Source organism: Saccharothrix carnea, assembly GCF_003014735.1.
Classification (GTDB): Bacteria; Actinomycetota; Actinomycetes; order Mycobacteriales; family Pseudonocardiaceae; genus Actinosynnema; species Actinosynnema carneum.
Genome location: NZ_PYAX01000002.1, coordinates 1 through 57,671, shown reverse-complemented (window position 1 = coordinate 57,671; position 57,671 = coordinate 1). Strand labels below are relative to the sequence as shown.

Annotated in this window: 42 protein-coding genes (1 of these 42 running past the window's edge); 21 read left to right on the top strand and 21 right to left on the bottom strand. The window is 73.0% G+C overall.

Going from position 1 to position 57,671, the window contains the following annotated elements:
- Both B0I31_RS04595 and B0I31_RS04590 read left to right on the top strand, forming a co-directional pair.
- On the top strand, positions 1–1,568 hold the 3' end of the coding sequence (locus B0I31_RS04595) for a condensation domain-containing protein (protein ID WP_245949686.1). 3,790 nt of this gene lie to the left of the window's left edge; 1,568 of the gene's 5,358 nt are visible here — the last part of the coding sequence; the start codon falls outside the window, past its left edge; the stop codon is at positions 1,566–1,568.
- On the top strand, positions 1,565–2,545 hold the full coding sequence (locus B0I31_RS04590) for a 3-oxoacyl-ACP synthase (RefSeq protein WP_106614080.1): 981 nt from the start codon (positions 1,565–1,567) through the stop codon (positions 2,543–2,545). The genes B0I31_RS04595 and B0I31_RS04590 overlap by 4 nt, the downstream gene beginning before the upstream one ends.
- A 63-nt stretch (positions 2,546–2,608) precedes the next feature.
- On the opposite strand, the gene B0I31_RS04585 is transcribed toward B0I31_RS04590, so the two are convergent.
- The gene (locus tag B0I31_RS04585) at positions 2,609–2,737 is read right to left on the bottom strand and encodes a DUF4253 domain-containing protein (protein WP_106614079.1); all 129 of its coding nucleotides are present in this window, start codon (positions 2,735–2,737) and stop codon (positions 2,609–2,611) included.
- A gap of 177 nt (positions 2,738–2,914) precedes the next feature.
- On the opposite strand from B0I31_RS04585, the gene B0I31_RS04580 reads away from it, so the two are divergent.
- Together B0I31_RS04580 and B0I31_RS04575 are read left to right on the top strand one after the other, a co-directional pair.
- Complete coding sequence (locus B0I31_RS04580) at positions 2,915–3,844, top strand: AAA family ATPase (protein WP_106614078.1); 930 nt, start codon at positions 2,915–2,917, stop codon at positions 3,842–3,844.
- A gap of 92 nt (positions 3,845–3,936) precedes the next feature.
- A complete protein-coding gene (locus B0I31_RS04575; RefSeq protein ID WP_106614077.1) occupies positions 3,937–4,326 on the top strand; it encodes an FAD-dependent oxidoreductase in 390 nt (129 codons plus the stop codon).
- Positions 4,327–4,590: 264 nt separating this feature from the next.
- Here B0I31_RS04575 and B0I31_RS04570 read toward each other — a convergent pair whose 3' ends face one another.
- The 3 genes from B0I31_RS04570 to B0I31_RS04560 form a co-directional block, all read right to left on the bottom strand.
- On the bottom strand, positions 4,591–5,256 hold the full coding sequence (locus B0I31_RS04570) for a GAP family protein (RefSeq protein ID WP_106614076.1): 666 nt from the start codon (positions 5,254–5,256) through the stop codon (positions 4,591–4,593).
- Positions 5,253–5,768 carry a TetR/AcrR family transcriptional regulator gene (locus tag B0I31_RS04565; protein WP_106614075.1) on the bottom strand — a complete coding sequence of 172 codons (516 nt, stop codon included), beginning with the start codon at positions 5,766–5,768 and terminating at the stop codon, positions 5,253–5,255. The genes B0I31_RS04570 and B0I31_RS04565 overlap by 4 nt, the downstream gene beginning before the upstream one ends.
- A gap of 224 nt (positions 5,769–5,992) precedes the next feature.
- Positions 5,993–6,379 (bottom strand): nuclear transport factor 2 family protein, encoded by a 387-nt coding sequence (locus tag B0I31_RS04560; RefSeq protein WP_106614074.1) that lies wholly within the window; start codon positions 6,377–6,379, stop codon positions 5,993–5,995.
- A gap of 246 nt (positions 6,380–6,625) precedes the next feature.
- Here B0I31_RS04560 and B0I31_RS04555 point away from each other — a divergent pair, with 246 nt between their 5' ends.
- Positions 6,626–9,505: an AfsR/SARP family transcriptional regulator gene (locus tag B0I31_RS04555; RefSeq protein WP_245949685.1), complete on the top strand. Its 2,880-nt coding sequence runs from the start codon at positions 6,626–6,628 to the stop codon at positions 9,503–9,505.
- A gap of 102 nt (positions 9,506–9,607) precedes the next feature.
- Here B0I31_RS04555 and B0I31_RS04550 read toward each other — a convergent pair whose 3' ends face one another.
- The 7 genes from B0I31_RS04550 to B0I31_RS04520 all read right to left on the bottom strand — a co-directional run bounded on the left by B0I31_RS04550 (position 9,608) and on the right by B0I31_RS04520 (position 27,351).
- Positions 9,608–9,913, bottom strand: coding sequence for a hypothetical protein (locus B0I31_RS04550; protein WP_106614073.1), 306 nt, complete (start codon positions 9,911–9,913; stop codon positions 9,608–9,610).
- 143 nt (positions 9,914–10,056) lie between these two features.
- Positions 10,057–10,635 (bottom strand): helix-turn-helix transcriptional regulator, encoded by a 579-nt coding sequence (locus B0I31_RS04545; RefSeq protein WP_245949683.1) that lies wholly within the window; start codon positions 10,633–10,635, stop codon positions 10,057–10,059.
- A 5-nt stretch (positions 10,636–10,640) separates the two neighbouring features.
- Positions 10,641–11,261: a helix-turn-helix transcriptional regulator gene (locus B0I31_RS04540; protein WP_106614072.1), complete on the bottom strand. Its 621-nt coding sequence runs from the start codon at positions 11,259–11,261 to the stop codon at positions 10,641–10,643.
- A gap of 160 nt (positions 11,262–11,421) precedes the next feature.
- Positions 11,422–12,672, bottom strand: a complete 1,251-nt coding sequence (locus B0I31_RS04535) for an MFS transporter (protein ID WP_106614071.1) — start codon at positions 12,670–12,672, stop codon at positions 11,422–11,424.
- 30 nt (positions 12,673–12,702) lie between these two features.
- Positions 12,703–13,947 carry a cytochrome P450 gene (locus B0I31_RS04530; protein ID WP_106614070.1) on the bottom strand — a complete coding sequence of 415 codons (1,245 nt, stop codon included), beginning with the start codon at positions 13,945–13,947 and terminating at the stop codon, positions 12,703–12,705.
- Complete coding sequence (locus tag B0I31_RS04525; RefSeq protein ID WP_106614069.1) at positions 13,944–21,089, bottom strand: non-ribosomal peptide synthetase; 7,146 nt, start codon at positions 21,087–21,089, stop codon at positions 13,944–13,946. Before B0I31_RS04525 ends, B0I31_RS04530 begins: the two co-directional genes overlap by 4 nt.
- 22 nt (positions 21,090–21,111) lie before the next feature.
- On the bottom strand, positions 21,112–27,351 hold the full coding sequence (locus B0I31_RS04520; protein ID WP_106614068.1) for a non-ribosomal peptide synthetase: 6,240 nt from the start codon (positions 27,349–27,351) through the stop codon (positions 21,112–21,114).
- 182 nt (positions 27,352–27,533) lie between these two features.
- Between B0I31_RS04520 and B0I31_RS04515 the strand changes: the two genes are divergently transcribed.
- From B0I31_RS04515 to B0I31_RS04480, 8 genes are all read left to right on the top strand, one after another.
- Positions 27,534–27,737 (top strand): MbtH family protein, encoded by a 204-nt coding sequence (locus B0I31_RS04515; RefSeq protein WP_073896715.1) that lies wholly within the window; start codon positions 27,534–27,536, stop codon positions 27,735–27,737.
- A gap of 27 nt (positions 27,738–27,764) precedes the next feature.
- Positions 27,765–30,101 carry a lantibiotic dehydratase gene (locus B0I31_RS04510; protein WP_219910595.1) on the top strand — a complete coding sequence of 779 codons (2,337 nt, stop codon included), beginning with the start codon at positions 27,765–27,767 and terminating at the stop codon, positions 30,099–30,101.
- A complete protein-coding gene (locus tag B0I31_RS04505; RefSeq protein WP_106614067.1) occupies positions 30,088–31,575 on the top strand; it encodes an amino acid adenylation domain-containing protein in 1,488 nt (495 codons plus the stop codon). The genes B0I31_RS04510 and B0I31_RS04505 overlap by 14 nt, the downstream gene beginning before the upstream one ends.
- Complete coding sequence (locus B0I31_RS04500; RefSeq protein WP_106614066.1) at positions 31,572–32,498, top strand: threonine ammonia-lyase; 927 nt, start codon at positions 31,572–31,574, stop codon at positions 32,496–32,498. Before B0I31_RS04505 ends, B0I31_RS04500 begins: the two co-directional genes overlap by 4 nt.
- Before the next feature lie 29 nt (positions 32,499–32,527).
- Positions 32,528–32,782 carry an acyl carrier protein gene (locus tag B0I31_RS04495; RefSeq protein ID WP_106614065.1) on the top strand — a complete coding sequence of 85 codons (255 nt, stop codon included), beginning with the start codon at positions 32,528–32,530 and terminating at the stop codon, positions 32,780–32,782.
- A 1-nt stretch (position 32,783) separates the two neighbouring features.
- Positions 32,784–35,057: a lantibiotic dehydratase gene (locus tag B0I31_RS04490; RefSeq protein WP_106614064.1), complete on the top strand. Its 2,274-nt coding sequence runs from the start codon at positions 32,784–32,786 to the stop codon at positions 35,055–35,057.
- A gap of 438 nt (positions 35,058–35,495) precedes the next feature.
- On the top strand, positions 35,496–36,602 hold the full coding sequence (locus B0I31_RS04485; RefSeq protein ID WP_219910594.1) for a DUF3103 family protein: 1,107 nt from the start codon (positions 35,496–35,498) through the stop codon (positions 36,600–36,602).
- A 206-nt stretch (positions 36,603–36,808) separates the two neighbouring features.
- Positions 36,809–37,666 (top strand): alpha/beta fold hydrolase, encoded by an 858-nt coding sequence (locus B0I31_RS04480; protein WP_106614062.1) that lies wholly within the window; start codon positions 36,809–36,811, stop codon positions 37,664–37,666.
- Positions 37,667–37,838: 172 nt separating this feature from the next.
- Here the strand turns inward: B0I31_RS04480 and B0I31_RS04475 are convergent, their stop codons facing one another.
- The 6 genes from B0I31_RS04475 to B0I31_RS39880 form a co-directional block, all read right to left on the bottom strand.
- Complete coding sequence (locus tag B0I31_RS04475) at positions 37,839–38,318, bottom strand: DUF11 domain-containing protein (protein ID WP_106614061.1); 480 nt, start codon at positions 38,316–38,318, stop codon at positions 37,839–37,841.
- Positions 38,319–38,509: 191 nt separating this feature from the next.
- Positions 38,510–39,823 carry a tetratricopeptide repeat protein gene (locus B0I31_RS04470; protein ID WP_245949682.1) on the bottom strand — a complete coding sequence of 438 codons (1,314 nt, stop codon included), beginning with the start codon at positions 39,821–39,823 and terminating at the stop codon, positions 38,510–38,512.
- Positions 39,820–41,061 (bottom strand): ATP-binding protein, encoded by a 1,242-nt coding sequence (locus B0I31_RS04465; protein WP_106614060.1) that lies wholly within the window; start codon positions 41,059–41,061, stop codon positions 39,820–39,822. The genes B0I31_RS04470 and B0I31_RS04465 overlap by 4 nt, the downstream gene beginning before the upstream one ends.
- Positions 41,058–41,501, bottom strand: a complete 444-nt coding sequence (locus tag B0I31_RS04460) for a hypothetical protein (RefSeq protein ID WP_106614059.1) — start codon at positions 41,499–41,501, stop codon at positions 41,058–41,060. Before B0I31_RS04460 ends, B0I31_RS04465 begins: the two co-directional genes overlap by 4 nt.
- Positions 41,502–41,814: 313 nt before the next feature.
- Positions 41,815–42,705: a hypothetical protein gene (locus B0I31_RS04455; protein ID WP_106614058.1), complete on the bottom strand. Its 891-nt coding sequence runs from the start codon at positions 42,703–42,705 to the stop codon at positions 41,815–41,817.
- Positions 42,677–43,294 carry an IPT/TIG domain-containing protein gene (locus B0I31_RS39880; RefSeq protein ID WP_146173724.1) on the bottom strand — a complete coding sequence of 206 codons (618 nt, stop codon included), beginning with the start codon at positions 43,292–43,294 and terminating at the stop codon, positions 42,677–42,679. Before B0I31_RS39880 ends, B0I31_RS04455 begins: the two co-directional genes overlap by 29 nt.
- 34 nt (positions 43,295–43,328) lie before the next feature.
- Between B0I31_RS39880 and B0I31_RS39875 the strand changes: the two genes are divergently transcribed.
- The 5 genes from B0I31_RS39875 to B0I31_RS04425 all read left to right on the top strand — a co-directional run bounded on the left by B0I31_RS39875 (position 43,329) and on the right by B0I31_RS04425 (position 49,020).
- Entirely contained in the window at positions 43,329–43,529 is a 201-nt protein-coding gene (locus B0I31_RS39875) for a hypothetical protein (RefSeq protein WP_146173723.1), read from the top strand.
- A gap of 798 nt (positions 43,530–44,327) precedes the next feature.
- The gene (locus B0I31_RS04440) at positions 44,328–45,164 is read left to right on the top strand and encodes an arylamine N-acetyltransferase family protein (protein WP_106614056.1); all 837 of its coding nucleotides are present in this window, start codon (positions 44,328–44,330) and stop codon (positions 45,162–45,164) included.
- A 708-nt stretch (positions 45,165–45,872) separates the two neighbouring features.
- Complete coding sequence (locus B0I31_RS04435; protein WP_106614055.1) at positions 45,873–46,970, top strand: DUF3533 domain-containing protein; 1,098 nt, start codon at positions 45,873–45,875, stop codon at positions 46,968–46,970.
- A 490-nt stretch (positions 46,971–47,460) separates the two neighbouring features.
- Positions 47,461–47,880, top strand: coding sequence for a calcium-binding protein (locus tag B0I31_RS04430; RefSeq protein WP_106614658.1), 420 nt, complete (start codon positions 47,461–47,463; stop codon positions 47,878–47,880).
- Positions 47,881–48,255: 375 nt separating this feature from the next.
- Complete coding sequence (locus tag B0I31_RS04425) at positions 48,256–49,020, top strand: AfsR/SARP family transcriptional regulator (protein WP_106614054.1); 765 nt, start codon at positions 48,256–48,258, stop codon at positions 49,018–49,020.
- A gap of 17 nt (positions 49,021–49,037) precedes the next feature.
- Here the strand turns inward: B0I31_RS04425 and B0I31_RS04420 are convergent, their stop codons facing one another.
- Together B0I31_RS04420 and B0I31_RS04415 are read right to left on the bottom strand one after the other, a co-directional pair.
- Positions 49,038–49,784, bottom strand: a complete 747-nt coding sequence (locus tag B0I31_RS04420) for a GAF and ANTAR domain-containing protein (RefSeq protein ID WP_106614053.1) — start codon at positions 49,782–49,784, stop codon at positions 49,038–49,040.
- Between the two features lie 51 nt (positions 49,785–49,835).
- On the bottom strand, positions 49,836–50,561 hold the full coding sequence (locus tag B0I31_RS04415; protein ID WP_106614052.1) for a GAF and ANTAR domain-containing protein: 726 nt from the start codon (positions 50,559–50,561) through the stop codon (positions 49,836–49,838).
- Between the two features lie 1,052 nt (positions 50,562–51,613).
- Between B0I31_RS04415 and B0I31_RS04410 the strand changes: the two genes are divergently transcribed.
- Entirely contained in the window at positions 51,614–52,342 is a 729-nt protein-coding gene (locus B0I31_RS04410; RefSeq protein WP_181319988.1) for a calcium-binding protein, read from the top strand.
- Positions 52,343–52,500: 158 nt separating this feature from the next.
- Here the strand turns inward: B0I31_RS04410 and B0I31_RS04405 are convergent, their stop codons facing one another.
- Positions 52,501–53,373, bottom strand: a complete 873-nt coding sequence (locus B0I31_RS04405; RefSeq protein WP_181320050.1) for an acyl-CoA desaturase — start codon at positions 53,371–53,373, stop codon at positions 52,501–52,503.
- Positions 53,374–53,765: 392 nt separating this feature from the next.
- Positions 53,766–54,902, bottom strand: coding sequence for a N(5)-(carboxyethyl)ornithine synthase (locus B0I31_RS04400; protein ID WP_106614050.1), 1,137 nt, complete (start codon positions 54,900–54,902; stop codon positions 53,766–53,768).
- A 724-nt stretch (positions 54,903–55,626) separates the two neighbouring features.
- Between B0I31_RS04400 and B0I31_RS04395 the strand changes: the two genes are divergently transcribed.
- Together B0I31_RS04395 and B0I31_RS04390 are read left to right on the top strand one after the other, a co-directional pair.
- Complete coding sequence (locus B0I31_RS04395) at positions 55,627–56,076, top strand: STAS domain-containing protein (RefSeq protein WP_106614049.1); 450 nt, start codon at positions 55,627–55,629, stop codon at positions 56,074–56,076.
- 169 nt (positions 56,077–56,245) lie between these two features.
- The gene (locus tag B0I31_RS04390; RefSeq protein ID WP_146173722.1) at positions 56,246–57,271 is read left to right on the top strand and encodes a tetratricopeptide repeat protein; all 1,026 of its coding nucleotides are present in this window, start codon (positions 56,246–56,248) and stop codon (positions 57,269–57,271) included.
- Positions 57,272–57,671: the final 400 nt, after the last annotated feature.

Sequence of the window (57,671 nt, the reverse complement as noted above, 5' to 3'; positions counted from 1 at the left end):
CGGAGGTACCCGTGACGAGCACTGCTCCGACCAAGGCCGTGGAGGTGCTGGGCGCCATCTGCGCCGACCTGCTCGGCGTGGACACCGTGTCGGCGGAAGACAACTTCTTCGCCCTGGGCGGTGACTCCGTCCTCGGCGTGCGGGTGGCGGCACGGGCGGCCAAGGCCGGCGTGCACATCACGCCGCAGCAGTTGTTGCAGCACCAGACCTTGGGCGGCTTGGCGGCGGCGGCCGTGGTCGACGGCGCTCCCGCCGCGGCACCCGCCGTCGTCGCCCACCGAGCCGACACCCCGGTGATCGCGCCCGAAGCCGAGCCCGTGGACGAGCGGCCGATCCCGCTGACGCCGATCATGCGCAGCTTCCTGGAGCACCTGCCCGAACGGCGCGGTGACCTGGTCGAGGTGCACGCGCTGGAACTGACGTCCCCCGACATCACCGCCGACCACGTCCGCACCGCCCTGCGACACCTCGTCGCGCGGCACGAACCGCTGCGCTACCGCTTCCGGCGCAACGCCGTCGGCACGCGGGTGGAGTGCCGGCCGGACGCGGAGGTGCCGTTCGACGTCGTGTTCCTCCCACCGGGCGACGAGCGCGAGGTGGTGGAGGCCGACTGCCGGGCGTTGAAGGACGACCTCGACCTGGACCGCGGACCGGTCGCCCGCGCCCGCTACTACGAGCGCGGCCACCGGCGCGGCGGGCTGCTGGTGCTCCTGGTGCACCACTTCGTATTCGACAACATGTCCACCGTCGTGCTGATGGACGACCTCGACGCGCTGCTCGCCGACGTGGCGGCGGGCCGTGCCGCGACGCCCCGCCCGGCGGCGGCCGGGTGGCGGGAGTGGGCGTGGCGGCTGCACGACATGGCGTCCTCCGACGAGGTCGCGGGTGAGGTGGGGTACTGGACCGCGGTCCTGCGCGAGGGCGCGTCGTTCGGCACCCTGACCGGACCGGGCGGGACCGGCCTGGTGCACCGCTCGCTGCCGGCGGTGTCGACCCCGGACGCCTCGGGGCGGGAGGTCGCGTTGTGCGCGGTCGCCACCGGCCTGGCCCGCTGGCGCGGTGAGGAGGGTGCTTACCTGATGCTGGAAGGCGAGGCGACGCCCAACGTCTACCGGCACGCCGGGCGGGGACCGTCGATCGGGTGGTTCACCAGCCTGCACCCCGTGGCACTGCCCGTGACCGCAGGCGCGCAGGACACGTTGGCCACGGCGGTCGACCGCGCCCGGTCCGTGCCGAACGACGGCGTGGGCTACGGCGTGCTGCGGCACCTGTCGCCCCACGGGCCGGAGGTCGGTCGGCTGCGCGCCCTGCCCGAGCCGCGGGTACTGCTGGTGCACGTGCCGGGGGACCTGGCGGCCTTCGACTCGGGCATCGGCCTGCTGCGGACGCGGTGGGACCTGTCGGTGAACCTCAAACGGGGCATGACCTCGTGGTTCCCGTTGATCATCGCGGTGTCGGAGCGCGACGGCGAGCAGCGCCTGGAGGTCAACAGCCTGGTCGACTTCGGACAGTCCGAAGTGGAGGCACTGGCCGAAGCGATCACCTCCGCCTACGGCGAGCTGGCGTGATCGCGCTCGCGGGCTCGGGCTGGTGCCTGGGCGACCCCGTGCCGATCGGGGAGTTGCCCGAGTGGGCGGACCTGGCCGACGCCGAACGGGCGGTGTGGCCGGCGCTGGGCATCGGGAGCGTCGCGGTGGCCGAGTCGGCCGGTGCCACCGACCTGGCCGTCGTGGCCGCCCGACGCGCGTTGGCGTCGGCGTCGGTCTCCGAGGCCGAGGTCGACGTGGTGATCACCGTGGAGGCACGCGCGCCCGAAACGCTGATCAGCTCCGACGCCACCCGACTGCAGGCCGCCCTCGGCGCGCGCCGGGCGATGGCGTTCTCCGTCGGCGGGCTCGGCTGCACGTCGCTCACCCCGGCCCTGCTCACCGCCGCGGGTCTGCTGCGCGACCCCGACGTGCGGACCGTGCTCGTGGCGCACGGCAGCAAACCCGCCACCTCGCGCCGCTACCGCCACCCCGTGACGATCAACGGCGACAGCGGCGGGGCGCTGGTGCTGACCAGGTCCGGCGACACCCGCATCCGCGACGTGCTGTTGGAGACCAACGGCGACTACGCCGACCTCTTCCGCGTGCCGTACCGCGACCGCCCGTTCCGCGAGTGGCGGGAGGAGTGCGCCGACCCGGCCACCTACTCGTTCCGCCTCGCGGTGGAGACCCGCAACCGCCTGCGCGACCTCACCGCCCGCATCCTGGACCGCAACGCCCTGAGCCCCGCCGACGTGACGTGCTACGTGGCGCAGAACCTGTCCGCGCCCTCGCACCGCAACTACGTCGACATCCTCGGCCACCCGCTGGCACCGTCGTGCGGCGACAACCTCGCCCGCTATGGCCACCTGGGGCCGAACGACACGTTCCACAACCTGCACACCGCCGACGTGCCGCCCGGCAGCCGGGTGGTGCTGCTGGACACCAGCCCGACGGCGGCGTGGAGTGCGGTCCTGGTGGAGGTCGGCGGCACGGACACCGGCACTCACCTGTTGTGACGACCGGTGATCGTGTCGGTCAGCGGCCGGCCTCCACGGTAAGCGGGTGCGAACCACGGGACGTCAGTCCCACCAGAGCGTCCACGAGTGGTCGTTCACGAGGCGGTCGGCGTAGGCGGCCAGAGTGGCGGGCGCTTCTGCCTGCCGGATGTTGTCCGGGCAGAACGGGAAGTGCTCGCCGGCGACGACCATGGCGTCCTCCCCGATCCTGGTGATGACCGTGCGTGCCGACGTTCACCCGACGCCTCGGACCGGCACCACCTGCCCAGGTGATGCGGTGCCGGCCGGCTGGCCGAATCCCTGTCGTGGGACGACTCTGCGTTCACCGGATGCCGGTGGTGGTGTCCCAAGACACCTGAAGGGGACAGCATGCGCCGAGCGGAGATCGTTGCGACGTCGGTGAGGCCCGAGCGGCCGTGGTGGTCGCGACTCGCGGTCGTGGTGTTGGTGGCGGTGTCGTGGGTCGTCGCGCCGGTCCCCGCGGCGGCCGGTGGGCCCGGCACGCTGGAGCCGTTGACCGACGAGCAGTGGGCCGCGCACGTCCGGGAGGTCGAGGACAAGGTCGCCGAGGCGCTCGCGCAGGGCCGGGCCACCTCGGTCACGCACACCGTGAACGGCGACGGCGTCCACTGGCTGCCCGAACGCGCGGCGAAGCAGCGCCGGATCGCCGCGGAGCTGTACGCGCGGGGCTCGTGGGTTCCCGACGAGGGCGAGGCGCTGTTCACCGGCGGTCTGCCGGGTGCGGGCAAGACGACGGCGCTGAACCAGAATCCCGAGGTGGACCCGTCCCGGTACCTGGTGCTCAACGCCGACGACGCCAAGGAGAAGCTGTGCGAGCACGGCCTGGTCCCGCAGGTCGACGGGATCGCGCCGCTGGAGGGCTCGGAACTGGTCCAGGAGGAGGCCTCGGTGATCGCCGGCCTGGTCGCCGGGATGGCCGCCCGCAGCCGCAAGAACGTCATCTGGGACACCACCATGAGCACCCACGGTTCGGTGGACCGGCGGCTGGACCGGTTGCGCGACGAGGGTTACGACCGGTTCACCGCGCTGTTCCTCGACGTGCCGATCGACGTCAGCCTCCGACGCACCGACCAGCGCCACCGCGAGGGCTACGAGAAGTACCGCAACGGCGACCGGTGCGAAGGCCGCCACGTCATGGCCTCCTACATCGAGGGTTCCGCGGACCCGGACCACACCAGCGTCAACCGCCGCGTCTTCGAGGACCGCAAAACCCGCTTCGACCGCTGGTACCTCTACGACGCCACCACCATCCCCGCCACCCTCGTCGACCAAGGCTGACACCAAACCCGCGCGTCGTTCCGGGCCACCACGAACCCGGACCGCGACCCCTCCCCTGGGCCGGCTCCGGTGTCCGGGCCAGCGCCCTCGCCATGCACGAACCGACCGCCAAGACCGTGGTCCTGGAGTCACCGGTGATGGTGGCCCCGTTGCGGGTCGGCCATGCTGTGAGGACCGACAGCGAGGACCTCGAACGTGAGAAGGATGCCGGAAGCCGCAGCGCCGACCGTCACGAGCGGCGGGTGAGCGGCGTGGTCGACGCCGTGGTGGCCGGGGCGTGTCCGGCGGGCTCCGCGGCCGCGCTCGCGCTCGTCCGCGCGGGCTACGACGTGGTGCTGGCCGAAGCGGGCCGGTTCGACCGGCCGCGACCGGGCGAGACCTTGTCACCGCCCTCGGTCCGGCTGCTGGAACGATTGGGCCTCCCGGTGGGGGGCGTGCCGAGCTGGGGTGCCGAATCGGCCTGGGGTGCGGGGAGTCGGTGACGGCGCTGACCTCGTCCTGGTGATCCGCCAGCGGCGAACCGGAACCGGTGCGTCAGCGCGCCGGCGGTCCTCGGTCGGACGAGACAGCGGTCCGCCAAGAGGTCCGGGCAGCTCGGTACCGGGTTGTCCGGACCTGCTTGGCGGATTGCGGGTCGGGTTCAGCGGCCATGGGGGGTCGCGGTGGGATGGCCACGGCCGTTTGGCGATGCCGTCGTGCTCGTGGTGGGCGGGTTCGGCCGAGGTCGCGCTGACGATCAGGGCCGGTCACCAGAGGAACACAAGCACCACCAGGCAGAACACGAGACCGAGCCACAGCGAGGCCAGGAGGGGGTTGGCCGGCAGGTCCTTCTCCGCGCCCAGCCTGCTGTAGACGCCGTCGAGGCGGCGGCGCACCCTGTCCCCCGCTGCCGCTCCGGCCGTGATCAGCACCAGACACGGCAGGCAGTAGACCAGTGCGTAGCCCGAGAGCACGAGCAACGCCTGCCCCACGGCGATGTCGGCCGTGACCAGCCGCTCGACGGCGATGAAGTAGGGGAAGGCGTTGGGCAGGTCCGCACCGGTCACCACCACTCCCAGCGGCGCCGCGGTCCACGGTGAGATCCACCGCGGCAAGGTGATGGCGGGGCGGGTGCGAGGGCGCAAGCGACGCAAGCCCGCCACCATGAGCGTGCAGGCGCCGAGCAGCAGCGCCCCGCGCCGCAGCCACGTCATCGCGTCGGTGACCGCGTCCGCCGCGTACCCCGCACCCAGGAATAGCGCGACCCCCAGGACGAACACCGCGGTGAACGCTCCCACCGCGAACAGGGCCGCGGCCGTCAGGGGTCTGCGCAGCGGTGAGAGCAGCAACAGCGCCACGCCGGCGATGGTCGCCGGGTTGAGCGCGTCCAGCAGGGCCAAGCCGGCGATGCCGGCGAGCAGGGCGGTGCTCATCGAGCCGCGGGCAGGCCGAGGTGGCGCACGAGCTCATCGACCTCGCCGGTCGTCGGCGCCTGTCCGGTGAGCGCGGCGAAGAAGAGGCCGTCGCCGATCAGTCGGACCACCCGGGCCCGTGCGGGGTCTCCCAGCTCCGCCTCCAGCATGGCGTCCCAGCGCACCTCGGCTTCGCGGACCTCGGCGGGCAGGTCGAGGACCCCGCCCGAGGTGACCCGCAGCATGGACAGCATCGCCTGGAACAGCCGCCGCTCAGGTTCGTCGGGCGCGGACATCCGGAGCCAGGTCGAGGCCATCACGCCTGCCTCCGCGGCGGCACGGAGCCGGGTGTCGGCCATCCGCACCGCCCGCTGCACGAGCCCGTGCAAGAGCGTTCGGGTGGTGAAGTGGTAGAGGACCCCGCCCTTGCTCACCCCGGCCTCGTCCGCCACGGCCTGCAGCGGTGGCGGTATCCGACCCGCGATCACCAACCGCTCGGCCGCGTCGAGGATCTGATCGCGCGCATCAGCCATAGCCTTACTGTACCGTCCGGACGGTACAGTAGAAAGCGAGGGTGCGCCCGCCTACTGCGGCGACACGGGCAGCTCCGGGGCGAGCCGGGTGACCGAGCGCGCACGGTGTCACACCCATCCGGTTTGCCTGTTCTTGCGACACGGGTCGACGGGAAACCGAAGGATCGCCCGTCGAAGTCGCTCCGAACGTGGTGCCAACGCGTCCGAACGCGTTCCGCGAACCGTCACCCGGTGGTTACGGAATAGAAACGCCTGCACCCCGCCAGCAGGCCGTCGTCGGCGATGGTGAAGATGTCGGCGAATTCCACGTCCGTCGCCGGGGCCGAGGTGAAGCGGCCCACCGCGGCGATGCAGTCGCCGTCGGCGATCACCCGCAGCAGGTGGTGCGTGCCCTTGGGGCCCTCGGCCGGGGCGAGCACGTCCAGCACCTCCGAGCGGCGGGTCGGCGGTGCCGGGTAGGGCGAGCCGTCCTGCACTTCGCGGTGCACCAACGACTCCAGTCCTTCGAGATCACCCTCGTCGGCGTAGAGGTAGGAAAGCCGGACGTGATCGACACCGACCGCCGTGACCGTGTCGCTGGGCGGTGGCAACCGCCGTTCCCCGAGGACCATGTCCCCCTCCTTTCACCCACCTCCCGCGACGTGCGGGGCGGGCCCGCGGAACCGACTCTCCACTCCTTCGGCAACCGCCCCTTATCACGCCGCTATCGCGCGGGCATCCCCTTCCATAGCCATTCCCAATAGCCTGCGCGTTGCCGTTCTTGCGGCATCGAGCGGACATACAGAACTCATGTGCGCAGGTATCTTCTGCATGTCGGCCGGCGCAGGCCCCACGCCGGGTGGGTGAGCGGAGGTCGCGTGGACGAGGTCGGTATTCGGGTGGCGCCCGTCGGCGACCACCTGGTGTTCAGGGTCCTCGGGCCGATCGAGGTCGCGGGGGCGGGCGGTCCGGTGCGCATCCCGCCGGGTCGGCAGCAGATCATCCTGGCCTCCCTGCTGGTGGAGGCGAACAAGGTCGTCAGCACCGATCACCTGGTGGACACCCTGTGGGAGGTCAACCCGCCCGACACAGCGCGCACCCAGGTGCAGATCTGCGTGTCACGGCTGCGCAAGACCCTCTCCGACGCCGGTGTGGAGGTGTCGATCGTGACCCGCCCTCCCGGCTACCAGTTGCGCGTCCCGGAAACGTCGCTGGACGTCCACGAGTTCACCCGCGCGGTCGCGGAGGCACGTGCCGCCGCCAAGCGCGGGGCTCTGGCGGAAGCCTCCGAGGTGCTGCGGGCCGCGGTGGGCCTGTGGCGCGGGCCGTGCCTGAGCGGGCTGTCGGGCCGCTCCCTGCGCACCCGGGCCCTGCGGTTGGAGGAGGACCGGCTCAACGCCGTGGAGACCTACCTCGGCATCGACCTGGAACTCGGCCGGCACCACGAGCTGGTCGGGGAGACCGGCAGGCTGGTGCACGAGCACCCGTTGCGTGAGCGACCGCGTGCGCTGCTGATGCTGGCGCTGTACCGGTCGGGGCGCAAGGCCGAGGCGCTGGAGGTCTACCGCGCCGGCCGCGACCTGCTGGTGGAGGAGCTGGGCCTGGAGCCCGGCGAGGAGTTGAGGGGCCTGGAGCGGGCGATCCACGCCGGTGACGCCTCGCTGCTGCGCAGTCCCGCGCCCGAACGGGATCAGCCGCCCACCCCTCACGTCGACGCCGCACCGTCCCGGGCGGTGCCCCGGCAACTGCCTGCGGACACGGCCGACTTCATCGGCGGGGAGGCGCTGATCCGCACTGCGGAGGAGGTGCTCACCGGCCGGCGGGAACGACGGGCGATCGGTCTCGTGGTGGTCATCGGCAGGCCGGGCGTCGGCAAGTCGACGTTGGCCGCACACATCGGGCACCGGATCACGGAGGAGCACTTCCCGGACGGCCAGCTGTACTGCGACCTGCGCGGCACCTACGGCGACGCCGGCCAGTCGGCCGACGTGCTCGGCCGGTTCCTGCAGGCGCTGGGCATCCCCGGCTCGCTGATCCCGGCCGATCTCGCGGCGCGCACGGAGATGTACCGGACGATGCTGGCAGACCGCCGGGTGCTGGTCGTGCTGGACAACGCTGTCAGCGAGCGGCAGGTGCTGCCGCTGCTGCCGGGCAGCGGCACGTGCGCGGTGGTGGTGACCAGCCGGTCGCGGCTGACCGGCCTGCCGGGGGCGCGCCAGCTCAAGCTGGACGTCCTGGACCTGGACCAGTCGCTGGCACTGCTGGGCCGGGTCATCGGGGAGGACCGGGTGTCCGGCGAGCGGGAGGCGGCCGAGGCGCTGGTGCGCACCGTCGGCGGGCTGCCCCTGGCGTTGCGCATCGTCGCGGCGCGGCTGGCGGCGCGGCCGCACTGGTCGCTGGCGTCGATGGTGCACCGGCTGGCCAGCGAGCGGCACCGGCTGGACGAGCTGGCGCACGGCGAGATGACGATCAGGGCGAGCCTGTCGCTGACCCACGACGGGCTCGACCGGCCGACGCGGCGGCTGTTCGGCCTGCTGAGCCTGGCCGAGGGACCGTCGCTGCCGGGCTGGGTGGCGGGCGCGGTGCTGGACGACGACCGCCCCTACGCGTCGGACCTGATCGAACCCCTGGTGGACGTCCAGATGCTCGACGTGGTCTCGGTCGACGGCTCGGGCGGCTTCCGCTACCGCTTCCAGGACATCATCCGCCTGTTCGCCCGCGAGCAACTGTCCACAGCGGACGCCGAGGAGCGCCACCGGGTGCAGGAGCGCGTGCTGGGAGGGTGGCTGGCGCTGGCGGAGCGGGCGCACCGCGGCGTGTACGGCGGCGACTTCACCGCGCTGCACGGCGACGCGCCGCGCTGGCACCCGCCCGCCGACCACGTGGCGCAGCTGCTGGAACGCCCGATCGAGTGGCTGGAGGGCGAGCTGCCGAACCTGCGCGCGGCGGTGGCGCAGGCGGCCAGGATCGGCATGGACGAGCTGTGCTGGGACCTCGCGGTCACCGCGACGACCGTGTTCGAGGCACGCGGCCACCTCGACGACTGGCAGCACACGCACGACGAGGCGCTGCGCGCCACCAGGGCAGCCCACAACACCCGCGGCACCGCGGCGTTGCTGGCGTCACTGGGCACGCTGCACATCAACCGGGGGCGTCCCGCCGAGTCGAAGGCGGCGCTGACCGAGGCGCTGGAGCTGTTCACCGAGATCGGCGATCCGCTCGGGCGGGCGCTGTGCCACCGCGACCTCGGCCTGCTGACCCGGCAGGCGGGTGACGACGCGGGCGCGCTGGCGCTGTACGAGAGCGCGCTGCGCGGTTTCGCGCAGGTAGACGACGTGGTGGGGCGGGCGATCGTGCTCACGCAGCGCGCCCACATCCTCATGCGCACCGGGCACGGCGACGAGGTGCTGGAGCAGTTGGCCGAGGCGATGGACATCTGCCGCTCGGTCGGTTACGCGGGCGGGATCGCCACCACGATGCGCCGCATCGGCCAGGTGCAGTTGCACCGGGGCGAGCACGCGCGGGCCGAGCGGACCCTGTCGGAGGTGCTGGAGATGGTGCGCGCCAACCGGGACGTGATCGGTGAGAGCCACCTGCTGCACAACCTCGGCGAGGTCAACGCCGCGGCCGGGCGGCACGACACCGCGCGGGACTACTTCGAGCAGTCGATCGCCGTGCGGGAGCGCATCATGGACCACGAGGGGGCGGCGGTGGTGCGGCGGGACTTGGCGCTGATGGAGGCGAGGATCACCGCTTAGCGACGGAGGAGCCGGCCGCGGTTCGTCACGCGGCGGGTGGGCGTCGGTGCGGGTGGAGCGGTGGGTCCGGCGAGGCCTGCGGTGCTGTTCCGGGGATCGGCCTCAGTCCCACGGGTTGGTGCCCTCGGTGGCGACCGGGGCGGCGTCCCACGGGTTGGTGCCGTCGTCGGTGGCCGGGGCCGTGTCCCACGGGTTGGTGCCCTCGGTGGCGACCGGGGCGGCGTCCCACGGGTTGGTGCCGTCGTCGGTGGCCGGGGCCGTGTCCCACGGGTTGGTGCCCTCGGTGGCGACCGGGGCGGCGTCCCACGGGTTGGTGCCCTCGGCCAGTGCGCTCTGGCCGCCGAACAACGTGGCGACGGTGACGGCGGCGAGAACAAGAGCACTCTTGGCGATGACGGGGAAGTTCATTTGTCTCTCCGTTTCGGCATGTTCTTCGGTGTTGGGAAAAATGTATGAGGAGAGCCAATCCCGCGCTTATCACGCCGTTTATCCCCCGCCTATCCCGGACGATGCCGGCCGCGATAGGCGCTCACACACGCACCCTGACCAGCTCAGATCAGCCCCAGCCGCACCGCGTGCGCCACCGCGTGCGCCCGGTTGCGCACCCGCAGCCGGGCGGTCAGGTCGTAGATGACGTTCTTGACGGTGTGCTCCGAGCAGGCCAGCGCCCGCGCTATCGCGGAATTGCCGAGGCCGTCGGCCATGAGCTGGAGCACGGCGGTCTGCTTGGCGGTGAGCGCCTCGACCTCCACCACCGTGCCGTCGCCGGACCTGCCCAGCAGCCGCACCAGGGCCTGGTACGGCACGACGCCGTCGCCGTGCAGGGCCGAGTGCACGCCCGCGACCAGGCGCGACACCGGCGAGGCCACCGGGCAGAGCACCGCGCTGGCGCCCATCCGCACGGCCCGCAGCACCCCGGCGGGGTCGAAGGAGTCGGCCAGCACCAGCAGCCGGTCGTGGCCGGGCCGGAACGCGGCGGGGCAGGCGTCCAGCGCCTCGTCCACCGTCTTCGCCGCGAGCACCACGACCACGTCCGGGCCGGGCTCGTCGACCAGGACCATCCCCGCGCCGCGCAGGCGTTCGGCGACGTCGCGCGCCACCGGGCCCACCGCGGTGACGTACACCCGCACGCCGCTCACAGCAGACCCGCCCGCAGCGCGTAGGCCACGGCGTGCGCGCGGTTGCGCAGCCGGAACCGGTAGGTGATGTCATGCACCACCGTGGTGACGGTCCGGGGCGAGTAGCACAGCTTCTTCGCTATCTCCCCGGTCTCGTGGCCCTCGGCGACGAGGCTGAGCACAGCGCGCTCCCGCTCGCTCAGCCCGGCCCCGGTCAGGGCCGACTCGGGCGACGCCGCCTCGGTGCCGTGCAGCTGGTCGAGCAGGTCGGGTGGGACCGTGCAGTCCCCCGCCACGGCGGCCAGCACCGCGCGGGCCAACCGCTCCGCGCCCGCGTCCCGGCGGCGCAGCAGGCCGCGCACGCCGGCCAGCACCGCGTGCAGGGCCTGCGCGGGCGTCAGGTCGGCCACCACCAGCACCACGGCGCCGCGCCGCGTCCGGACGAGGTCGAGCACCGCGCGGTCGACCTCGTCCACCATCACGACCGTGACCTGGGCGGCCTCCGCGTCGTCCGCGGGCACCACCACCAGTTCGGGGTGCCCGCGCAACGCACTGGCGGCCCCTGCCTCCAGCATCGGGTCCCGCGCCACCACGGCCACGGGCACCAGCGCGTCGACGACAGCACAGCTCTGCTCCATGTTCGCCCCCGAGCGACTTCGACGGATGACATCGCGTTGAGACTGGGTTCGAACGAAGGATCGGCACCGCGGCTATCACGGCGGAATCCCCGACCTATCCACCTGCCGCGACCGAGCGGACAGCGGCGGGATGGGCCGGGGATAGCGCCACCTGCACGGGTCAGCGCATCTCACGCACCGGCTTGGAGGCGAGCACGCCCAAGGCGGTCACGACGAGGATCACCGCCGTGCCGCCGAACATCACCGCGGTGTTCCGCTCGGCCAGCGCGCCGCACACCACCAGCGACAGCGGCGCGACCGCGTACCCGAGCACCATGTCCACCGAGATGACCCGGCTCAGCACCGAGCCCTTGATGTTGCGCTGGATCCAGCTCACCCCGAACACGCCCTGGAAGCCGATGCCGAACCCCATCGCCAGCACGGTCCCCACGGCTACCGCGGCCTGGTCGACGGCGCCCAGTGCGGCCATGCCCACCGCGAGCCACCCGGCCAGCGCCGCCACCAGGAGCCCGACCCGGGGCCGGGTGCCCACGGCGCCGCCGACGAGCGTGCCGAGCATCGCGCCGGCCGCGAGGGCGCCGTTGAGCAGGCCCATGGTGGCGGAGCCACCCGCAACCTCGTTGCGGGCGAGGTTGGCGAAGCCGACGGTGAACGGCCCGGCGTAGCAGAACGTCACGGCCATGTCGACGACGAGGACGGTCCGGATGCGCGGGTCGGCCCACACGTACCGCAGGCCCTCCTTGATCCGCGCCCACAGCGAGTCGCCCGCCTCGGTGCCACCGCTTGCGTCCCCCTCCTGCTCGCGGGGCAGCGTGCGCACCGCGGACACGCACAGCGCGCACAGCGCGAAGCAGAGCGCGTCGACGAGGAAGGCGTAGTTGGCGTCGGACGCCGCGACCACCACGCCGCCGACCGCCGGGCCGAGCACCGAGGCGACCTTCACCCCGGAGCCGAGCAGCGCGTTGGCGGCGGGCAGCACGTCCGGGGCCACCACCGAGGGCAGGATGGACACGCGGGCGGGCTGGAAGAAGGCGTCCACCGCGCCGAACGCCGCGGCGGCGACGCACAGCACCCAGAACCCGAGCGTGCCGGAGAAGCCCGCCACAGCGACACCCGCCATCACCCCCGCCCGCGCCCAGCTGGACGCGACCATGAGTCGCCGGGGTGACCACCTGTCGCTCAGCGAACCGCCCACGAGCGTGAGCAACGCACGGGGCACGGCCTGCGCCGCCAGGACGTAGCCGAGCATGAGCGTGGACCCGGTCAGCTCCAACGTGATCCAGGCGAACGCGATGTAGCTGAACCCGTCACCGAGCAGCGACAGGGCCTGCCCCGCCCACAGCAGGCGGAACGAGCGGAGCCGGGCGGGCGCCCACAGGCGCGAACCCGCACCTGCCAACGTGGTAGCCATAGCGGAGACCTTCTTCCTCGCCTGCGGGGCTCAGTAGCGGACGGGCAGCGCGGTGAGGCTGCGGTTGAGCAGGGACAGCTGCCAGGAGTGGCGCGTGCCGGCGAGGCGGAGGCCCGGGTACTCGGTGATCAGGACCTCCAGCGCCGAGCGCGCCACCATCCGGGCCAGCGCGGCGCCGATGCAGAAGTGGGCGCCGAACCCGAAGCCCACGTGCCCGGTGTCGGACCTGGTGACCAGGAACCGGTCGGGGTCGGGGTGGCGGTCCGGGTCGCGGTTGGCGGCGGCGGAGACCAGGAAGAGGCGGTCGCCGCCGCGGACGGTGTCGCCGTCCAGCCCGAAGTCGCGCGAGGCGACGCGGATGGACATCTTGGAGGGCCCGTCGAACCGCATGGCCTCCTCGACCACGGCACGCGCCAGCTCCGGCCGCTCGCGGACGGCGGCGAGCTGGTCGGGGTGCAGCAGCAGGGCGCGCACGGCGTTGGCGATGAGGTTGCTGGTGGTCTCGCCGCCCGCGAAGGCCATCTGGGTGAGCATCCCGATGAACTCGACCTCGCTGACGCCGGCGCCGACCTGCCCGCCCGCGAGCACCGCGCTGATGAGGTCGTCCCTGGGCTCGGCGCGGCGTTGCCGCACCAGGTCGGCGAGGTAGTCCTCCAAGTTCACCAGCGACTGGAGGGAGGTGCGGTACTCGCGCTCCTCCTGCGCCGCGCCGAGCACGAGGTCGCCGACCCTGGCGTTCCAGTACCAGAACGACGCGCTGTGCTGCTGCGGGACGCCCAGCCAGCGGGCGAACACCAGCGCGGGCAGGGGCTTGGCCACGTCGGCGGCGAGGTCGCCGACCCGGCCGGGGACGGCGCGGCGGGCCAGGAGGGCGCGGGTGACCCGCTCGATGAGCGCCTGGTAGCGGTTGATCGCGCGGGCGGAGAACTGCTCCTGGAACACCTGCCGCAGCCGCCGGTGGTCGGGGGCGTCGGTGAACACCATCCAGCGGGACAGGATCTCGAACGCGCGCTCGGCGTCACCGCGGGCGCCCTCGGGGACGGCGTCCATCATCGGGCCGACGCGGGCGGCGGAGGCCGCCGGCTCGCGCAGCACGCGGGTGAGCTGGGAGTGCCCGGTGACCAACCAGGCCCGGTGCAGCGGGCTCCAGCGGACGGGCCCGTGGTCGCGCAGGGAATTGAGGTAGGGGTACGGGTCGGCGTTCACGTCCGGGTCGAGCAGGTAGCGCTCGGTGAACCCCGGCGCGTGCCGGACGGGTTCCAGTGTCGCGGTCATCGGCGTGCCTCCGCCCTGATCGCGCCGAGCAGGTCCGCGAACGCGCGGGTGTTGGGCTCGGCGAGGATGGTCATGTGGTCGCCCGGCGAGACGTGGACGGTCAGGCCGCCCAGGGCGAGGGAGCGCCAGCGCTCGACGTACTCGGCGAAGCCGACGTCCAGGCCCGGCATCAGCTCCCCGTCCGGCATCGCGGCGGCTTCGGAGCCGACGACCAGGTGGACGTGGCCGGGGTGGGGACGGGGTTCGTAGTCGGCCAGCGCGGCCAGCAGGGAGTGCCACACCTCGATGGGCGCGTCCACCACCAGATCGGCCTCGCTCGGCGACATCCCGGCGCGCAGCAGGGTGTCCTTCAGGTCGGTGACGGCGCGGTCGCGCTCGTCGGACGGGGGCAGCGCGCGCACCCGGTCGCGCAGTTCCAGCGCACCGGCGAGGTCGCCGGCCACCCCCAGCAGACGGGCGCGGGCGGCCTCGTTGGGCAGGTACGGCTCGACCAGCACCAGAGGGTCGGCGGCACGTCCCCGTTCGTGGAGCTGGGTGGCCATCTCCAGGGCGAGGTTGGCGCCCATGGACCAGCCCAGGACGGCGTGCGGTCCGTCGCCCGCCATCTCCGCCACGTAGTTCGCCGCGATGCCCGCCACGGTGGTGGGGTCCACGCCGCCGAGCAGGCCGCGGGCCTGGAACGCCAGGACGGGTCCCTCCGGCAGCGCCCTGGCCAGCGGCACGAACCAGGCGGCGCTCCCGCCGGTGGGGTGCACGCAGTACAGCGGGTCGCCCTCGCCGTCGCGCAGCCGGACCTCCGAGCGCACTTCGGCGGGCGCGTCGCCGCGGGCCGCGCGGTGGACCTGTGCGGCGAGCTGGGCGATGGTCGGGCGCTCCACGAGGTCGCGGACCGACACCGGCACGCCCTTGGCGCGGGCCGTGGCGGCGACCTTCACCGTGGACAGGGAACTGCCGCCGATGCGGAAGAAGTCGTCGTGCACGCCGATCTCGGCCAGGCCGAGCACGTCGCGCCACACCTCGGCGAGCACCACCTCGACCGGGGTGGAGGGTGCGACGTAGTCGGTGCCGCTGTCGCCGCGTCCGCCGTCGGGCAGGGGCAGCGCGCCCCGGTCGACCTTGCCGCTGCGGTTGATCGGCATGGCGTCGAGGACGACGAACCGCGCGGGCACCATGTAGGCGGGCATCTTCGCGCGCAGCGCCTGCCGCAGTGCGTCCACATCGGGCACGTCGCCGACGACGTAGGCCACGAGCGCCGGTCCGCCGGGCAGGTCGCGCAGCAGCACCACGGCCTGGGCGACCCCGGGCACCTCGCCCAGAGCGTGCTCCACCTCGCCCAGCTCGATGCGGAAGCCGCGCAGCTTGACCTGGGAGTCGCGGCGGCCGATCCACTCCACGGAGCCATCGGCGCGGCGCCTGCCCAGGTCACCGGTGCGGCACAGCCGCGAGCCGGGCGGGCCGAAGGGGTCGGGCACGTAGGTGGCCGCGGTGAGGCCGGGCCGGTCGAGGTAGCCGCGGCCGGTGGCCAGGCCGCCCAGGTGGATCTCACCCGGGACGCCGACCGGCACCGGCTGCATGTCCGGGTCCAGCACGTGCATGGTGGTGTTGCGCATGGGGAAGCCGATCGACGGCCTGCCGCCGCCGGGTTCGCACACCTGCGCGGTGGACCACACCGACGTCTCGGTGAGGCCGTAGACGTTGTGGAAGCGGCGCCCGCGCGACCAGGCGTCGGCGATCTCGGCGGGGCACGCCTCCCCCGCGACTTGGAGGGTGGCCAGATCCGGGAACTCCTCACCCTGCATGACCGCCAGCGCGCTGGGCGGGAGCATGCCCGCGGTGATGCGCAGCTCACGCAGGGTGCGGGCGAGGTCGGGTCCGGGCCGCAACGCCTCCCTGGGCGCGGTGCACAGGCGCCCGCCGTTGGCCAGTGACCACGTCAGCTCCAGGATGGAGGCGTCGAAGCTCGCGGAGGCGAACTGGAGCACCCGGTCGGCGGGGCCCGGCTCGACCAGGTCGCGCTGCCCCTCGACCATGTTGGCCAGGCCGCGGTGCGGGATGACCACGCCCTTGGGCGTGCCGGTCGAGCCGGAGGTGTAGATGACATAGGCGGCGGATTCACCGGCGACGTCATCCACTGTGGACAGGGGGGTCGTGTCCGCGGGCAGCGGCCGGTCCAGCAGCGTCGTGTGGCCGTCGAACGGGACGACGCCCACCAGCGGCGTCTGGGTGAGCAGCACGCGCATCCCGCTGTCGCTCGCCATGAACGCCAGCCGGTCCGCGGGTAGCTGCGGGTCCATCGGCAGGTAGGCGCCGCCCGCGTGCAGCACCCCGAGGACGGCGCGCACCAGGTCGGGGCCGCGGTCGACGCACAGGCCGACGACGGTCTCGGGGCCTACGCCCAACGCCTTGAGGTGCCCGGCCAGCAGCAGCACCTGGTCGTTCAGCTCGCCGTAGGTCAGGTCGACCGGTCCCGGCACGGACAGGTGGGTGATGGCGACCGCGTCCCGGTCCTGGGCGGCGACGCAGTGGTGGAACGGCGTGCCGGCGGGTGGCACGACCGGGCCGCGCGACCACTCCAGGTCCCGGTCACGGGCCGCGCCCGCGATCGTGGGCCGGGTGACGGGCCCCTCCGGGTCGGCGACCATCGTCTCCAGCAGGTCGCGGAAGACGTCGGCGAGCTGCTCGGCGGTGGCCGGGTCGACGCGGGTGGGGTCGACGTCCAGGGTGAAGCCGTTGACGCTGGTGTTGACCAGCAGCGGGAACATGGTGCGGGCGATCTCCAGCGACTCCTCCCAGGTGTCGCTGGTGAGCCGGTGGAAGTTGACGTAGTTGAAGATCACCTCGACGAGGTTGGGCTCGCCCGGGCGCAACCGCGCCATGCGCGCCAGCGGGACGCGGCGGTGAGGCAGCACGTCCTGCTCGGCGGCGAAGGTGTCCCGCACCAGGTCCAACCAGGTGACGCCGGTGCGGCGCACGCCGAACGGCACGGTGTTGAGGAACAGCCCGCGCATCCGGTCCGCGCCCTCCTGCTCGGGCCTGCCGTTGGTGGCCAGGCCGATGGAGTGGCCGCCGAGGGCGTCGCCCGGCTCGGCGAACAGGCTCATGGTGTGGTGGAACGCGGCCAGCAGGACCGTGCGGCGCGGTACGCCCGCGAGCTGGGCCAGCCGTCCGATGGCCTCGGTGAGCCCGCCGAAGGAGCGGCGGACCTCGTGGATGACCTCGTCCGAGCGCGATTCGCGGTGGCCGAAGCGCACCGGCCGGAACTCCTCCAGCTCGTCGCGCCAGAACTCCAGGCCCTCCGGCGACTCCAGCGCGGCCAGCTCCAGCGCGACGTACTCGGCGAAGCGCGGGGACGCCGGCAGTTGCGGCGTGCGCCCCTCGACGGCCTGGCGGTGCAGGTCGAGCAGGTCGGCGATGAGCGAGGTGAGGCTCCAGCCGTCGAGCACCACGTGGCAGTCGGTGAGGGTGAGCCTCAGCTCGTGCTCGGTGAGCCGGTGCAGGTGGATGCGCACCAGTGGCGGCGCGGCCAAGTCGAAGCGGCGGACGAACTCGGCGTCGACGAACCGGCGCAGCGCCGCGCGCTGCTCGGTGCGCGACAGGCCGCGCAGGTCGGAGTAGCCGATCGGCAGCTCGGCGGTGGGGTGCACCAGTTGCAGCGGCTCCCGGAAGCCCACCAGGTCGATGGAGGTGCGCAGGATGTCGTGCCGGCGCACCACCTCGTCGGCGGCGGCCTGGAACGCGGCGAGGTCGAAGCCCTCCGGGATGGTGATCTTGAGGTCGGTGACGTTGTGGTAGGCCGCGCGGTGCGGGTCGGCCAGCATCTCGTGCAGCATCCCCGCCTGGAGCATGGTCAGCGGGTAGGCGTCGACCAGGCCCTCCGGCAGCCGGGCGCGGTCGGCCGGGTCGAGCAGGGAGAACGGCTCGACCGGTGCCGGCTCGTCCTGCGCGGCGCCCGCCAGCGCGACCAGCTCGCCCAGGGTGCGGGCGCGGAACAGGTCGGCGACGCTCAGCCCGAGGCCGGCCGCGCGGGCCAGGCCGACGACGCGCAGCGCGAGGATCGAGTCGCCGCCCAGGTCGAAGAAGTTGTCGCCCAGGCCGACCCGGTCGGCGCCGACGACCTCCGCCCAGACGGCGGCGAGCGCCCGCTCGGTCGGGGTGCGCGGCGGCACGTGGTCGGGCTGGGTGCGCACGCCGCTCGCCTCGACCGCGGCCAGGGCCGCGCGGTCGACCTTGCCGTTCGAGGTCAGCGGGAGCCGGTCGTGGCGGACGAACAGCGCGGGGACCATGTAGTCGGGCAGGCTCGCGCGCAACCGGTCGCGCAGCGCGGACGGGTCCAGCCGGGCGCCCTCGGCGAGCACGACGTGGCCGACGAGGCGGGCGCCCTGCGGTCCCGGCTGGGCGACGACGGTGGCGTCGGCGATGCCGGGGCAGCCGCTCAGGGCGCTCTCGACCTCGCCGGGCTCGATGCGGAAGCCCCGGATCTTGACCTGGTTGTCGGCGCGGCCGACGTAGCCGAGCTGCCCGTCTGGCAGCACCCGCACCAGGTCGCCGGTCTTGTAGACGCGCCCGCCCAGCGGGCCGCGAGGGAAGCGCTCGGCGGTCAGCTCGGGCCGGTTGCGGTAACCGCGGGCCACGCCGCCACCCGCGATGTGCAGCTCGCCGACCGTGCCCACCGGCACGAGGCGACCGTGGCGGTCCAGCACGTAGCCGTGCTGGCCGGGCAGCGGGCGGCCGATGGGCGAGCGCTCCGCCGCGGTGACGTCGGCTCCGGTGATCAGCCGGTAGGTGACGTGCACCGTGGTCTCGGTGATGCCGTACATGTTGACCAGCGCGGGTTTGCGGCCCGGCGCGGTGAACCAGTCGCGGTAGTCGCGGGTGTCGAAGGCGTCCCCGCCGAACACGACGACGCGCAGCGCCAAGTCGTCGAAGGTGTGGCCGTGCTGTGCCAGGTGGGCGCGCAGGCCCTTGAAGGCGGCCGGGGTCTGGCTGAGCACCGTGACGCCCTCGTCGCGCAGCACCCGGTGCACGGCCTCGGGGTCGCGGGTCTCCTCGCCGGTGAGCACCACGACGCGGCCACCGCTGCTCAGCGCCCCCCACAGCTCCCACACGGAGAAGTCGAACGCCGCGGAGTGCATGAGCGACCACACGTCGCCTGGTTCGAAGTCGAACACCCGGTCGGCGGCGGCGAACAGCCAGGCGGCGTTGCCGTGCGTGACCTCGACGCCCTTCGGCTTGCCGGTGGACCCCGAGGTGTAGATGACGTAGGCCAGGTCGTCGGCGCGCACCTCCACCGGGACGGCCTCCACCCCGGGTCCGTCCGGGTCGACCAGGGCGACGGGCAGGCCGTCCAGCGCGGCGCGTCCGGTGGCGTCGGCCACGACCAGCGACACGCCCGCGTCGGCGACGGTGAACTCCACGCGCTGCCTCGGGTGGCGCGAGTCCAGGGGCAGGTAGGCGGCGCCGGAGCGCCACACGCCCAGCAGGGCCACCGCCAGGTCGACGGTGCGCGCCAGGCACACCCCGACCAGGCTCTCCCGGCCGGCGCCCAGCGCGCGCAGCCGGGAGGCCAGCGCCGTGGCACGGGCGTCGAGCTCGGCGTAGGTCAACGACCGGCCGCCACCGGTGACGGCGACCGCGTCCGGGGTGGCGGCGACGTGGTCGGCCACCCGGTCGACGACCAGCCGCGGCAGGTCCACCTCGGCACCGGAGGCCGCCGGGCCGTCCGGGCCGAGCAGGAACGCGCGCTCGACCTCCCCCAGCAGCGGCACCGAGCCCAGCGGCTCGTCGGGGTGCTCGAAGAACGCCCGCAGCACGGCGACGGTGTGGTCGGCCAGCCGTGCCACGGAGTCGTGCTCGAACAGGTCGGGGCGGTAGACGAACGCCAACCGGTAGCCGCCGTCGTGGCCGACTGCCTCCAGGGACAGGTCGAACTTGGCGGTGGTCAGCGCGATCGGGAACGCCCGCGCCACGGTCCCCCCGAGCGAGAAGGCGCCACCGCCGGACTCGGAGTAGGCGAACAGCACCTGGAACAGCGGGTTGCGCGACAGGTCGCGCTCGGGGCTCAACTCGTCCACGACGCGCTCGAACGGCAGGGACTGGTGGCTCAGCGCGCCCAGCACCCGTTCCCGGGCGCGGTCGAGGACCTGCGCGCAGGTGGGCTCGCCGGACAGGTCGGCGCGCATGACCAGGGTGTTGACGAAGAACCCGACGAGCCCCTCGGTCTCGGCGCGGTCGCGGTTGGCGGTGATGGTGCCGATCGCGACGTCGTCCTGCCCGCTGTGGAAACCGAGCGCGGCCTGGAACGCGGCCATGATCGTGGTGAAGGGCGTGGCGTCGGCGGCGGTGACGGCCGCGGCCAGGTCGGTGGGCAGCTCGACGGTGTGCACGGCGCCCTCGTGCGAGCGTTCCTTCGGGCGCGGGTGGTCGGTGGGCAGCTCCAGCGGGGTCAGCCCGGCCAGCGCGGTGCGCCAGTGCTCCAGGTCGGCGGTCTCGTCGGCGGCGCGCTGCCACACCGCGTAGTCGGTGTACTCGATCGGGGTGGGCGTCAGGCGTGGCGCCTCGCCCGCCAGGCGGGCCCGGTACAGCTCGCGCAGGTCGCGCAGGAGGACGTCCAGCGACCAGCCGTCGGTGACGATGTGGTGCATCGCCAGCACGAGCACGTGGTCGGTGGCGGTGACGCGCACCAGCGTGGCCTGGAAGGCCGGTTCGGCGGCCAGGTCGAACGGGCGCACGGCGGCGGCCCGCACGGTCGCGGCGACGTCGCCTGCGTCGGCGTCGACCACCGCCATCGGGGCGCCGTGCGGCAGGACCCGTTGGAACGGCACGCCGTCCTCGGCGGGGAAGACCACGCGCAGCTGCTCGTGGCGGGCGACGAGGTCGTCCACCGCGCCCGCCAGCGCGGCGGCGTCGAGCGGGCCGGTCAACCGCCACGCGGCGGGCATCAGGTACTCGGTGCCGCCCGGTGCGAGCTGGTCGAGGAAGTACAGGCGTTGCTGCGCCGCGGACAGGGGTGCTCGGCCGGGGCGGGGCTCCTGGCGGGGGATGCCGGTCGGCGCGGCGGTGAGGCCGCGCAGGCGCCGCTCCAGGAGCGCGCGGGCCGCCGGGGACAGACCGGAACGGGTGGGGTTGATCTCCGAGGTGGTCATGACGGGCTCCGTCCGGTTCGTCTCAGAATGCGGCGTCAAGCGACAGGGACAGGTCGATCTCGTCGTCGCTCATCGCGGAGATCTGCTCGACCAGCAGGCGTTCCACCTCGGCCGCGAGCAGCGCGACGGTGGGGTTCTCGAACAGCTCGCGCACCGCGATGGCGCAGTCGAACGCGGCGCGCACCCTGGAAGCGGCGGCCACGGCGCGCATGGAGTGGCCCCCCAGCGCGAAGAAATCGTCGTGCAGGCCGACCCGCTCCACCCCGAGCACCTCGGCCCAGATCTGGGCGAGGACCACCTCGGTGGGTGAGGTGGGCGGGACGAACTCGGCCGTCGCGGGGACGTCGGGGGCGGGCAGGGCGGCGGTGTCGAGCTTGCCCTGCACGGTGAGCGGCAGGGCGTCGAGCACCACGAACGCCGAGGGCACCAGGTAGGCGGGGAGCCGGTCGCGGCACCACGCCGCGAGCCGGTCGCCGTCGAGGTGGTCACCGGCGGCGTAGGCGACCAGGGCGCGGTCGCCCCGGACCTCGCGGACCACCACGGCCGCGCCGCGCACACCGGCGCACCCCTGCAGCACCGCCTCGACCTCGCCGGGTTCGATGCGGAACCCGCGGATCTTGACCTGGTCGTCCACCCGGCCGAGGAACTCCAGCTCCCCACCGGGCAGGCGGCGCACGAGGTCGCCGGTGCGGTAGACGCGGCCCGCGCCGAACGGGTTGGCCGGGAACCGCTGCGCGGTCAGGTCGGGGTGGCCGAGGTAGCCGCGGGCCAGCTCCGGTCCGCCGACGAGGAGTTCGCCGGGGACGCCGTCTGGCACCGGCTGGTCGAGGGTGTCGACCACGTGCAGGGTGCGCGCGCCCAGCGCGACGCCGATGGGGACGCGGCCCGCGACCGGCGCGGTGACCACGTGGGCGGTGGCGGAGATCACCGACTCGGTGGGGCCGTAGGTGTTGACCACCGGGACGTGCGGCAGCAGCTCGAACCAGCGGCCCAGCGGGGTGGCGGGCAGCGCCTCGCCGCCGGTGACCAGCAGCCGCAGCGACGCCAGGTCGCCGGCCAGGTCGCCGAGGCGGGCCACGACCTCCTCCCAGTACGACGGGGTGAGCTCGGCGACGGTGACGCCGTGCGAGCGGACCTCGGCGGCCAGCTCGTCCACCGACCACACCTCGTCGGGCCGCAGCACCACGCGGGCGCCGACACTCAGCGCGGGCAGGAGCTGCTCCAGCGAGGCGTCGAAGGACAGCGAGGCGAACGACAGCACCCGATCGGCGGACGTGAGGCGGAACAGGTCCCGGGCGGAGGCCACGTGCGCGGCGAGCGGGCCGTGGTCGACGCCCACGGCCTTGGGTCGCCCGGTGGAGCCGGAGGTGAAGATGACGTAGGCCAGGTCGCCGGGGTCGACGTCGGCGGGGATCACCTCGGCGTCGGGCCGGGCAGCGGGCACGACACCTTCGACCGGGACGATCCCGACCTCCAGTCCGGCCAGCGCGCCCGCCGTGCCGTCGTCGGCGACCACCAGCCGCGCGCCCGCCTCCGCGAGCATGAACCGCAACCGCTCCAACGGGAACTTCGGGTCCAGCGGGACGTACGCGCCGCCGGCCCGCCACACCGCGAGCATCGCCGCCACCGACCACACGCCCCGGCCGAGGCACACACCGACCGGGTCGCCGCGACGCACGCCCGCGTCGACCAGCGCGGAGGCGAGACCGCCGACCAGCGCGCCCAGCTCGCCGTAGGTCACGGTCCGCTCGCCGCACACCAGCGCGGCGTCCCCCGCGTTCCCCGAGACTCTCAGCGGCGGCGTCGGCACGACCGGTGGCGCGGCGGTCAGCGCGGCGCGTTCCCGCGCGGAGAGCAGGTCGAGCCGGGCGACGTCGGTGTGCGGGTCGGCGACCACGGCCCGCAGCACGCGGGTCACGTGCTCCGCCAGCCGCGCCGCGGACGCCTCGTCGAACAGGTCGGCGCTGTACTCCACGTCCAGCGAGAACCGGTCGGGGTCGAGCAGGAAGGTCGCCGTCAGGTCGAACTTCGCCGACTCCCAGGGCAGCGTGAAGCCCTCGAACTCCAGGCCCGGCGCGGCCATCCCGGTGGACACCGCGCTCTCCTGCACGTCGAACATCACCTGGAACAGCGGGTTGCGCGACGGGTCGCGCTCGGGCCGCAGCTCCTCCACCAGCCGTTCGAACGGCACGTCCTGGTGGTCGAAGGCGCCGAGCACCGTGCCGCGCACCCGCGCCACCAGCTCCACGAAGGACGGTCCGCCGGACAGGTCCGCGCGCAGCACCACGGTGTTGACGAAGAACCCGATGAGCCGCTCCAGCTCCACCCGTCCGCGCCCGGCGACCGGGGTGCCCACCGCGATGTCGTTCTGCCCCGACCAGCGGGCCAGTACCACCTGGAACACCGCCAGCAGCACCGTGAAGCGGGTCGTGCCGCAGCGCTGGGCCAGCTCGTCGAGGCCCGCGGCCAGCTCGCGCGGCAACGGCACCTCCACCGCGCCGCCCCGTGCCGACCGGGTGGCCGGGCGGGGGCGGTCGGTCGGCAGCTCCAGCACGGGCACGCCGTCCAGCGCCGCCCGCCAGTGCTCCAGCTGGGCGTCCAGCGCGCCCGCCGCGAGCAGGCCGCGTTGCCACACCGCGTAATCGCCGTACTGCACGGGCACGTCCGGCAGGTCGGCCGCGCGCCCGGCGAGGCGGGCGGTGTAGGAGCGGGTCAGCTCGTCCACGACGACGTCCTTCGACCAGCCGTCGGTGGCCACGTGGTGGAACGACAGCACCAGCACGCGGTCGTCGGGCCCCAGCTCCCACAGGCCGGAGCGGACGAGCGGCGGGCGGTCGAGGTCGAAGCGCGCCGCGGCGAACTCCTTGGCCCGCACGCGGACCTCCTCGACGTCGGCGCAGACGTGGCGCTCCAGCGGCACCGGCACGTCGTCGTGGACGAGCTGCACCGGGTGCCCGTCGACCTCGACCAGGGCGGTGCGCAGCACCTCGTGCCTGGCCACGACGTCACCCAGCGCGGCCTCCCAGGCGTCGGCGTCCAGCGGCCCGCGCACCCGCCAGGAGAACCACAGCACGTAGTCCTCGCCGGAGTCGGACATGCGGTCGAGGAACCACAGCCGCTCCTGGGCGAAGGACATCGGCAACGGGCCGCCGCGGTCGACCGGGACGATCCCGGCGGTCGTGACCGGGCGGGCCGCGGCCACCAGCGGGCCGAACTCGCGGATGCGCGGGTTCTCGAACAGGGTGCGCAGCTCCACGTCGCGCTCCAGGCGCTCGGCGATGCGGGAGACGGCCATCGTGGCGAGCAGCGAGTGCCCGCCGAGGTCGAAGAACCCGTCGTCGATACCGATGCCCTCCACGCCCAGCACCTCGCCCCAGATGCGGGCGATCTCGCGCTCGACGTCGTCGCGCGGCGCGGTGTAGGCGGCACCGGTGGCGGCGCGGTCGGGCCGCGGGTCGGGCAGGGCGGCGCGGTCGAGCTTGCCGGAGGCCGTCACGGGCAGTGCGTCGAGCCGCACGACCTCCGAGGGCACCGCGTAGTGCGGCAGCCGGCGCGACAGCTCGGCCCGCAGCGCGGCCGGGTCGGGAACGGTGTCGCCGACGACGTAGCCGACGAGGACCTGCCCGCCCTGGGCGTCGGCCTTGACCGCCGCGGCGGCGACCAGCACTCCCGGGCAGCCCGACAGCGCCGACTCGACCTCGCCCAGCTCCACCCGGAAGCCGCGGACCTTGACCTGGTCGTCCACGCGGCCCAGGAACTCCAGTTCGCCTCCGGCGCCCCAGCGCACGAGGTCGCCGGTGCGGTAGAGCCTGCCGCCTCGCCCAGCTGGATCGGGCCCGGACGGGTCGGGGACGAACCGCTCGGCGGTCAGCGCCGGGCGGCCGAGGTAGCCGCGGGCCAGCTCCGGTCCGCCGACCAGCAGCTCACCGGGGACGCCGAGGCCGACCGGGTCACCGTGCTCGTCGACGACGAGGACACGCCTGCCACCCAGCGGCCTGCCGATGGGGGCGCGGTCGGCGTCGGTGAGCTCATGGGTGGTCGCGGTCACCACGGTCTCGGTGGGGCCGTAGGCGTTGAGCACCCGCACGTGCGGCGCGTGCCGCAGCCAGGCGGCCAGCGCTCCCGTGGGGACCGCCTCACCGCCGAGGATGAGCAGCCGCAACGACTCCAGCCCCGTGCCGCCGGTCAGCGACAGCGCCAGCTCGCTCCAGTAGGTCGGCGGGAAGTTGGCCACGGTGATGCGGTGCCGGGCCACGATCGAGGGCACCCGCGAGGGCAGCCACTGCTCGTCGGGCCGGATGACCACCGTCGCACCGCTGGTCAGCGCGGGCAGCAGCTGGTCGAGGGAGGCGTCGAAGGAGAACGAGGAGAAGGCGAGCACCCGGTCCTCGGCGGTGACGCCGTAGCGGTCGCGGGCGGCGGCCACGTGCGCGGCCAGCGCGCCGTGCTCGACGCCGACCGCCTTGGGGCGGCCCGAGGAGCCCGACGTGAAGATGACGTAGGCCAGGTCGGACGGGTCCGGCGTCAAGACGGGCGCGGAGGCGTCGGGGACGACGTCGGCCACGGACACGCGACGGACCCCGGCGATGTCCGCGTCACCGATGACGCAGCGCACGTCGGCGTCGGCGACCATGAACGCCAGCCGGTCGGGCGGCAGGGCCGGGTCCAGCGGCACGTGCACGCCGCCCGCGCGCCACACCGCGAGCATGGCCACCACGGACCACGTGCCGCGGGGCACGCACACGCCCACCGCGTCGCCCCGGCGCACCCCGGAGTCGCGCAGCAGCGCGGACAGCCCTCCCACCAGGGCGTCGAGCCGGTCGTAGGTGACGACGTCGTCGCCGCACACCAGGGCCGTGGCCGCTCCGTGCCCGCGGACCACGAGCGGCGTGGCGGGCGCGGGGGCCTCGGTGGGACCGCCCCAGGAGTCGAGCAGGGCCCGGCCGGGCAGCGGCGGCAGGACGGCGGCCAGGTCGGCCACCGGCGCGTCGGGATCGTCGAGCACGGCGGTGAGCAGGCTCAGGAACCCGTCGGCGAACTGCCGCATCGTGTCGTCGTCGAACAGCGCGGTCGCGTACTGGAGGCGGGCGGCGAGGCTGCCGTCCGGCATCAGGTTGAGGTCGAGGAAGACGTCCATGTCGGTGCCGCCCAACGGCGCCCGGACCAGCGCGGCGTCCAGGCCGCGCAGGGCGGCCGGCTGGTGGACGGTGTTGAGCAGGGTGAACGACGCCTGCGCCAGGGGGTGGCGGGACAGGTCGCGCTCCATGCCCAGCGCGCCGACCACGCGGTCGAACGGCGCCTCGGCGTGGGAGAGGTCCTTGAGCACGACGTCGCGGACCCGGCGCAGCAGGGCGTCGAACGACGGCCGCCCGCCCAGGTCCGAGCGCAGCACCACGGTGTTGACGAAGGGCCCGACCAGGTTCGACACGTCCACCGGACCGCCCCGGTCGGCCATCGTGGTGCAGGTCGCGATGTCGGTGCGCCCGCTGTAGTGGCCCAACAGCGACTGGTAGACCGCGAGCAGCAGCATGTAGCGGGTGGCCCGGCGCTCGCGGGCGGCGGTGTCCACGCGGGCGAGCAGGTCGGCGGGCACGCGGAAGCGCACCAGTTCCACGGCACCGTCCCAGACCTCGGGCCGGGGGCGGTCGGTCGGCAGCGCCAGCGGCGCCACCCCGGTCAGGCGTCCGGTCCAGTGCGCGAGCAGCCGCTCGACCCGCGTCGGGGTGAGCCGCTGGTTCTGCCAGGCGGCGAAGTCGGCGTACTGGAGGTGCGGGGCGGGCACCTCCTCGCCCCGGTATCCCGCGTCGAGCTCGCGCAGCAGCACGTCCCACGACCAGCCGTCCACGGCGATGTGATGCACGACCAGCAGCAGCAGGTGGTCGTCCTCGGCGAAGCGCGCCAGCACCGCCCGCACCGGAGCCTCCGCCGCCAGGTCCAGCGGGCGGCGCAGCTCGCGGGCGAACACCTCCTCCGGGTCGCGGGCGTCGACGCGGCGCAGCACGACCGCGCCCGGCGGGTCCAGCACGGGCACCGGCTCGCCGTCCACGGCGGTGAACCTGGTGCGCAGCACCTCGTGGCGCTCGACGATCCCGGCCAGCGCCCGCTCCAGCGCGGGCACGTCCAGCGCGCCGCGGACGCGCAGCGCCAGCGGCAGCAGGTTGTCGGAGGAGCCACGGGTGAGCTGTTCCAGGAACCACAGCCGCCGCTGCGCGGAGGAGACCGCGCCGTGGTCCGTCGCTGTGTGCGGTGCGCCTTCGTTCACTGTCGGCCTCCCTGCGAGCTGAGTTGGACGAAGACTGCTCCCCGGCACAGGCCCCCCACCAGGGAAGAAGCGGCACGACGCGGTTGCCGTCGCGTCTGCGCGTTCTTCTCTACTGCGCCAGCCCACCCGGCGGCATCGTCGGTCCGGCAACGCGAGAGCGACCGACCGATCGGGGAGCGCCGATGACACAGGACGAGCGGGTGTACCGGGTCGTGACCAACGACGAGGAGCAGTACTCGATCTGGCCCGCCGACCGCGACCTGCCGCCCGGCTGGGTCGCCGACGGGACCGAGGGGCCGCGCGCGGTCTGCCTCGACCACATCGAGCGGGTGTGGACCGACATGCGGCCGCGGAGCCTCCGCGAGCGGATGGGGCAACGGGGCTGACGAAGCCCTCGGGAGAGCTGGGAAGGGATGGTCAGCGTGGCTGGAACGGTGCTGTTGCCCGGAGGCGGTTGGCGGCTGTGGAGCCAGTTCGCCCTGCGCGGGACGGGTTTCCCGGCCGCCGGTGTGCTCCGCCTCGCCCCACCGGGACTGGGGGTGGCCGCCGACAAGTTCGCCGACGTGGCGCCCCGCGACCGGTGGACGGGTGCGGAGTGGGAGGAGTTCGAGGCGTTCTTCGACGAGGCCGCGGTGCGCACCGCCCGCGAGTTGCAGGACATCGCCTCCCAGCCGAGGTTCCGCACGGCGCTGGCGTGGCAGAACAAGGCGGTGCTCGGCTCGGGCATCGCGCCGTTCCTGGCGTGGACGCCCACCGCGGCCGGGCGCACCAGCATGCCGCGGCAGCGCGAGGAGCTGGTCGCGCACTACTGGCAGCGGTTCTGCGTCAAGAACGACACCATCGGCTTCTTCGGCCCGGTGGGCTGGGGCAGCTGGGACCTGGACGGCCCGCGCGGCATCACCACCGTGCCGGGCGAGGACTTCCTGGCCTGCTCGGAGGTGTACTTCTCGAGCTGGGGCATCGACGCGCTGGCCAAGGTCATCGGCGCCGAGCCGGGGATGCGCCCGTGGGTGCCGCCGCGCCGGGTGTCGTTCGCCAGGATCGCCGACGGCGCGGTGAGCCTGCCCGGTCGCGCCGCCGTCCCGCTGGCCGACGGCCTGGAGGACGTGCTGTGGCTGTGCGACGGCGCCCACCAGCCGGTGGAGATCGCCGAACGGCTCGACCGCGACCTGGACGGCGTGCTCGCCGCGCTGGACGAGCTGCTGCACCGGCGCTGGATCACCTGGCGCATCGACGTCCCCGCCAGCGCCCACCCCGACCTGGCGCTGCGCGCCATCGTCGAGCGCGTCGGCGACCCGGAGGTGCGGCAGCGGGCGCTGGACCGGATCGAGGTGCTGCGACGCGGCCGGGACCGGGTGCGGGCGGCGCTGGGCGACGCCGACGCGTTGCTGGAGGCGATGTCCGCGCTGGAGAACGACTTCGTGGAGACCACCCGGACCTCGGCGCAGCGCGAGAAGGGCGCCAAGACCTCCGCCAACCGGGCGCTGGTCTACTCCGACTCGCGCCGGGCCGCGACCGCCCGGCTGGGCTCGGCCGTGCTGGACGAGCTGACCCCGCTGGCGCAGTGCCTGACGGCGGCGCGGTGGATGACCAACCGGTACGCCGAGATCGCCCGCGGGCACCTGCGGGAGGCGTTCGAGTCGTTGCGCGCCAAGCACTCCGTGGTGGACCTGGCGTCACTGTGGATGGCGTGCCTGCCCGTGCCGCACCCCGACTCGATCGCCGACGCCGACCGCGTGCAGGCCGAGTTGCAGCGCCGCTGGGAGTCCATCGTGGACGCGCCCGAGGGCGCGCGGCGGGTGCGGCTGTCGTCCGCGGCGATCGCCGAGCAGGTCCGTGAGGCGTTCGAGGAGCCCGCCACGGGCTGGAACGTCGCCCGTTACATCAGCCCGGACGTGTTCGTCGTCGCGGAGGACGCCGAAGCGGTCGAGCGCGGCGAGTTCGAGCTGGTGCTGGGCGAGCTGCACGTGGGCGTGAACACCATGAGCGCCTCGCTGTTCGTGATGCAGCACCCCGACCAGGAGGAGCTGCTGGCCGAGACCGACGTCGACTACCCCGGCCCCCGGCTGATGCCGATGCTGCCCAAGGAGCAGCCGCCGCGCTGGAACACCCGCAGCCGCCCGGCGCTCAACCGGCCGCAGGACTACCTGGTGGGCATGGTCGACCACACCGCCGACCCTTACCGCCCGCGCACCGCGATGGGCGCGGACGTCCTGGTCGAGGAGCGCGACGGCGAGCTGGTCGCGGTGCTGCCGGACGGCGCGGTGTTCCCGGTGCTCGACGTGTTCGGCAACGCGCTGACCGCGCGGATCATGGACCGGTTCAGCCTCCGCGCGGCCGGCGACCACTCGCCGCGGGTGACCGTCGACAACGTGGTGGTCGCCCGCGAGACCTGGCGGTTCACCGCGGAGTCGCTGGAGTTCGCGGCCGAGAAGCACGAGTCCCGCCGGTTCGTGCGGGCGCGGGCGTGGCGCGACGAGCACGAGCTGCCCCGCTACGTCTTTATCGTCTCCCCCGCCGAACCGCGGCCGTTCTACGTCGACTTCGACAGTCCGGTGTACGTCAACGTGCTGGCCAAGGCCGTGCGCCGACTGGCCCGCAAGGACCCCTCGGCGCGGCTGACCGTGTCGGAGATGCTGCCCAACCCCGAGCAGGCGTGGCTGACCGACCACACCGGCGCCAAGTACAGCTCCGAGCTGCGCTTCGTCGCCTTCGACCAGACCGGGCGGGACCGCCATGTCCAGGACTGACGCGGCTTCCGCCGACCTCGCCGGCCACCCGGACCACCCCGCCGTCGTCACCCCCGACTGCGTGCTCACCCACGCCGACCTCGTCCGGCGCACCGACCGGCTGGCCCGCGTGCTGCGCGGGCACGGCGTCGGGCCCGAGGTGGTCTGCGGGATCGCGCTGGAGCGCGGCGTGGACGCGGTCGTCGCGATGGCGGCGGTGCTGCGGGCGCACGGCGCCTTCCTCACCGTGGACACCGACCTGCCGCCCAAGCGGGTCGCCGCGCTGCTGGACGGCGCGCGGGCGCTGGTGACCAGCCGTCGCCTCGCCGGGCGGTTCACCGTGCCCGGACCCACCGTCCTGGTCGGAGAGGACGGGACCGCGGGCCCTGTCGCATCGCTGCCCGGGGGGCCGGCGGACTCCCGGTCGCTGGCCTACGTCAGCCACACCTCCGGGTCCACCGGCGCACCCAACGCCGTGCTGGTCGAGCACCGCTCCCTGCGGGCCTACCTGCGGTCGACGGTGCGGGACAACGACCTCGGACCGGACACCGTGGCGCTCCAGCTGGCGCCGCTGGGCTACGACGCCTCCATCCGCGACACCCTGGCCCCGCTGCTCGCGGGCGGCAGCCTCGTTGTGCTGCCCCGGTCGGCGCTGCTGCGCCCCGAGGAGCTGTTCGAGGCCGTCCGGGCCCACGGTGTCAACACGATCCTGAGCACCACCCCGTCGTTCCTGACCTTCCTGTCCCGCCAGGACGGCGCGGCGCGGGCGCTGCGGGACGTGCGGCTGGTGGCGACCAGCGGCGAGTCGCTGCGACCGTTCCTGGCCGCGGGCGGCCGGTCGCTGGTGCCGGGCAGGCTGGTCAACCAGTACGGGCCGACCGAGTGCACCATGACGTCCACCCGCCACGAGGTGCCCGCACGTCCCGAGGCGGATGTCGACCTGATCGGCACGCCGCTGGACGACGTGGTGGCACGGCTGCTGGACGGCGGGATGCGGCCGGTGCCGGACGGCGAGATCGGCGAGGTGTACCTCGGCGGTGTCGGCGTGGCCCGGGGCTACGCCGACCAGCCGGGCCTCACCGCGACGCGGTTCGTGCCCGACCCGTGCGGGGAACCGGGCGCACGCCTGTACCGCACCGGCGACCTGGCCCGGCGGCGGCCGGACGGGGTGCTGGAGTACTTGGGGCGCAACGACCGGCAGATCAAGGTCCGCGGGTACCGGGTCGACCCCGCCGAGGTCGAGGCGGTCCTGCTGACGCACCCCGCAGTCACCGGCGCGGCGGTCACCGCGGCCACCGACGACCAGCAGCGCGCCTACCTCGTCGCGCACGTCACCGGTGAGCTGGCGCAGGTCCGCGACACGGCGCTGCGCGCCCACCTGGCCGAGGCGCTGCCGCCGCACCTGATGCCCCGGCACTTCACCCGCCTGGACCGCTTCCCCACCACCCGCAGCGGCAAGGTCGACCGCGTGGCGCTCGCCGGGGGTGCGCGGTGACCCGCCTCGACATCAGGCTGGGCACGGCCGACGTGCTCGCCGCCGCACGGCGCATCGAGGGGAACGTGCTGCGCACGCCGCTGGTGGCCCTGGACGCCGTGCCGGGCGTCCTGCTCAAGGCCGAGCACGTCCAGCGCGGCGGGTCCTTCAAGATCCGCGGCGCGGCCAACGCGCTGCTGGCCGAGCCGTGCGGCGAGGTCGTCACCGGATCCTCGGGCAACCACGGCATCGCGGTGGCCACGCTGGGCCGCGCGCTGGGCGTGCCGGTCACCGTGGTGATGGCCGAGGGCGCGAGCCGGGCGAAGGCCGCCGCGCTGCGCCGGCTCGGCGCGACCGTGCTGGTGGCGCCGGGCGGAGCGGACGAGCGCGACCGCCTCGCCCGCGAGCACGCGGCGTTGACCGGGGCCGGGCTGGTGCCCTCCTCCGACCACGAGCTGGTGGTCGCGGGCCAGGGCACCGTGGGCCTGGAGATCCTGGGGGACGTGCCGGGGGTCGACGCGGTGTTCGTGCCGACCGGCGGCGGTGGGCTGCTGGCGGGCATCTGCCTGGCCGCGCGCGACCTGCCGGTGCGCGTCGTGGGCGTCGAACCGGCCGACGCCCGACGCTACGCCCTCTCGCTCGACCGGGGCTCACCCGTGGTGGTGCCGCCGTCACGCACCATCGCCGACGGGCTGCGCGGGCAGCGGCCCGGCGCCGTGACGCTGCCGGTGATCGCCGACCGCGTCGACGACCTCGTGGGCGTCACCGACGACGCCATCGCGCACGCCGCGGCGCTACTGCGCCGGGCGGGCGTGCACGCCGAACCCAGCGGCGCCGTGGCGCTGGCCGGGGCACTGCAATCGGGTTTCACCGGGACGGCCGCGGTGGTGGTGTCCGGCGGCAACACCGCCGAGGCGCTCGCCACCACCGGCCTCGCGGCCTGACCACGACACCACCACCGGAGGGATCGACCATGACCACCATCGGCATCACCGCGACCGAGCTGACCGACCTCGTCGTCGAGGTCTACCGCGACGCGCTGGCCAACCCGTCGCTCGACTCCGACAGCGATTTCTTCGAGGCGGGCGGCGACTCGCTGGCCGCGTTCCAGATCACCGCCCGCCTGCAGGCGGCGCTGGGCGTGGACGTGCCGGTGGCGCTGGTCTTCGCCTACCCCTCCCCCGCCGACCTCGCGTCGGTGGTCGAGCAGGAACTGGAGGTCGGCTGACATGGCGGGCGAGCAGGAAGGGCGGTCGCTGCCGGGCGGGCGGTGGCGGCTGTGGGACCAGTTCAGCGTGCGCGGCGCGGGATTCCCGGCGCACGGCGTGCTGCGGCTCGCGCCGCACGGGCTCGCCCTGGCGGCCGACCGCTTCGCAGCGCAGAAGTCCCAGCAGGGCACGGAGTGGAAGCTCTTCGAGCAGGCGTTCGAGGAGGCCGCGGCCAAGTCGGCGCTGGAGCTGCGCGACATCGCCGCGGGTGACGCGTTCCAGAGCGCGGTCGCCTGGCAGAACAGGGCGGTGCTGGGTCGCGCGGTGCGGCCGTTCCTGGAGTGGGAGCCCGGTGACGGGCGCACGAGCCGCACCCGCCAGCGGGAGGAGTTGATCTCCCACTACTGGCAGCGGTTCTGCGTCAAGAACGACACGATCGGTTTCTTCGGCCCGGTCGGCTGGGGCAGGCTGGACGACGCCGCCGCCGGCGTGGAGGTCGACGCGGGCGTGGGGCTCGTCGCCGAGACGACCGTGTACTTCGCCAGTTGGGCGATCGACGCGCTGGCCCGCGTGCTCGCCGAGGACGCGGCGCTCGCGCCGTGGGTCGCGCCGCGCCGCTTGCCCTTCGTGCGCATCGGCGACGGCGAAGCGGCCCTGCCGGGTTGTGCGCCGAAACCGGTGGCCGCGCCGCTGCTGGACGTGCTCGCGCTGTGCGACGGCACCCGGTCCGCCCTCGCGATCGGCGAGGAGCTGGGCCGCGACGTCACCGACGACCTGGCGGAGTTGGAGCGCCGCCGGTACCTCGTGCGGCGGCTGGAGGTCGCCGCGGGCTCCCACCCCGAACGGGCCCTGCGGACGTGGTTGGAGGGCTTGCCCGCCGCAGTGGCCGCACCCGGCCTGGCCGCGCTGGAGACCTTGGAACGGGGACGTGACCGGGTCGCCCGGGCGTCCACACCGGACGAGCTGGTCGAGGCGATGTCCGCGCTGGAGCGGGAGTTCGAGGCGCTGACCGACGCCGCAGCGGCCCGCGAGAAGGGCGGGTCCACCGCGCCGGGACGGGCGCTGGTGTACTCCGACGCCCGGCGCGCGGCCACCGTCCGACTCGGTGGGGTGGTGCTGGAGGAGCTGGGAGCCCTGGAGCCGCTGCTGGTCAGCGCCGCCTGGCTGACGTCCTCGCTGGCGCGGCGCGTGCTGGACGGGGCTCGGCGGGTGTTCGACGCCTCGGGACCGGTGGACCTGGCGACGTTCTGGTTCGCGTGCATGCCGGTGCTGCACCGGGACGCGGTGGCCGACCTGGCCGAGCTGCGCGCCGAGTTCTGGCGGCGCTGGGCCGGTGTGCTGGACCTGCCGGCGGACGTGCGCGACGTGCGGCTGTCGGCGGCGGAGGTGTCGGCGCGGGCGAACGAGGCGTTCGGGTCCACCGGCGGCGGCTGGAACGCCGCGCGCTACCTCAGCCCGGACGTGATGATCGCCGCGGCGGGCGTGGACGCGGTGGGGCGCGGCGAGTTCGACTTGGTGCTGGGCGAGCTGCACGTGGCGATGAACACCCTGGGCGCGTCGCTGTACCTCGACCAGCACCCGGACCGCTCGGAGCTGGTCGAGCTGACCAGCCGTGACGTCCCGGGCCCGCGCCTGCTCCCCCTGCTGCCCAAGGAGCACCGGTCCCGGCTGTCGACGCGGGTGCGCCAGAGCCTGGTGCGCCCCGAGGACTACTACGTGGCGCTGGTCGACGACACCGCCGACCCGCACCGCCCGCGCAGCCTGCGCAGCGCCGACGTCCGGGTGGAGCTGCGCGACGACGAGCTGGTGGCGGTGCTGCCCGATGGCGCGGTCTTCCCGGTGGCCGACGTCTTCGGCCACGTGCTCACGACGCTGGTGGTCGACGGGTTCCGGGTGCTCCCCGAGGCCGACCACACCCCCAGGGTGAGCGTGGGCAGGCTGGTGGTGTCACGGGAGACGTGGCGGTTCCCGGTGGCGGAGCTGGGGTTCGCCGAGGCCAAGACCGAGGCCCGGCGCTTCGTGGGCGCCAGGGCGTGGCGGGCGCGGCACGACCTGCCCCGCTTCGCGTTCTTCACCTCCCCCGCCGAGCCGCGCCCGGTGTTCGTCGACTTCGACAGCCCGGCCTCGGTGACGCTGCTGGCCAAGGCCGCGCGCCGGCTGGCCCGTGCCGACGCCTCCGCCAGGCTCACCGTGACGGAAATGCTGCCCACCCCGGAGCAGACCTGGCTGACCGACGACAAGGGGGAGGTCTACACGTCGGAACTGCGCTTCGTCCTGCACGACACAACCTCCTGACACCTCCGAGGCCCGCACGGCCCCGCCCCCGGGCGGGGCCGCAGGTGTCCCAGGGCATGACAGCGACCTCGACCGGCGACGACGAAGCGCTGCTGCAACCGAGCCAACCTCGACGGTCCGGGGTGGCGTGTACCGCCTGGCCACCCGTGGGACGGTGGGGTTCGGGGTCGGTGAGCGCGCACGCAGACGCCACCTCGACGATCGGTGACCCGTTGAGGCCCAGGGCCAACATCCACGCCCTGGGCCGTTGTGCCGCGGAGGCCTACTGGTTGTCTCACGTGAAGCGGTATCCGGGGCAGTAGTGCCAGCCGCTGTTGTCGGGCAGTGGCGTGGCCATGATGGTTTCCCCTTGACAGCAGACGGCGACCGTACGTGTAATTCTTTCAGATATCACTCTGCCCACCTATCCATGCACGCAGAGTAAAGGCAGGTATGGCCGTGTCGTTGTCGCACCCCACCCGGTTATTGGCCTCGACGGTCGGCGCCCTCACGGTCACCGCCGGCCTGATGATCGCCCCGGCGCACGCCGCGCCGGCCACGACCACCGCCCCGGCTGACTCCGTCGCCGCGGTCACCGATCGGATCGCCGCCCGGCTGGCGAGCGAGTTCGCCGACGAGGCCCGGCAGACCGGATTGCTCTCGGCCACCTCGACGGATCCTGTGCCCCTGGCTCGTGCCGCCGAAGGCACCGCGCTCGGCCGGGCCGTGCGTGACGCCGACCGGGAAGTCCTCGAGGCCAAGGGGCTGCCGCAGGACGGCACGTCCCTGCTCACCGTCCGCCTCGCGCACGCCGACATGGTCGACGCGCTGCGCCGCGGCACCGCGCCGCTGGTCGCGTCCTCCCCCGCCGACGACGCGCCGACGACCGTGACGGCCTACGACCACACGGGCCGGCGGATCGCGCTGGCAGCCGACCGCGTGCCGCGGCGCCCGGTGTACCTGGTCGAGGTCGACACCGCGACCGCGCTGGCCAAGGGCACGCAGGTGCTGCGCTCGACCCTGTCCCAGCGCGGCCTGTCCCCCGCCGCCGCACGCGCGGCCGTCACGCCCGCCTCGGGCTACTGGGCCACGCAGCTCACGTCGATCCGCCTGGACGACGACCACGAGCCGTGGCACAAGGGCGACGCGGAGATCTTCACGATCACCGCCGGGTTCGGCCTGGACGGCAAGGTCAAGGTCGACACCACCCAGCTCCCCTACCTGGACGAGGACGGCAGGACCTACTACCCCAACCAGCTCCTGGTCCACTTCTCCGACTACAAGTACAACCTCGCCGACATCGTGATGATGGAGGAGGACGGCGGCACCAACTACCGCGACCTCGCCCTCGCGCTGACCCGGGCGCTGCTGACCATCGTCGACGGCGGCGCGTACATCCCCCTGGTCGATGCGATCATCAACGCGCTGCCGGACGGCTGGTGGACCGACGACCCGGACTACGTCGACTCCTGGTACACCCTGTCGACCAGCACCGGTGGCACCCTGCGCGGCGCGGCGGGCAACGGCACGATGACCGTCGCTCCCTACTGGGTCGCCCCGCTGTAGCACGCCTGCCCGGAGAAGTGCGGTCGACCCGGCCATCCACGCACGTCCTGCCCTGATCCCACGGCTTCGACGGCCGGTTGGCCGACCGGACCGTTGAGGGCGCTCGTCACCGACGTTATTGCCGGAGATTCTTCGCCCGCCGGGAGTAGGATCACCCAGGAGGCCCGGTGCGGCAGTCCCACCCATCCTGAACGGCGGAAACCTTCATGCAAGACCGCGCGGTCGGTGCCGCTGGACGCATCGTCCCGGCCAACGGCGTCGACCTCTGCGTGGAGACCTTCGGCGACTCCCGGCACCCCGCGCTTCTGTTGATCATGGGCTTGGGGTTCCAGCTCGTGCACTGGCCGGACGAGTTCTGCCGCCGGCTCGCCGGGCACGGCTTCTTCGTCATCCGGTTCGACAACCGCGACGCCGGCCGCTCGACACACCTGCCGGGGGCCGACTACTCGTTGGCCGACATGGCCGCCGACGCCGTAGGGCTCCTCGACGCGCTCGGCGTCGGACGCGCCCACGTGGTCGGAGCGTCGATGGGCGGGATGATCGCCCAGCTCATGGCCGCGCTCCACCCGTCGCGGGTGCTGAGCCTGGCGTCCCTCATGTCCACCACCGGCCGGCGCGGCAAGGGCCGCACCTCTCCGAGGCTGGTCCGCCACCTGTTCTCCCGGGGCGCGCGCACCGAGCAGGAGGCCGTCGAACGCCGTGTGCGGCTGTTCGGCACGATCGGCTCCTCGGGCTTCGAGCAGGACGTGGACGAGATCCGGCGCGCCACCGCGCTGGCGTTCCGCCGCGACCCCGACCACCGCGGAGGACGGCGGCGGCAGTACCGGGCGGTGCGCGTGGCAGGTGATCGGACCGACCAGCTCGCGCGGATCACGGCACCGACCGTCGTCATCCACGGAACGGCGGACCGCATGTGCCACCACTCCGGCGGCGAAGCGACCGCGGCCGCGATCAGCGGCGCACGGCTCCAGCTCATCCCGGGCCTGGGGCACGACCTTCCGCCCGGCGCGTGGCCGACGATCATCGACGCAATCGTCGCGAACGCCCACCGCACCCAGCCCTGACCGACCGGCGATGGGCCGCGGCCGGCGGTGCGCCATGGACGACTGGACCCGGTGAGGAGGCTGTGGGTTCCGGCGGCCGCATCGAGCCTGGGCGTCCAACCTCCCGCCCGCGCATCCGGGAACACCCCGCACCGGCGGCGAGTCGACACGCCGGCTCACTTGAGATGATCACTCAGCAGCGCATGTAGTAGGGCCACGGCGGAAAGCCGATTTGTTCGCTTTCGTGACGGCAGCGTGCGGTGTCGGTGTCATTGCCTGCGTTGGGGTCCGTGGGCGTGCTCGCGATCCTGGTCGCGGTGGCGTCGAGGGTCGCCTCGGTGTACATGACGTCGAAGTAGACCCGGTTGGTCGAGGTCGCGGTCGCGCCCGGGGCCAGCGGGCCGAACGAACACGTGAGTGTCGCGTTGGCGAAGACGCAGGGTGCCGTGGTGATCGTGCTGCGAGGGTCCAGTGCGACGACGACCGTGGCGGAGGTGAGCGGCTGGGGTCCGTGGTTGGTCACGGATACGCGGTAGTCCACCACCGGCAGGAGCAGGGCCGTGACGGCGGTCAGGTCGACCGAGAGGTCCGCGCCCGAGGGGGCCGCGTCCGCCCTGGCGCCCGATGTCAGCAGCGCGGCGGTGACGGCGACGACGAGGGATGTCCGGAACATCGTGCCACCTCCCGGTGCCGGACAGTAGCGCCGCGGGGGAAGCGTCCGACACCGCTCTTCGTGTGCCGTTCATCCTGCGACGGCAATCTGTGCCGGGAAGATCCCAGCCTGGATACGCGGCCGAGACGGTCACCGGCGAGACCGGGTAGCCGCGATCGACGCCGGGCGGCGTTCCCGGTCAACTGCCGCCGCTACCCGTCGAGCAACGCGTCCTCAGTCCTGCGGGGTGCGGGTCGCGGGTCCGGACCACCGAAGCCGACCACCCGGTCCCAGATCCAGTCGGCCATCGACGCGGCGACGGGCTCGTCGGGATGTCCGGGTCGACGCTTGACCAGCACCCCGAACGCGACCGCGACCAGGTACGCCCCGGCGTCGTCGGTCATCACCTGCTCCCAGACCTCGTTCTCGGGCCAGTCCGGGTGCGCTCCCGGGTCGGCCTCGATCTCGGCGCACATGTCGATGATCTCGGCTGCCGACATCAGGCGGAATGGTTCGGCCCGCCCCCAGGCGGCCCCGGAGCCGGGCTGTTGACCGTCGTGCCAGGCCAGCAGGTCCTCCGCGACCATGGAGCCGATCCTGTCGCTCTCGGCGTGATCGGCGACCGCGGTTCCTGGCCGCAGGGTGGCGCGCAGGTCAGCGGGCATCACGTCGTCCAACGCCGCCAGCGCGGAAGCCAGGTCGGTGCCGAGCACCTGGTCGCGAAGTTGTCGCCACCCCAGCTCGATCACCCCGGTGCGGCGGATGTCGTCGAGCGTGATGTCCTGGCCGTGGCTGTTCTCGACGATCCGCAGCATCGTCCGAGCCGTCCCCACCAGGTTCTGCAACAGGTCTTCGGTCGGGTTCTCACGCAGTAGCCGCAGACCGAGTTGCTCGGCATCGGCGAACCGGTACTGCACCAGGTAGGCCCAGCCGAGCATCAGGGCGACCCAGGGGTTCGCCGCATCGCCCCGGACGGCCTCCTCGGCCGCGGGGACGAACCGGTCGGGTGGTGCGAAGGTCCCCAGCAGACATGCCGCGCGCTTCCCGAACGCGGTGGGCAGCTCGTCCGGCGTCGTCCGCGAGCACAGCGCCACCGCCTCGTCGAGCCGGCGCCACCCGTCCTCGTGCTCCCCGCAGAGCGCCTGGGTGAAGCCCAGCTCCATCCAGTCGCGCCACTCCTCGTGGTCCTCGCCCAGCACCGTGCGCGCCCACCGCAGCGCCTCGGCGTGATCGTGCTCGGCCAACGCCAGGTGTCGAAGGGCACGAGCCGCGTTGACGAACTGGCGGTCACGACGACCGGCCACCTGGAGGTAGAGGCGCCGCGCCTCGTCGGCCTGGCCGCAGATCTCGCGGTGGTTGCCGAGCAACAGCGACACGCTGCTCCGCTCCGGCTGGACCGCCAGCACCTGCAACGCCAGTTCGGCGACCTTGGGATGCGACGGCTGTGCGCCGAAGATCTCCCAGGCCAGGTCGAGGTTGCGCTCCACGGCATCGTCGTCGGGCGCCGTGCGGCCGAAGTCCTTCATCGCATGCCCCACCGGACCCGGTACGCCCGGAGTTGGTCGAAGGTGCCGTCGTCGACGCCGTACTCCAGCACCGGCGCCACCTGGTCGAACCAGGACGCCGTGGACGGGGTCACGCCGCCGACCGCGGCCAGCATCGCGTCGGTCGTGACCGGAACCAGCTCACCCCTGCTCATCGACTCGACCATCGCCTCCTGGAGGACGGTGGTCACCAAGTGGCTGAGGTCGGCGCCGGAGAACCCCTCGGTCGCCGCCGCGATGGCAACGACGTCGACCGCGTCGGCGGGCTTGCCCTTCAGCGCGCCCCGGACGATCGCCGCCCTGGCGACCGCGTCCGGTGGTAGCACCAGCACCGTCTTGTCGATCCGGCCCGGTCGGCGCAGCGCGCCGTCGACGTCCCACGGTCGGTTCGTCGCGGCGAGGAAGTAGACCCCCTCGTTCGCGCCGGCCACGCCGTCGAGCTCCTCCAGCAGCTGGGTGACGAGCATCCGCATCGTCTGCGACCCGCCGCCACCGGAGGTACGCCGTCCGCCGAGCGCGTCGAACTCGTCGAAGAAGATCACGCACGGCGCCGCCGCCCGTGCGTTGCGGAACACGCTCTGGATCGCCTTCTCGCTCTCCCCGATCCACTTGCCGAGCAGATCCGCGAGGGTCACGTGGATGAAGGACGCCCCGAGGTCGCCTGCGATCGCCCTGGCGATGAACGTTTTGCCACAACCGGGTGGGCCGTACATCAGCAGCGACCCGCCCGGCTTCTGCCCGAACGCCGCAGCCAGCTCGGGATTGCGCAGCGGAGCCAGGAACGCGGTGTCCAGGTGCCGCTTGACCTCGGCGAGACCGGCGACGTCGGCCAGCGTCACCGCCGGGCGTTCGGCGTCCCACAGCGACGCCGACCCGGCGGCGCTGCCGGCCTGCCGGTCGTCGTCGGCCGGGGCCGGAACCGGTTTCGGCTCGCGCTGCCCGGACCTCCCCGTCTGCAGGGTTGACGGGGGCGCAGCGGGTGGCGGCGGGTTCGAGGCTCGCATCCGCGCCGCCATCAGCCGGGCGCGCAGCAGGCGGACCCGTGCCGGATCACCGCCGAGTGACTCGAACGCCTTCAGCTCGGTGGCGGCGCGACTCGGGTTCTGTTCCAGCAGCAGCGTGATGAAGTCCTCGCGCAACGCCAGGTTGCCCGGGTCGGCCTCCACCTCGCGCGCGATCACCTCGACGAAGCTGTCGGCCGGAGGACCGACGTCGTTCACCGCCCGACCCCTTCGATCCAGCCCTTGAGCAGGCCCAGGTTCGTCAGCGGGATGTGGTGACCGAGCCGCGGGTGGTCCAGCGCCACACCGACGACGCCGGTCTGGCCGAACGAGGCGACGTAGTCGATCGCGGTCGGCATCGGCACGCCGAACAACGGCGCCGCGCCGTCCTCCGAGTCGAGCAGGCCGAGGGCGCGGGCGGCTTCGTTCGCCCGTGCGGCGCTGCTGTAGAGGCAGATCATCGGTCCCTGCTCGGCGGCCACGGCATAGGGACGGGGTCGGTCCGCCGAGCCCCGCGCGATGAAGAACCAGTGCTCCAACGCGGTCGTCTGCCGCCACAGCGCGATCTGCGCCGTCGTGTCCCCTGCAGGCGCTGCTCTGACCGCCTTGTCGAGGCGGTCCAGCTCGGCGACCGTCTCGGGGCTGTTGTCCCTGGTCATTCGGTTCTTCTCTCGTCTGCTCGCCTGCGACTGGCCGAACCGGCCCGGCCCCGACATGACCCTGCGCGGCGTGAAGGCGACACCGAATACCTCCGGGAGCAGCCAGTCGCCCTTGGTCTCGCGCCCGATAGGCTATTCGAGTGACGAACCGGGCCGCATCGGTCGTTCGCACCACATGCGCCGGTCCACGCGGCGCCCGGCGCCGAACCGAAGCCGCCGCCGGCACCGGGCGGATGGCCGCGGTCGGCCTGGACGCCTCGGTGATGGATGCGCTGCGCGACGGCTTGGTGGCCTCGGCGACGTCGGCCCGGGGTCAGCGGGAGAACTCGAGGTGGAGGTCGTCGGTCTCCTTCAGCAGCATCACCCGGCGGTGCGCGGGGTCCCAGCCGGTGCCGACGAGGAAGTACCGGTTGCCGGAGCGCTGCACCAGGCGCAGCCCGTCGTAGCGGAACTTGGCGTGCGCGCCCGGTGAGGTCACGGGCGTCTCCACCACGCCCGGCAGGTTCGTCGCGAGTCGCTTCGCGCTGTGGACGGTGACCGCGACGAGCTGGTCCGGGTCGGCGGCGATGTTGTTCGCCTGCCCCTCACCGACTGCCGTGGCGATGCGTTCGGTGTCCCAGAACACCGTGAGGCCCAACGCGAGCAGGGCCAGGACGCGGAGGCTGGGCGCCATGACACGACTGTGCCCGACGTGGCGACGCAACACGTCGGCGTAGAGCGCGCTCACCAGCGCAAGGGTGAGCACGTACGGGAACCACGTGCCGGCGATGTGCGGCCGGAGCACGGTGAGCACGACCAGGCCGAGGCCGAGGAGCAGCGCGGTCCCGGTCAACACGCGCGGCAGCGCGGTCCCGAGGCGGCGGTGTCGCACGGTCGGAAGGACGACCCGCTGGTGCGCCCAGTGCAGCCCGAGGGCGATCAGCACCAGCAGCGTCAACGGCACGAACAGCACGTCCACGCTGCGCAGCAAGTAGTCCTGCACGGAGAAGTCGAGCAACGCCGAGTCGTAGCCGAGCTTCTCGGCCTTCGCCCTGGTGCGGACCCAGCCGTAGTAGACCATCAGCGAGGTCGCCAGAGCGACCGGCGAACCCACCACGGCCACGGCGTGCAGGACGGAGGTGCCGGCCGGCCGCGACGCGGCGGCGGGGGCCCGGAGCGAGGGCAGCCGCCTGACCTCACCCGGTCGGGTGGGGCGAACTCGCACGATCCGGGGTCTCCTCGTCGAACGTGTACTCGGCCACAGGCTCGAACGGCCAGGACGAGACCTTGATCTGGACGCGGGTGCTCGCACCCGATCCGGGTTCGGGCAACTTCAGCAGGACGGTCGCCTCACGGCCGTCGACGGTGCTCACGTCGTCGATGACGGTCCACACGTTCTCACCCGAGAGGTAGACCGTCACGACAGGCCCGAGGTTCTGGCCGACGAGACGGACCTGCTGACCGCTCGCTGGCCCGTGGTGCGGTACGACGGCCAGGATGACCGGGCAACTGCTGGACGCCGTCCCGGTGGCGGGCCGCTGCCTGCCGAACACGGCTCCGGGGTCCTGGCGGTGGGCCGTCACGATGTCGAGGAGCATCCGGTGCAGGTCCCGCACGGAGCACTCGAGCTGCTCGACGGCCCCGGAGACCGCGTCCAAACGCGCATAGGCGGTCGGCCACAGGTCGGCGCGGCCGTGGAACGCGGCCAGGCAGGCGGCGGCGGCCCCGGCGAACACCGACGACACGGGCTCCGGGAAGTCCGACGCGCTCGCCAGCGCGTGCTCGCACGCGCCGTTGGCGATTTCGTAGTACACGGCCGCGGGCGTGTTGCCGCCACCGCCCGCCGGGGTGAACGACTCGATCCACGTGATGATTTTCGAACCGGACGGCCGCGGCGTCTCCTTCGAAACGGGCGGCTCGGACGACGGTGCGCCGGGCGTTGTCGATATCGACATGAAAGGGGACGACGGCGCGCCGGACGACGTTTGCGCGGACGACGGCGTGTCGGGTGAATCGACCACGGACGGCACCCGGGTTGACGGAACCTGATCGGCCGTGCCGCGGACCGCCGACGCGTCGGCCTGACCTCGTGCTTCCACGGACGGTGAATCGGGCCGCAGGCCGCGGTGCAGCACGAACGCGGCGACGAGGACCACAAGCGCGCAGACACCGATGAGCGCGACGACCCGTTGTGATCGGGCCAAGCGGCCGATACCCACGCCAGCCCCCCTCCCGTGATGATGGCGCGGTATGCGAAGTGCCGCGACTCACCTCGGAGGCCCCGGCGACGTTCGCCAGCCTAACCGCACATCTCCTCGAATTGGCATCACACCATCGGGTACAGCTTGGTGAGCGAATGCTTTTCGGGCAGTGGTCGCGGGTGGCGGCGAAACGAAATCGACGCGGTTCACGTCAACGGAACGACGCGCACATCAGTCGGTCCCGGCCACGGGCCGCCCGCCCCGACAGGCACGTTCACGAGCCCTCCTCGCCGCCGAACCGACCGTAGTCCCGGCCGCGGGCCGGGCAAGCTCGGCGACCGGCCCGTCGACCTAGCGCTGGCGGCGCTCATGCAACGCCTACGGCCTTCGCCCGGACGTCGGTGAGGCGATCTTCGCGCCGGCGCGCTGCGCGGGCTGGCTCGCGCACCCGATCGAGGAGTACCGCGAGCCGGGGCTGAGGTTCCGCCCGGTCGGCGTCTACACCGCCCCGCGCCCACAGCTGACCAGGCCCGATGTCCTGCCCTAAGCGGCGTGCCGTAGTGAGTGCTCGTCACGATCCGGCGATCTGGCTATGGTCGATAGCAGACGGTAGTCACTCGGTCGCTGAGCGAAGTAAGGACGTGGGATGCGCACCGAAGACCAGTGGGAGTCTGACCGGCTCGACGTCGACAAGTACCTCGACCGGCTCGGTATCACCGGGCCGCTCGCCCCGACAGCGGACACCTTGCGTCGGTTACACCGCGCCCAGGTGCTGACCATCCCGTTCGAGAACCTGGACGTGGTGCTCGGGCGCGGCGTCGACCTCGACCTGGACGCGCTGCAGGCGAAGTTGCTCGAGAACCGGCGCGGCGGCTACTGCTACGAGCAGAACCTGCTGTTCGCCACCCTGTTGGAACGGCTCGGCTACCGCGTGACGCGGCTGTTCGCCCGGCCGGACCTGGAATACCCCAAGCCGTTGCCGCGCACCCACGTGGCGCTGCGCGTCGAGCTGGACGACGGCTCGGCCTACCTCGCCGACGTCGGCTTCGGCGACAGCGGCCCGCTGGACCCGGTGCCGTTGGTCGACGGCGTCGTGTCCGAGCAGGCCGGCTGGACCTACCGGCTGTCCGAGCACCGCGACCACGCGCAGCCGTGGCGCCTGTCCCTGCGGCGCGGCGACGGCTGGTTCCCGGTCTACCGGTTCGCGCTGGAGGCCCACCACCGCATCGACTGCGTGGTGGCCAACCACTTCATCTCGACCCACGAGCGCTCGCCGTTCGCGGGCCGGGTGTTCCTGGAGCGGATCGCCGAGCACTGGCGGCTCAACCTGAACAACCGCGCGTTGACCCTGCGCCACGCAGACGGCCGCCGCGAGGAGTCCCGGGTCGAGGACGACCGGTTCGGCGACGTGCTGGCCGACCGGTTCGGCGTCGTGCTGACCGACGCGGAGCTGAAGACGGTGCTCGCGTCGCTGCCGCACTGACGGAACGGTCTGTCGGATTGTTCGGTTTCTGGCGGCATCGCAGCCGGTGGAGACCCGGCCGGCATCGGGGCCCAAGCGGTGGTGAACGCGTCGAAGTTCGCCCACTCCGTCATCCACGTCGGCTTCGCCCGCTGGGTGAACGGCGTGGTGGGCGGTGAGTTGTAGCCGTGCCCGCCGGCCACGTCCAGGGCCGAGTACGCGGCACTGTCGCCCGCGATGGTGTTCATCATGCCGTTGCCGTGGTTCCAACCCATCGCGTCACAGCAGACGATCTTGACGTCGAGCAGACACGGGACCTCACGCACACCGCGCCACAGCGGAGTTGTCCGACCCACGACACCCCGCCCCTTTGACCAAGTCGACACAACTTCCAGCCCTCGCATCCGCAGGTTGGGCACCCCGGTCCGAACCCACGAACCCTGACGGCGAGCCCGGCAATTGTGACTGCCCGGCGCTGACAAATCGCCCAGACTCCCACCCATCCGAGTGCAAGGAAACCGTTGTGGGTTCGGTGCGACGGCCGCGCACGCCGCCGTTGGCCGGACGAGGTGGGGGCGTCGGTCCGGGCACGTCTCGGCCGGATCGCCACTCCTCCGAGTGAAGCGCGGCCGCCACGGGCGGTCCCGGCGCCGGTGTGCCGGATAGGGTCGGGTGTCCACTCCAGCCAGTCGCCCCCAACCGTGAGGCACCGCGGAGGACCAGCGCCCGATGAGCCACGCAGCACCGACCGCGGACACCGGGGACGCGAACCGCGAGCGGTCGCGGTTCGCCACCGAGTTGCGCGACGCGCTCAGCGGGCGCGCGATCCTGTTGGTCCTGGGTGTCCTGGCGCTGCAACTGGGTTTTGTGCTGTCCTACATCGGCGCGTTCCACGCCCCCACGCCGCACCGCATCCCGGTCGCGGTCGTCGCGCCCGCCGCCGTGGCCGACCAATTGGTCCGGCAGCTCGACGAGCTCGACGGCGAACCCATCCGGGCCCGCACCGCGGACAGCGCGGACCAGGCCCGCGCGCTGGTGCTGGACCGCACCGTCGACGCGGCCGTCGTCGTCGACACAGGCGGTACCACCGACACCCTGCTGGTGGCCTCCGCCAGCGGCCCCGCCGTGTCCGACACCGCGGCCCAGATCGCCCAGCGCGTCGAGGCCGCGCGGAACCGCGAGGTGACCGTCGAGGACATCCTCCCGCCCGCCGCCGGCGACGGCCGCGGCCTGTCCTCGTTCTACCTGGCCCTGGGCTGGATCATCGGCGGCTACCTGGTCGCCGCCATCCTCGGCATCGCCGGCGGCGCCCGTCCCGCCAACACCCGGCGCACCCTCATCCGGCTGGGCGCGCTCGCCCTCTACGCGATGGCCTCCGGCCTGGGCGGTGCGCTCATCGTCGGCCCCGTCCTGGACGCGCTGCCCGGCCACCACGTGCAGCTGTGGCTCATCGGCGCGCTCGTCGTCTTCGCCGCGGGCGCCGCCACCGTCGCCTTCCAGGTCGTGCTGGGCATCGCCGGGATCGGGGTCACCATCCTGGCCTTCGTCATCCTCGGCAACCCCAGCGCGGGCGGTGCCTACCCGGCGCCGCTGCTGCCCCCGTTCTGGCGCGCCATCGGTCCCTGGCTGCCGCCGGGTGCCGCGACCACCGCGATCCGCAACACCGTCTACTTCGAGGGGCACGCGACCACCGGGCCGCTGTGGGTGCTGGCAGGCTACGCGATCGGCGGTGCCGTCCTCGCCCTGGTCACCGCCCTGCTGCGGCAACGGCACACCGCTGAGCCCTCGCACGGCCGGCACGAGCCCGATGAGCCACGCACCACCTGAACGGTGACCACCTGGCCGTCGGACCATTGTGGACGACGCGGTGCGGCGTGCCGTTGCCCCGCGCGGTGATAGGGTCGCCACCCGGCCCCGTCGTCTACCCAGGACTGCCTGAACGTCCGACGACCGGTGGCAGGCAGGCACTGCCGATGTTTCCGCACCGCTGCCGTCCGGGCCGGTGGGCGGAGCGGGCGCGGGTGGCACAGGTGGTACCGCGGGCGCGGGCGGCCTGGGCACCCGCAACCGCCCGGACTCCGGGCTCGCGGCCACGCCGTCGCGGGGCCGGGGCCTCGGCCGGCGCGACGCGCAATGCCCTGCGCGCCAAAGGTGACGAAGTTTCGACTCCTCCTCCCTTCCGGAAGCCCCGCGAGGCGTCACGCGCCGGTAACGCCACGTGGAACACGCTGTGGTCATCCGAATTCCCGGAGATGAGACGGAGGACGAAATGCGAACTCGACGGCTCTACCCGATCCTGGCAGCAGGAGCCTTGGTCATGGGGGGTTTCACGGGCGCCGGCGTCGCCTCGGCGGCGGTCCCGTGCACCATCGGTCCCAACGTGACGCAGAACGACACCACGGTGTTCGGTTCCGGTGGGAACGACACGATCGACTGCACCAGCGCCAACCCCGGCAAGACCGTGTACGGCAACGGCGGGAACGACACCATCACCGGTACCGCCTACATCGACACGATCTACGGCGGCGCGGGCAACGACACGCTCACCGGTCAGGTCGGCAACGACATGCTCTACGGCAACCTCGGCACGGACACGCTGAACGGCTCCGCGGGCAACGACACGCTCAGCGGTCCGGGCACCGATGCCGCTCAGGACACCCTCAACGGTGGGGACGGCACCGACTCCTGCGGACTCGTCGGCGTGCCGCCGGACCTCCGCACCAGCTGCGAGTCGTAGCACTCCGGGCGCCACCGGGATGACCCGCGGACACGACAGACCGTCGACGACCCGGCCCTGGAAGGGACCGGGTCGCTCGTCGTGTCATCCACGGGTTCGGGGGAACATACCCTGAACGGGTGGTTTGAGCGGCAACGCGCCCCCGTCGCACGCATGGCGGAGTCGAGTGGTGGCAAGGGATCGACCCGCGAGCGGCGCCCATCGCCGTGCCCGCGCTGCTAACCTGGTCACAGGACGTCAGTCGACGGTTCCACTGCAGCGGCTCCGATGTGGCTGCGAGAGCGCGGACTCCGCGCACACCGTACGAGTCAAAGCCGAAAGGCCTTTCGTGATCACTCTCCCGGACCGCTTCGCCACGACGCCGACACCGGGCTCATGACCTCACTCGCGGCACCGGAAGCGCGCTCGGCTGCCCACGGGCGGCAAGCGGGTTTGCGCGTCGCGCTTCTCGACGGGTTCCGGCTCACCGGAGGGGCCGGCGCCATCCCGGTCCAAGGTGGTGCCGAGCGCCTGCTGGCGTTCATGGCGATGCGCCGGCGGGCGGTGGGGCGGCTGTTCGTGGCGGGCTCACTGTGGGCGGACGCGACCGAGGGCCACGCCTACGCGGCCCTGAGGTCGACGTTGATCCGCATGGACCGCGCCTGCCGGGACACGCTGCTGGTCACCCCGTCGAGCCTGGAGCTCGCGCCCGGTGTCTCGGTCGACCTGCGCGACGCCCAGGCGCTCGCCCACCGCCTGCTGGAAGCCGGTCCGCACGCCGCGGTGGACCTGAGCGTCGAGGCGGTCGCCACCCTGTCGTCGGAACTGCTGCCGCTCTGGTACGACGACTGGCTCGCCTTCGAGGTCGAGGACTGGCGGCAACTCCGGCTCCACGCGTTGGAGGCTGTGGTGGGCGGTCTGGTGGAGGCGGGGCGCTTCGGTGATGCCACGGCGGCGGCGGGAGCGGTCGTCCGTGCGGACCCCTTGCGGGAGAGCGCGCAGACCGCTCTCATCCGCGTCCACCTCGCCGAGGGCAACCGGTCCGAGGCGGTGCGCGTGTTCGACCGGTTCAGGCGCCTCCTGCGGGTGGACCTGGGACTGGCGCCCACCCCGGAGCTCCGGGACCTGGTCGGAGGCCACGCGAGGCCGCCGCGCGGCTGACCGGCCGAGCCCGGTCTTCAGCGTCGGAGCTGTCCGGTCCCGGTGGGCGGGTTGAGCAGTTGCGGGGTGTTGATCTCACCCGTGATCACGTCGTGGGCGACGAGGCTGAGCTTGAGGTTGTGCCCGCGGGCATAGCGGCGCAGGGCGGTGAACGCGGTGTCCATGTCGACGTGGAGGCGTTCGGCCACCAGCCCTTTGGCTTGTTCGACGGTGACCCTGCTGTTGAGCGCGGTTTGCAGTTGTTCGGTCAGTACCTGGTGGTGGTGGATCGAGCGTTGTTGCAGCAGGCCGATGGTGGCGATGTCGACCAGTGCCGTGGCGGTGCGCAGCGCGGCGGCGTCCAGCTCGCCGGATCGGGTGCGGAAGAGGTTGAGCGCGCCGATCACCTCGTCGCGCAGGCGCATGGGAACCGCGTCCACGGCGCCGAAACCGGCCTCGGTGGCCGCCGCGGTGAACCGCGGCCACCGCCTGCCCCCCTGAGCGAGGTCGGGGTGACTGACCCTGGTGCCGGTGGCGAACGCGTCCAGGCAGGGGCCCTCGTCGTTCTGGAGCTGGAAGAGCTCCAGCAGCCGGGCCTGTTCGTTGGACGTCGCGATCAGCTGCAGCCTGCCCCGCTGGTCGGCCAGCAGCAGTCCCGCCGCGTCGACGTCGAGGAGTTCGACGCACCGGTCCACGAGCATGTGCAGGAAGTCGATGACGTCGAAGTCGTCGACCAGGGTGTCGGCCAACTCGACGAACGTTTCGACGAGACGTTCACCGTCCATCGCAGCCACCTCCGCTGGTGTGCTCACAGTGCGGTCGTGTTCGGTCCGTGTTCACGGTCGTCCCCCGTCTCGGTCGAATCGCCGTCGACGGGCCACCACGTCGGCCGCCAGTCCGCTCAGCGGCACCTGCTCGGCGAACGCCCGTGCCCGAAGGTGGGCGAACGCGTCGGCCATGCCCAAGCCCAGCTGCGCCGCGACCATCCCGGTGGCCTGGTGCACCTGCGGGTTGTGCAGCGGGAGGTCGTCCGCGTCGCCGCCGGTCGCGTTCAGGTTCGCCTGCTCGTCCAGCAGCAGCCGCAGGGCCAGTTCCGCGAACGCCAGCGAGTCGGTGAGCGTCGCGGCGTCGAGGTGGCCCGCGTCGAGCCGGTACAGCGACAACACCCCGACCCGGATCGCGCCCACGCACAGCGGCAGCGCGAACAACGCGGCCGCCCCGGCCTCGACGGCCAGCGGCGCGAACAGCGGCCACCGGGCCTGGCTGGACGGGGCGTCGAGATCGTCGATGAGCGCCGGACCACCTCCGCGCCAGATGTCCACCGCCGGGCCTTCGCCCACCGTCACCTGCAACTCGACCAGCCGTTCACCCAACACGTCCGTGGCGCACCCGACCTCCGGCCAGCCGGAGGTGTCGACGGTCAGCACGGCCCCGCTCACACCCAATCGCGCCACGGCGGCACGGCAGAGGGTGGCGGCCGAGACGGGCACGTCCAGCTCGGCGGCCTTCTCCGCGATCCAGCGACCGACCTGGACCAAGCGACCGGTGGTGTACCGGGCCATCCGGAGACCTCCCAGCCACTTGGTCACAGGACACGACCCGGATCTCCCACACCGTGGAACACGACCGTCCCACTCTACGCGCAACAACCCCGCCGCATCGCCGACCGAAGTCGAGCGCCCGACTCTCACCCGGATGCGCACCGAGGTCGCGTCGAACCCGGCGCCGTCGCGGGCCGACTGCGGTCAGCGTCGTGCGGGGTGCGTCCGCCGGCGGCGGCTCACGTTCACCCGGACACGCTTGCGCCACAGCGGTCCGTGGGACGCAGCGCCGATCGGTGGATCGGGTGCCACCGCGGGGGGTGGCGCGCCCGTCCGCTCCCGCCGACACTCCGGACCGCGATGTCGTTCCACTCCAGGATGTCCCTGGCGGAGGCGGTCGAGCCGGTGTCCGACGACGTCCCACGCGTCGAGGTCGTAGGAAACCGTTGCACGGGCATCCCCAGCGCGGCCATGGCGGTGATCAGCGGGGGGAACTCCGTCGCAGGATCGGGTGATCGAGTCGGCGGTCGATTCCGGACATCGGGCGTTCTGCGCTTCCGGGGCAACCCTGCGCCTTCTTCTCGATATACACAAGTAGATCTGCGGTTCGTCATACCCATGCGCGAAATTCTGCGCGAAGGGGGAATTCCAATCCTCGCGCGCGGGTCCGTGGTCGAACACTGATTGCAGTGTTCCCCGTCACCAGGGTCGCCGTTCGGAGTCGGCGAACAACTCTGCCGACGGGTATCCGTCCGGACCTCGCGCCGGTGAATCGGAGCCCAATGGGTCTCGATTTGTAGTCCGGTCGACGCGCAAGCGCTAGTCCATTCGGGCGACGAAGCGCCATCATTGGCCGTAACAGGAGTAGCGTCCTGTGACACACCCCAGACCTCGGTGACGTGAGCCGGCCGCCTTGAGCGGTCGACACCACGAGCCGAGGTTTTTTGCGTGTGGAGGAAGTGGACGCCGACAACCACGCCGGCCGTGGGCGGCGTGCGATTCATATCAGATCGATTTTCGCCAGCGCACCGCGCTGCGCGAGTCATTGCTGACAATGTGTTGAGGAAACGAGCATGAACATCCTGCAGATTCAGGTCCGTCGAGGAGTCGTCGCCACGCTGGCCGGCGTCCTCGCCGTCCCGTTCTTATGGGCGGCCAGCCCTCTGACCGCTCACGCCGCCGTCAACTGCGTCGTGAGCGCCGGCGTGACCCAGACCGACACCGTCGTCACCGGAACCCCCGGGAACGACACGATCGACTGCGGCGGCACGAACCCCGCCAAGACGATCAACGGCAACGGTGGCAACGACACCATCACCGGTTCGGACTTCAACGACACGATCGACGGTGGCGACGGCAACGACACGCTCACCGGCGGCACCGGCGACGACACCCTCACCGGCGGCCTGGGCATCGACACCATCTCCGGCAGCGCCGGGAACGACACGCTCATCGGCGCGTCGAACGACGGCAGCCAGGACAGCCTCGACGGCGGCCTCGGCACCGACACCTGCCAGGGACCCGCGCCGGACCCCGACATCCACGCGAGCTGCGAGAACACGAGCAACCCGCCAGGATCGGGACCGGGCTCCGGCACGGGCAACGCGACCGCGCTGTGCACCGCGACCGGTGGCGTGCTCACCCTCACCGTGAACCCGGTGGGCTACGTCTGCGTGTTCAACCCCTCCGGTTCGACCAACCGGCGCGTTTCCGAGGCCCGTGCCATCTGCACCGGAGCCGGCGGGACCTTCGTGAACCTGCTCCCCCTGAGCTACGCCTGCCTCCTGCCGAACACGCCGTAACCTTCCCGCACCACCAGTCGCTCCACCGGCTCGTCACCCGACTCCGCTCGGGTGACGAGCCACCGGTGTCCAGGTCGGATGCGGTCACCCTCACCGCGTGGATCTCGGTTGGGCGGCGGTGTCGACCCGCGGAACGGGTGCGCGCGGGACTTGGGGCATCAGGAGGTGGAGTCCTTGAGGTTGCGCGCCAGCCGCTCCGGCCTCGGCCAGCGGACGTCGGTGGCCCAGCCGAACTTCTCGAAGGCCCGGATCAGCCGCGCGGAGATGTCGATCTGACCGCGTCGCACGCCGTGGCGGGCGCAGGTCGGGTCGGCGTGGTGGGAGTTGTGCCAGGACTCGCCCATCGACAGGATCGCCAGCGGCCAGAAGTTGGCGGACTTGTCGCGCGAGGTGAAGGGCCGGTCGCCGATCATGTGGCAGATCGAGTTCACCGACCAGGTGACGTGGTGCAGCACGGCGACGCGCACCAAGCCCGCCCAGAAGAACGCGGTGAGCGCGCCCCACCAGCTCCACGTGATCAGCCCTCCGGCGAGTGCGGGCGCCAGCAGTGTCACCGCGGTCAGCGCGGGGAACCAGCGGTTGACGCGCTGGATGTCCTCGTCGGCGAGCAGGTCGGGGGCGAAGCGGGCGGCGTTCGTCAGCTCCCGCTGGAACAGCCAGCCCATGTGGGCGTGCCAGAACCCCTTGGCCAGCGCGCGGGCCGAGGTGCCGAACAGCCACGGGGAGTGCGGGTCGCCCTCGCGGTCGGCGTAGGCGTGGTGGCGGCGGTGATCGGCGACCCAGCCGATGACCGGTCCCTGCATGGCCATGCTGCCGGTCACCGCGAGCGCGATCCGCAGCGCGCGGTTGGCCCGGAAGGCGCCGTGGGTGAAGTAGCGGTGGAACCCGACCGTCACCCCGAGGCAGGTGGCGGTGTAGAAGAAGGCGGCGAGGCCGACGTCGACCCAGCCGAGGCCCCGGCCCCAGGCCAGCGGAACCGCCGCGGCGAGTGCCAGCGCCGGGACCACGGCGAACAGCTTGACCAGGAACATCTCGGCCGACGACTTCTCGCCGGCCAGCACGGGCTGGGCGGCGGCAGCGGTTCGGGGGGAGTCCGGTTGGACTTTCGTGACCACGTTCGTACCTCCGGGAACGGAATTGGTTCTCCGTCGCCGGGGTCCGGGGCGATCGGTGCGGGATTCGACGAGGACCACGAGGCAAGCGCCCCGGTCGGGTCGTCACTCCGGAGGGGTACCCGTGGCGCGGTGGTGAAAACGGGCGGGCCGGGAGCCGGTGTCCCTCGGCCGGTGGCGACCGGAGGACACCGGTTCGGTGTCTCCGTCAGCGCGCGTCGGCTGGTGGGAGCACGATGTGGCGAACACCCGGTACAACGCCGCCGCGTCCGCGTTGAGTCCCCGTGGCCGCGCTGTTGTGCGGTCGGGGCTCAGCCGCGGGCGTGCGGGTACTGCGGTGAACGGTGCTGGAACGAGAGGATGCCGGGGTTGAGGATGGTTCCCCCGCGGATCTCGACGGCCCGCCGGATGACCTCGCTGGACTCCCAGGCCCCGGTGAGGACCGGTCGCAGGTGCGGGAGCAGCGCTTCGCTGATCTCCCAGGTCGCCGAGTTCCACAGGTAGGACGGGCTGTGGTCCACGCCGTAGTAGCGCACGTGGTCGCCCACCCCGAAGTCCGGTTGCGCGAACGAGGTGGGGCGCGCCCACTCGAAGCCCATGCCGGCGTCGCAGGAGACGTCGACGATCAGGGTTCCCGGGGCCAGCGTGGGCAGGTCGTCGTCGATGAGGAACACCAGTGGCGCGTCGGGGTCTTGGAGCACGCAGTTGACGATGACGTCGTGCTCGGCGAGGAACCCGGCCAGCGGGACGCGGCCGGAGTCCGCGGAGACCCAACTGCGGCGCGGGTCGACGTCGTCGCGGCCGAAGTGGCTGATCCGCGTGGAGTGGATCGGCGAGCCGACCTCGGCGACCGCGCGATTGGTGAGGACGTCGACGTCGTGCACCCCGTGGGCGTTGAGGGCGGTCACGGCGCCCCGTGCGGTCGAGCCGAAACCGATCACGGCGGCGCGCAGCCGACGGCCGTAGTCACCGGTCGAGCCGATCCGCTGCAAGGCGTGCAACACCGAGCAGTAGCCGGCGAGTTCGTTGTTCTTGTGGAAGACGTGCAGGCCGAACGAACCGTCTGCGTTCCAGTGGTTCATCGCCTCGAAGGCGATGAGGGTCAGCCGTCGTTCGACGGCCACCTGGGTGAGCTCCTCGTCCTGGACGCAGTGCGGCCAGCCCCACAGCACCTGCCCTTCCCGCAGCTCCGCGACGTCCTCGACGAGGGGCTTGGGCAGCAGGATGACGTCGCACTCGGCGATGAGCTCCTCGCGGGAGCGCAACCCCGCGATCGACGCCGCGAGTTGCCCGTCTGGCACGCCGAAGCGCTCCCCGTAGCCGTGTTCGAGGTAGATGAGGTCCCGGAGGTCCGCGTCGATCCGGTCCAGGTGCAGCGGGTGGACGGGAAGCCGGAGTTCGTCCTGCTTGCGGGACCGTGCGATGACCCCGAGGCTGAGCTGGTCCACGTGTGTCCTGTTCGTCGATGAGTGGCGGCCACGCGCGGGTGCACGTGCGCGTCGCGGACACGCCTGCGCCACCACCGGCCGCGGTGACGCCGCTCGGCGCAACGGGTGCTGGTGGCGACCGAGGTGAGGGGTTCGGGGCGGGACGGTGTCGTCACGACGCGGAGCCGTCTTCGGCGGTGCGCGCTGCCCGTGGTGGTCGGCGCAGCGCCGCCCGGAGGTCGAGCCGAGGTGGAACGACACTCGCGCACGGCCGTTCCCCGCGCGGCCATGGCGGTGATCATCGGCAGGAACTCGGTCACGGGGTCGGTGGATCGCGGCCACCCAGCCGCCGTCGAGCCGGCCCTCCGCGCCGGCGTGCGGTTTCCCCGCCCACCGGCACTCTTGCCTGGTGAACGGGTCGGACTGGTTCGAGGTCATCCCGGCGGTCCCCGCCTCCGGCCGGCCAGGCCCTGCCGGACGTCGTGGTGCGCCCAAGGCGGCGCCGGCCCGGACGCCGGCGCTCGATGTGCCCCGGTACGCCCCACACTACGCCGAAAAATCGTGCAACCGCTTTTGACGATTGTCGATCGGACCTGCCCGCCGGCATCGACCGAGTTTTTCGGAATTTGCCCCAATGGGGGTTTGAAACGGCCTTGTGCGGGGTTCACGCCTGGTTCTATGGTGCAGTACAGCAGTTCCTCCGCCAGGACCCCGCGGACGGCCACGTCCAGGTGAGAGGGCCCTCATGGCCAGTCCCGTGCGCAACCCCGCTCGATCAACGTCGCCCGAGGTCGTCATCCCGCGGTCCGGATTGCCGCCTGCTCACCTGCTGACGGTCGTGACGCGGACGTTGTCGTCGTCCACCGTGGTGTGCGCGGTATCCGGAGAAGTCGATCTCTGGACGGCGCCCCACCTGCGTGACCGCCTCGTGGAGCAGATCCGCATGGCCGGCCCGGACCTGGTCGCCGACCTCGGCGGAGTCGGTTTCCTCGGCGCGGCAGGGCTCACCGTGCTGGTGGAGGTGCGGTCCGCGGCGGAGGCGTCCGGGGTGCGGTTCTCCCTCGTCGCCCGCACCCGCCCGGTCTTGCGGCCGTTGGCGGTCACCGGACTGCACCTCGTGTTCGACGTGTACACCCACGTCGACGGCGTGCCGGGCCGGGGCGAACTCCAGGACCCCCGGCTCTCGCGGTCCTGAGCGGAGCAGGCCTCCGGGCGCTGCCGATCCGAAGGCGGTTCAGCTCCTGCCGATTCGTCCAGGGACACCCGATCGATTCGTCGCTGTGTGGGACGCCGGCGGCACCACACGTGTTCGCCCCTGTTCCCGGCGGACCGTCGAGTTCATCCGGCGTCCTCGGAGGCACCCGATGCTTCGACCCCGACCCGATGGCCACGTCGTAGCCGGCTGTCCGGCGCACGACCGGCTACGCGAGGTGCTGGGGCGCGCGGGGGCGGCCGATGTCCTGGCGGTGGAGTCGTGCGTCGGACGGTTGCGGGCGCTCGACCAGCGGCACGGCGGGGGCCGGTGCGTGGACGAGGTCGTCGGGCGGCTGCCGGCGGCTCTCGCGCTGCTGGACCTCTCCGTCACCGCGCGGATCGGCGATTCGCTGCGCACGGCGGTGGCGGACCTGCACAACCTGGCCGGCTGGGCGTGCTTCGACACCGGCCGGACCGCTGAGGCCCTTCGCCACTTCCGGACGGCGCTGACGGTGGCGGGCGGCGACGAGGCCTTGGTGTCGAACATCCACTACCGGCTGGGTCGGGTCCACCTGCACCACGACGCGCCGCGATCGGCCATGGCGGAGTTCCAGTCCGCCGAACGGGCGGCACGGGCGAGCGGTTCCGCGCTCGCCCTCGCGGTCGTCGTCGCGAACCAGGCGTGGGCGCACGCGAAACTGGGCTCCGCGGGACACGCGGTGACGTTGATGGACGAAGCCGCCGACCACTGCGCGCGTGCGCGGGGCGAGCCGGTCGCGCCTTGGGCGGCCTTCTTCACCGACGTCGAACTCGCGGCGATCGGCGGCACGGTCCACGCGGAACTGGCGCGCACCGACTCGGCGGAGACCGGCCGGGCGGTGCTGCTGCTGACCAGGGCGGTCGACGGTTTCGGCCCGGACAGGGCGCGCAGCCGGACCTCCAGCCTCATCTCACTGGCCGTGTGCCATCTGCTGGCGGGCCGGGTGGACACCGGCACGCGGCTGGGAGAGCATGCGGTGGACCTGTGCCAGACGCTCGTGTCAGCGCGCACGACCGAGCGGTTGGGCCCCTTGCAGGACGCCGCGCGCGGGCAACCCGCGCATCGGGGCGCCCGCGCCCTCGCGGTGCGGATCCACCGGTTGCGCGTCGTCGGCGCCGTCCCCGGGTGGCCGGCCGCGAACGTCGCGGACTGGTGACCGCGCGCCAGGACGGAGGCCGGGCCGGGTCGCGGGTGTTGCCCGTGCCCCCGCCGTCGGCTCGGGCGAGGGTCGGTGGTTCCCGGGACGTGGGGCGCGGAGCCCTGAGTGAGGCCGCACCACCTCGGGTGGCACCTACGGCAGCTCAAGATCACCCGCCATCTGCGCGGGACATCCGCGCCGGGGTCGGTGCGTTTCCGATTACATCCGCCGCAGGTCGGGGAACGCGGCCGGGGGCTTGCGTTATGTTGGCCGCCTGGAGGGTGTTGAGCAGTGCAGCATCCCGGTTCCCAGCTCCGCCCGGTCTCACCGCCGTCACGCGGAGCGCGGCCTGTCGAGGGGTGCAGCGATGACACGTGACCAGGACGTCTCCGTCCGCACACTGGCTTCCGAGTTGACC

What these genes read in the sequence shown, in the direction of transcription:
- B0I31_RS04585 (WP_106614079.1), bottom strand. Translation starts at nt 2,737, where the DNA reads ATGGTCGTCGCCGGCGAGCACTTCCCGTTCTGCCCGGACAACATCCGG.
- B0I31_RS04580 (WP_106614078.1), top strand. Translation starts at nt 2,915, where the DNA reads ATGCGCCGAGCGGAGATCGTTGCGACGTCGGTGAGGCCCGAGCGGCCG.
- B0I31_RS04575 (WP_106614077.1), top strand. Translation starts at nt 3,937, where the DNA reads ATGCACGAACCGACCGCCAAGACCGTGGTCCTGGAGTCACCGGTGATG.
- B0I31_RS04570 (WP_106614076.1), bottom strand. Translation starts at nt 5,256, where the DNA reads ATGAGCACCGCCCTGCTCGCCGGCATCGCCGGCTTGGCCCTGCTGGAC.
- B0I31_RS04565 (WP_106614075.1), bottom strand. Translation starts at nt 5,768, where the DNA reads ATGGCTGATGCGCGCGATCAGATCCTCGACGCGGCCGAGCGGTTGGTG.
- B0I31_RS04560 (WP_106614074.1), bottom strand. Translation starts at nt 6,379, where the DNA reads ATGGTCCTCGGGGAACGGCGGTTGCCACCGCCCAGCGACACGGTCACG.
- B0I31_RS04550 (WP_106614073.1), bottom strand. Translation starts at nt 9,913, where the DNA reads ATGAACTTCCCCGTCATCGCCAAGAGTGCTCTTGTTCTCGCCGCCGTC.
- B0I31_RS04540 (WP_106614072.1), bottom strand. Translation starts at nt 11,261, where the DNA reads ATGGAGCAGAGCTGTGCTGTCGTCGACGCGCTGGTGCCCGTGGCCGTG.
- B0I31_RS04535 (WP_106614071.1), bottom strand. Translation starts at nt 12,672, where the DNA reads ATGGCTACCACGTTGGCAGGTGCGGGTTCGCGCCTGTGGGCGCCCGCC.
- B0I31_RS04530 (WP_106614070.1), bottom strand. Translation starts at nt 13,947, where the DNA reads ATGACCGCGACACTGGAACCCGTCCGGCACGCGCCGGGGTTCACCGAG.
- B0I31_RS04525 (WP_106614069.1), bottom strand. Translation starts at nt 21,089, where the DNA reads ATGACCACCTCGGAGATCAACCCCACCCGTTCCGGTCTGTCCCCGGCG.
- B0I31_RS04515 (WP_073896715.1), top strand. Translation starts at nt 27,534, where the DNA reads ATGACACAGGACGAGCGGGTGTACCGGGTCGTGACCAACGACGAGGAG.
- B0I31_RS04510 (WP_219910595.1), top strand. Translation starts at nt 27,765, where the DNA reads ATGGTCAGCGTGGCTGGAACGGTGCTGTTGCCCGGAGGCGGTTGGCGG.
- B0I31_RS04505 (WP_106614067.1), top strand. Translation starts at nt 30,088, where the DNA reads ATGTCCAGGACTGACGCGGCTTCCGCCGACCTCGCCGGCCACCCGGAC.
- B0I31_RS04495 (WP_106614065.1), top strand. Translation starts at nt 32,528, where the DNA reads ATGACCACCATCGGCATCACCGCGACCGAGCTGACCGACCTCGTCGTC.
- B0I31_RS04490 (WP_106614064.1), top strand. Translation starts at nt 32,784, where the DNA reads ATGGCGGGCGAGCAGGAAGGGCGGTCGCTGCCGGGCGGGCGGTGGCGG.
- B0I31_RS04480 (WP_106614062.1), top strand. Translation starts at nt 36,809, where the DNA reads ATGCAAGACCGCGCGGTCGGTGCCGCTGGACGCATCGTCCCGGCCAAC.
- B0I31_RS04475 (WP_106614061.1), bottom strand. Translation starts at nt 38,318, where the DNA reads ATGTTCCGGACATCCCTCGTCGTCGCCGTCACCGCCGCGCTGCTGACA.
- B0I31_RS04470 (WP_245949682.1), bottom strand. Translation starts at nt 39,823, where the DNA reads ATGAAGGACTTCGGCCGCACGGCGCCCGACGACGATGCCGTGGAGCGC.
- B0I31_RS04460 (WP_106614059.1), bottom strand. Translation starts at nt 41,501, where the DNA reads ATGACCAGGGACAACAGCCCCGAGACGGTCGCCGAGCTGGACCGCCTC.
- B0I31_RS04440 (WP_106614056.1), top strand. Translation starts at nt 44,328, where the DNA reads ATGCGCACCGAAGACCAGTGGGAGTCTGACCGGCTCGACGTCGACAAG.
- B0I31_RS04435 (WP_106614055.1), top strand. Translation starts at nt 45,873, where the DNA reads ATGAGCCACGCAGCACCGACCGCGGACACCGGGGACGCGAACCGCGAG.
- B0I31_RS04430 (WP_106614658.1), top strand. Translation starts at nt 47,461, where the DNA reads ATGGGGGGTTTCACGGGCGCCGGCGTCGCCTCGGCGGCGGTCCCGTGC.
- B0I31_RS04425 (WP_106614054.1), top strand. Translation starts at nt 48,256, where the DNA reads ATGACCTCACTCGCGGCACCGGAAGCGCGCTCGGCTGCCCACGGGCGG.
- B0I31_RS04420 (WP_106614053.1), bottom strand. Translation starts at nt 49,784, where the DNA reads ATGGACGGTGAACGTCTCGTCGAAACGTTCGTCGAGTTGGCCGACACC.
- B0I31_RS04415 (WP_106614052.1), bottom strand. Translation starts at nt 50,561, where the DNA reads ATGGCCCGGTACACCACCGGTCGCTTGGTCCAGGTCGGTCGCTGGATC.
- B0I31_RS04410 (WP_181319988.1), top strand. Translation starts at nt 51,614, where the DNA reads ATGAACATCCTGCAGATTCAGGTCCGTCGAGGAGTCGTCGCCACGCTG.
- B0I31_RS04405 (WP_181320050.1), bottom strand. Translation starts at nt 53,373, where the DNA reads ATGTTCCTGGTCAAGCTGTTCGCCGTGGTCCCGGCGCTGGCACTCGCC.
- B0I31_RS04395 (WP_106614049.1), top strand. Translation starts at nt 55,627, where the DNA reads ATGGCCAGTCCCGTGCGCAACCCCGCTCGATCAACGTCGCCCGAGGTC.
- B0I31_RS04390 (WP_146173722.1), top strand. Translation starts at nt 56,246, where the DNA reads ATGCTTCGACCCCGACCCGATGGCCACGTCGTAGCCGGCTGTCCGGCG.